The organism is Pseudomonas sp. PSPC3-2 (assembly GCF_049897085.1).
GTDB classification, from domain to species: Bacteria; Pseudomonadota; Gammaproteobacteria; order Pseudomonadales; family Pseudomonadaceae; genus Aquipseudomonas; species Aquipseudomonas paraveronii.
The window spans coordinates 1-56,355 of record NZ_JAFCVO010000015.1; the positions used below are offsets into that span (position 1 = coordinate 1).

48 protein-coding genes and 2 pseudogenes are annotated in these 56,355 nt (G+C 61.7%); 38 read left to right on the forward strand and 12 right to left on the reverse strand.

Translation table 11 applies throughout. The features are described 5' to 3' along the window. From ACP7CJ_RS22070 to ACP7CJ_RS22120, 11 genes and pseudogenes are all read left to right on the forward strand, one after another. Window positions 1-629 (forward strand): annotated as a pseudogene (locus tag ACP7CJ_RS22070) (T6SS phospholipase effector Tle1-like catalytic domain-containing protein); the annotation flags it as partial. Between the two features lie 64 nt (window positions 630-693). Then, window positions 694-1,188, forward strand: a complete 495-nt coding sequence (locus tag ACP7CJ_RS22075; protein WP_426102074.1) for a DUF3304 domain-containing protein — start codon at window positions 694-696, stop codon at window positions 1,186-1,188. A 28-nt stretch (window positions 1,189-1,216) separates the two neighbouring features. Beyond that, window positions 1,217-1,474, forward strand: a complete 258-nt coding sequence (locus ACP7CJ_RS22080) for a PAAR domain-containing protein (RefSeq protein WP_247400365.1) — start codon at window positions 1,217-1,219, stop codon at window positions 1,472-1,474. Further along, on the forward strand, window positions 1,471-2,604 hold the full coding sequence (locus tag ACP7CJ_RS22085; RefSeq protein ID WP_426101982.1) for a hypothetical protein: 1,134 nt from the start codon (window positions 1,471-1,473) through the stop codon (window positions 2,602-2,604). The genes ACP7CJ_RS22080 and ACP7CJ_RS22085 overlap by 4 nt, the downstream gene beginning before the upstream one ends. A 34-nt stretch (window positions 2,605-2,638) precedes the next feature. Further along, window positions 2,639-5,953, forward strand: a complete 3,315-nt coding sequence (locus ACP7CJ_RS22090; RefSeq protein WP_426101984.1) for an ImcF-related family protein — start codon at window positions 2,639-2,641, stop codon at window positions 5,951-5,953. Then, entirely contained in the window at window positions 5,950-7,536 is a 1,587-nt protein-coding gene (gene tssA, locus ACP7CJ_RS22095; RefSeq protein WP_426101986.1) for a type VI secretion system protein TssA, read from the forward strand. The genes ACP7CJ_RS22090 and tssA overlap by 4 nt, the downstream gene beginning before the upstream one ends. A 24-nt stretch (window positions 7,537-7,560) precedes the next feature. After that, complete coding sequence (gene tssF / locus ACP7CJ_RS22100) at window positions 7,561-9,330, forward strand: type VI secretion system baseplate subunit TssF (protein WP_426101988.1); 1,770 nt, start codon at window positions 7,561-7,563, stop codon at window positions 9,328-9,330. Further along, the gene (gene tssG, locus ACP7CJ_RS22105; RefSeq protein ID WP_426101990.1) at window positions 9,294-10,391 is read left to right on the forward strand and encodes a type VI secretion system baseplate subunit TssG; all 1,098 of its coding nucleotides are present in this window, start codon (window positions 9,294-9,296) and stop codon (window positions 10,389-10,391) included. Before tssF ends, tssG begins: the two co-directional genes overlap by 37 nt. Next, window positions 10,372-10,908 (forward strand): type VI secretion system lipoprotein TssJ, encoded by a 537-nt coding sequence (gene tssJ / locus ACP7CJ_RS22110; protein ID WP_426101992.1) that lies wholly within the window; start codon window positions 10,372-10,374, stop codon window positions 10,906-10,908. Before tssG ends, tssJ begins: the two co-directional genes overlap by 20 nt. Window positions 10,909-10,911: 3 nt before the next feature. Then, window positions 10,912-11,352, forward strand: a complete 441-nt coding sequence (gene tssE, locus ACP7CJ_RS22115; RefSeq protein ID WP_247403325.1) for a type VI secretion system baseplate subunit TssE — start codon at window positions 10,912-10,914, stop codon at window positions 11,350-11,352. 23 nt (window positions 11,353-11,375) lie between these two features. Further along, complete coding sequence (locus ACP7CJ_RS22120; protein ID WP_426101994.1) at window positions 11,376-12,488, forward strand: OmpA family protein; 1,113 nt, start codon at window positions 11,376-11,378, stop codon at window positions 12,486-12,488. Between the two features lie 3 nt (window positions 12,489-12,491). Here ACP7CJ_RS22120 and ACP7CJ_RS22125 read toward each other — a convergent pair whose 3' ends face one another. Next, the gene (locus ACP7CJ_RS22125; protein WP_426101996.1) at window positions 12,492-13,736 is read right to left on the reverse strand and encodes a methionine gamma-lyase; all 1,245 of its coding nucleotides are present in this window, start codon (window positions 13,734-13,736) and stop codon (window positions 12,492-12,494) included. Window positions 13,737-13,859: 123 nt separating this feature from the next. Between ACP7CJ_RS22125 and ACP7CJ_RS22130 the strand changes: the two genes are divergently transcribed. Further along, window positions 13,860-14,330 carry an Lrp/AsnC family transcriptional regulator gene (locus ACP7CJ_RS22130; protein ID WP_247403316.1) on the forward strand — a complete coding sequence of 157 codons (471 nt, stop codon included), beginning with the start codon at window positions 13,860-13,862 and terminating at the stop codon, window positions 14,328-14,330. A gap of 106 nt (window positions 14,331-14,436) precedes the next feature. Next, the gene (locus tag ACP7CJ_RS22135) at window positions 14,437-14,874 is read left to right on the forward strand and encodes a carboxymuconolactone decarboxylase family protein (RefSeq protein ID WP_276197766.1); all 438 of its coding nucleotides are present in this window, start codon (window positions 14,437-14,439) and stop codon (window positions 14,872-14,874) included. A gap of 4 nt (window positions 14,875-14,878) precedes the next feature. Here ACP7CJ_RS22135 and ACP7CJ_RS22140 read toward each other — a convergent pair whose 3' ends face one another. Continuing rightward, window positions 14,879-15,649, reverse strand: coding sequence for an AraC family transcriptional regulator (locus ACP7CJ_RS22140; RefSeq protein ID WP_276197767.1), 771 nt, complete (start codon window positions 15,647-15,649; stop codon window positions 14,879-14,881). 99 nt (window positions 15,650-15,748) lie between these two features. Between ACP7CJ_RS22140 and ACP7CJ_RS22145 the strand changes: the two are divergent. Continuing rightward, a pseudogene (locus ACP7CJ_RS22145) lies at window positions 15,749-16,881 on the forward strand (MFS transporter). Here the strand turns inward: ACP7CJ_RS22145 and ACP7CJ_RS22150 are convergent. Continuing rightward, entirely contained in the window at window positions 16,871-19,021 is a 2,151-nt protein-coding gene (locus tag ACP7CJ_RS22150) for a TonB-dependent siderophore receptor (protein WP_426101998.1), read from the reverse strand. The pseudogene ACP7CJ_RS22145 and the gene ACP7CJ_RS22150 overlap by 11 nt on opposite strands. Before the next feature lie 181 nt (window positions 19,022-19,202). Here ACP7CJ_RS22150 and ACP7CJ_RS22155 point away from each other — a divergent pair, with 181 nt between their 5' ends. After that, window positions 19,203-19,997, forward strand: a complete 795-nt coding sequence (locus ACP7CJ_RS22155) for an acetoin reductase (protein WP_426102000.1) — start codon at window positions 19,203-19,205, stop codon at window positions 19,995-19,997. 67 nt (window positions 19,998-20,064) lie between these two features. On the opposite strand, the gene ACP7CJ_RS22160 is transcribed toward ACP7CJ_RS22155, so the two are convergent. Continuing rightward, window positions 20,065-21,933, reverse strand: a complete 1,869-nt coding sequence (locus ACP7CJ_RS22160) for a sigma-54-dependent Fis family transcriptional regulator (RefSeq protein WP_426102002.1) — start codon at window positions 21,931-21,933, stop codon at window positions 20,065-20,067. A gap of 309 nt (window positions 21,934-22,242) precedes the next feature. Between ACP7CJ_RS22160 and ACP7CJ_RS22165 the strand changes: the two genes are divergently transcribed. From ACP7CJ_RS22165 to ACP7CJ_RS22175, 3 genes are read left to right on the forward strand one after another with little or no spacing between them, the layout of a single operon-like run. Further along, on the forward strand, window positions 22,243-23,220 hold the full coding sequence (locus ACP7CJ_RS22165) for a thiamine pyrophosphate-dependent dehydrogenase E1 component subunit alpha (RefSeq protein WP_321847497.1): 978 nt from the start codon (window positions 22,243-22,245) through the stop codon (window positions 23,218-23,220). Window positions 23,221-23,259: 39 nt separating this feature from the next. After that, on the forward strand, window positions 23,260-24,279 hold the full coding sequence (locus ACP7CJ_RS22170; protein WP_276197771.1) for an alpha-ketoacid dehydrogenase subunit beta: 1,020 nt from the start codon (window positions 23,260-23,262) through the stop codon (window positions 24,277-24,279). Continuing rightward, window positions 24,276-25,379, forward strand: coding sequence for an acetoin dehydrogenase dihydrolipoyllysine-residue acetyltransferase subunit (locus ACP7CJ_RS22175; RefSeq protein ID WP_276197772.1), 1,104 nt, complete (start codon window positions 24,276-24,278; stop codon window positions 25,377-25,379). The genes ACP7CJ_RS22170 and ACP7CJ_RS22175 overlap by 4 nt, the downstream gene beginning before the upstream one ends. A 490-nt stretch (window positions 25,380-25,869) precedes the next feature. Here the strand turns inward: ACP7CJ_RS22175 and ACP7CJ_RS22180 are convergent, their stop codons facing one another. Further along, the gene (locus tag ACP7CJ_RS22180) at window positions 25,870-26,766 is read right to left on the reverse strand and encodes a helix-turn-helix domain-containing protein (protein ID WP_426102004.1); all 897 of its coding nucleotides are present in this window, start codon (window positions 26,764-26,766) and stop codon (window positions 25,870-25,872) included. Between the two features lie 139 nt (window positions 26,767-26,905). Here ACP7CJ_RS22180 and ACP7CJ_RS22185 point away from each other — a divergent pair, with 139 nt between their 5' ends. The 4 genes from ACP7CJ_RS22185 to ACP7CJ_RS22200 are packed head-to-tail and all read left to right on the forward strand — an operon-like array spanning window position 26,906 to window position 31,133. Next, complete coding sequence (locus ACP7CJ_RS22185) at window positions 26,906-28,264, forward strand: glutamine synthetase family protein (protein WP_276197774.1); 1,359 nt, start codon at window positions 26,906-26,908, stop codon at window positions 28,262-28,264. 22 nt (window positions 28,265-28,286) lie between these two features. Beyond that, a complete protein-coding gene (locus tag ACP7CJ_RS22190; RefSeq protein WP_276197775.1) occupies window positions 28,287-29,375 on the forward strand; it encodes a polyamine ABC transporter substrate-binding protein in 1,089 nt (362 codons plus the stop codon). Continuing rightward, window positions 29,372-30,667 (forward strand): NAD(P)/FAD-dependent oxidoreductase, encoded by a 1,296-nt coding sequence (locus ACP7CJ_RS22195; protein WP_426102006.1) that lies wholly within the window; start codon window positions 29,372-29,374, stop codon window positions 30,665-30,667. Before ACP7CJ_RS22190 ends, ACP7CJ_RS22195 begins: the two co-directional genes overlap by 4 nt. A gap of 55 nt (window positions 30,668-30,722) precedes the next feature. After that, complete coding sequence (locus ACP7CJ_RS22200) at window positions 30,723-31,133, forward strand: SRPBCC family protein (RefSeq protein WP_426102008.1); 411 nt, start codon at window positions 30,723-30,725, stop codon at window positions 31,131-31,133. A gap of 134 nt (window positions 31,134-31,267) precedes the next feature. Here ACP7CJ_RS22200 and ACP7CJ_RS22205 read toward each other — a convergent pair whose 3' ends face one another. Together ACP7CJ_RS22205 and ACP7CJ_RS22210 are read right to left on the reverse strand one after the other, a co-directional pair. Beyond that, window positions 31,268-32,662 carry a sensor histidine kinase gene (locus ACP7CJ_RS22205; RefSeq protein ID WP_426102010.1) on the reverse strand — a complete coding sequence of 465 codons (1,395 nt, stop codon included), beginning with the start codon at window positions 32,660-32,662 and terminating at the stop codon, window positions 31,268-31,270. After that, window positions 32,640-33,323, reverse strand: a complete 684-nt coding sequence (locus tag ACP7CJ_RS22210; protein ID WP_010564812.1) for a response regulator transcription factor — start codon at window positions 33,321-33,323, stop codon at window positions 32,640-32,642. The genes ACP7CJ_RS22205 and ACP7CJ_RS22210 overlap by 23 nt, the downstream gene beginning before the upstream one ends. Before the next feature lie 334 nt (window positions 33,324-33,657). On the opposite strand from ACP7CJ_RS22210, the gene ACP7CJ_RS22215 reads away from it, so the two are divergent. Then, on the forward strand, window positions 33,658-34,563 hold the full coding sequence (locus ACP7CJ_RS22215) for a hypothetical protein (protein WP_276197780.1): 906 nt from the start codon (window positions 33,658-33,660) through the stop codon (window positions 34,561-34,563). 213 nt (window positions 34,564-34,776) lie between these two features. Here the strand turns inward: ACP7CJ_RS22215 and ACP7CJ_RS22220 are convergent, their stop codons facing one another. Next, complete coding sequence (locus tag ACP7CJ_RS22220) at window positions 34,777-35,697, reverse strand: MurR/RpiR family transcriptional regulator (RefSeq protein ID WP_247406183.1); 921 nt, start codon at window positions 35,695-35,697, stop codon at window positions 34,777-34,779. 283 nt (window positions 35,698-35,980) lie between these two features. Here ACP7CJ_RS22220 and ACP7CJ_RS22225 point away from each other — a divergent pair, with 283 nt between their 5' ends. The 13 genes from ACP7CJ_RS22225 (at window position 35,981) to ACP7CJ_RS22285 (ending at window position 51,166) form a co-directional block, all read left to right on the forward strand. Then, a complete protein-coding gene (locus ACP7CJ_RS22225) occupies window positions 35,981-37,918 on the forward strand; it encodes a bifunctional 5-dehydro-2-deoxygluconokinase/5-dehydro-2-deoxyphosphogluconate aldolase (RefSeq protein ID WP_426102012.1) in 1,938 nt (645 codons plus the stop codon). A 150-nt stretch (window positions 37,919-38,068) separates the two neighbouring features. Further along, window positions 38,069-38,959 carry a myo-inosose-2 dehydratase gene (gene iolE, locus ACP7CJ_RS22230; RefSeq protein ID WP_426102014.1) on the forward strand — a complete coding sequence of 297 codons (891 nt, stop codon included), beginning with the start codon at window positions 38,069-38,071 and terminating at the stop codon, window positions 38,957-38,959. Next, a complete protein-coding gene (gene iolB, locus ACP7CJ_RS22235) occupies window positions 38,959-39,747 on the forward strand; it encodes a 5-deoxy-glucuronate isomerase (RefSeq protein WP_426102016.1) in 789 nt (262 codons plus the stop codon). Before iolE ends, iolB begins: the two co-directional genes overlap by 1 nt. A 10-nt stretch (window positions 39,748-39,757) precedes the next feature. Then, window positions 39,758-41,689, forward strand: coding sequence for a 3D-(3,5/4)-trihydroxycyclohexane-1,2-dione acylhydrolase (decyclizing) (iolD, locus tag ACP7CJ_RS22240; RefSeq protein ID WP_426102018.1), 1,932 nt, complete (start codon window positions 39,758-39,760; stop codon window positions 41,687-41,689). Window positions 41,690-41,708: 19 nt separating this feature from the next. Then, the gene (locus ACP7CJ_RS22245) at window positions 41,709-42,719 is read left to right on the forward strand and encodes a Gfo/Idh/MocA family protein (protein WP_426102020.1); all 1,011 of its coding nucleotides are present in this window, start codon (window positions 41,709-41,711) and stop codon (window positions 42,717-42,719) included. Window positions 42,720-43,297: 578 nt separating this feature from the next. Next, complete coding sequence (locus tag ACP7CJ_RS22250) at window positions 43,298-44,344, forward strand: Gfo/Idh/MocA family protein (RefSeq protein ID WP_426102022.1); 1,047 nt, start codon at window positions 43,298-43,300, stop codon at window positions 44,342-44,344. A 109-nt stretch (window positions 44,345-44,453) separates the two neighbouring features. Next, entirely contained in the window at window positions 44,454-44,633 is a 180-nt protein-coding gene (locus ACP7CJ_RS22255) for a hypothetical protein (protein WP_076952495.1), read from the forward strand. Window positions 44,634-44,681: 48 nt separating this feature from the next. After that, on the forward strand, window positions 44,682-45,617 hold the full coding sequence (locus ACP7CJ_RS22260) for a sugar ABC transporter substrate-binding protein (protein ID WP_276197787.1): 936 nt from the start codon (window positions 44,682-44,684) through the stop codon (window positions 45,615-45,617). A 65-nt stretch (window positions 45,618-45,682) separates the two neighbouring features. Beyond that, window positions 45,683-47,236, forward strand: coding sequence for a sugar ABC transporter ATP-binding protein (locus ACP7CJ_RS22265; protein ID WP_426102024.1), 1,554 nt, complete (start codon window positions 45,683-45,685; stop codon window positions 47,234-47,236). 58 nt (window positions 47,237-47,294) lie between these two features. Next, window positions 47,295-48,317 carry an ABC transporter permease gene (locus ACP7CJ_RS22270; RefSeq protein WP_276197789.1) on the forward strand — a complete coding sequence of 341 codons (1,023 nt, stop codon included), beginning with the start codon at window positions 47,295-47,297 and terminating at the stop codon, window positions 48,315-48,317. 344 nt (window positions 48,318-48,661) lie between these two features. Further along, window positions 48,662-49,066: a TraR/DksA family transcriptional regulator gene (locus ACP7CJ_RS22275; RefSeq protein WP_078742055.1), complete on the forward strand. Its 405-nt coding sequence runs from the start codon at window positions 48,662-48,664 to the stop codon at window positions 49,064-49,066. A gap of 548 nt (window positions 49,067-49,614) precedes the next feature. After that, window positions 49,615-50,847: a methyl-accepting chemotaxis protein gene (locus tag ACP7CJ_RS22280; RefSeq protein ID WP_426102076.1), complete on the forward strand. Its 1,233-nt coding sequence runs from the start codon at window positions 49,615-49,617 to the stop codon at window positions 50,845-50,847. Between the two features lie 115 nt (window positions 50,848-50,962). Continuing rightward, the gene (locus ACP7CJ_RS22285; protein ID WP_276197791.1) at window positions 50,963-51,166 is read left to right on the forward strand and encodes a hypothetical protein; all 204 of its coding nucleotides are present in this window, start codon (window positions 50,963-50,965) and stop codon (window positions 51,164-51,166) included. Window positions 51,167-51,172: 6 nt separating this feature from the next. Here ACP7CJ_RS22285 and ACP7CJ_RS22290 read toward each other — a convergent pair whose 3' ends face one another. The 3 genes from ACP7CJ_RS22290 to ACP7CJ_RS22300 form a co-directional block, all read right to left on the reverse strand. Next, window positions 51,173-51,409 carry a DUF2789 domain-containing protein gene (locus ACP7CJ_RS22290; protein WP_247402425.1) on the reverse strand — a complete coding sequence of 79 codons (237 nt, stop codon included), beginning with the start codon at window positions 51,407-51,409 and terminating at the stop codon, window positions 51,173-51,175. A 72-nt stretch (window positions 51,410-51,481) separates the two neighbouring features. Then, window positions 51,482-51,712, reverse strand: a complete 231-nt coding sequence (locus tag ACP7CJ_RS22295) for a hypothetical protein (protein WP_247402423.1) — start codon at window positions 51,710-51,712, stop codon at window positions 51,482-51,484. Between the two features lie 110 nt (window positions 51,713-51,822). Beyond that, window positions 51,823-52,098: a hypothetical protein gene (locus ACP7CJ_RS22300; protein ID WP_276197792.1), complete on the reverse strand. Its 276-nt coding sequence runs from the start codon at window positions 52,096-52,098 to the stop codon at window positions 51,823-51,825. A 416-nt stretch (window positions 52,099-52,514) separates the two neighbouring features. On the opposite strand from ACP7CJ_RS22300, the gene ACP7CJ_RS22305 reads away from it, so the two are divergent. Together ACP7CJ_RS22305 and ACP7CJ_RS22310 are read left to right on the forward strand one after the other, a co-directional pair. Further along, window positions 52,515-52,964 (forward strand): hypothetical protein, encoded by a 450-nt coding sequence (locus ACP7CJ_RS22305; RefSeq protein WP_247402442.1) that lies wholly within the window; start codon window positions 52,515-52,517, stop codon window positions 52,962-52,964. Between the two features lie 132 nt (window positions 52,965-53,096). Next, window positions 53,097-54,113 (forward strand): ABC transporter substrate-binding protein, encoded by a 1,017-nt coding sequence (locus tag ACP7CJ_RS22310; protein WP_426102026.1) that lies wholly within the window; start codon window positions 53,097-53,099, stop codon window positions 54,111-54,113. 89 nt (window positions 54,114-54,202) lie between these two features. Here ACP7CJ_RS22310 and ACP7CJ_RS22315 read toward each other — a convergent pair whose 3' ends face one another. Further along, the gene (locus tag ACP7CJ_RS22315; protein ID WP_426102028.1) at window positions 54,203-56,329 is read right to left on the reverse strand and encodes a TonB-dependent receptor; all 2,127 of its coding nucleotides are present in this window, start codon (window positions 56,327-56,329) and stop codon (window positions 54,203-54,205) included. Window positions 56,330-56,355: the final 26 nt, after the last annotated feature.

Genomic DNA, 56,355 nt, shown 5'->3' on the forward strand with positions numbered 1-56,355 from the left:
AGGATTTCGACGCGGACATGGGGCAAACCCAACTGCGCGAAGCCGCCGAGGAGTTTGGTGCCGCCTACCGCGACCCCGATCACCTGGCCTCCAACCTGAGTCGGGTATTACCGGCTAACGCTCCACCCGTGGCGGTGTTGCGCATCATCACCGCTGACGCACGCGTCGAGTGCCGGCAGATGAAAGCATCGGGTCGGGCCAGGGTAAGTCAGCTGTTTCCGCCGCCAGCCGGTCAGCACAATCATCCAAACGAAAATACCCGGGGTCCGGTAGACGAAACCAGCAACGCCTCGCAGCCTGCGGGGTTGTTGCGAGCGCTGCTGGATGATCAGGTCCACGATTCCCGCGCCTGGTTTCTTTATTCAATGGGGCGCGAGTGGATGGGCAGCTATTTCCGTGAGCGCATGGTGTTTTTCGGCGAAGCCAGCAGAAGAGAGCTTGCGCTTAATCCTGAAGTGAAAGCGACGATGCTCGCCGGGCGCACGCCTTTGCCAAGCTCGGGACTTTCCGTTGCCGCTCAACCACCTGTCATGGATGCACAACGTATGGCCGAGGCTCAGCAAGCCATCGAGGCGCACTGGGACGCCTTTTACGCCAAGGTCAGCGAGGTGAGTAATGCGCCGGCCTGACCCCGTCTTTCGATGCTCTGCAACAGGAGTAAAACCCGTGTCGAACTCTATTTCCTATCGAGTACTGATAGGTGCCCTCTGCGGGCTGGTTGGGGCTGTGCTAGTGCAGAGCGCTCATGCCAGCACCCTTGAAGCAATTAATCACACTCACTGGGCGATCAACCGCTTTAGTGTCGATGGTCGATCGGGTATCGACATCATCGGTCCGTATCAGGGGGGTGGGGGAGGTTGCTGTTACGTCGCTCCGTCGCGCTGGCAGCCGGGAATGACGGTGCGTGTTGATTGGGAAACTGGTGTCGCCTATCCCGATGGTTTCCCCGGTTTTGCTGACGAAGCCAAATACGAAGCTTGGGCGGTAAAATTAAGAGCCCAAAAACGCCAACACAGCAAACTAGTCCCCATCCCCGACTACACCGGCCAAAAAGTCTGCGGCCTAACCGTACATTTCCTGCCCTGCGATGAACTCCAGGTCACCACCTCCTGCTACGCCTATGGCAGCCCCGAATACCCGATCAAAACCCCGCTGCACTTACCGGAGCCTCAGTCATGTCCGAAGTAATGTGCGGTCTTAATCGGGAGGTGCGGTGATGAAGCCGGTGATTCGTCAAGGAGACACGTTGGAAGAATTTGGCGGCGAAGTGCTGGAGGGGCATTACGAGTGTCATGGTAAGCCGATGGCCTGTCAGGGCGACGCCGTGCGCTGCAACCTGCACGGTCGCACCGAGATCGCCGAAGGCACCGACCTGCTGCACATCGACGGCCGGCCGGCGGCGCTGCATGGCCACCGCTGTAAATGCGGATGCACGCTGGTCAGCTCAATGCCGGACACGCAGGTGGCCTATTGAATGCCGCGCCTGAGTTTGCCGCTTATCCCTTGGTTCCAGCCCCGGTGTACTCACGCTGGATGGTCAGCGGAGTGATCTTGCTGGTTGTTTTGGCCGGTGTGGGCGTGGTGTTGCGATCGGTCATTGAACCGCATGTGGCGGTTACCGCTGTGGCCTTTGCATCACTGGTCTGGTTGTTGGCATTGCTGTTGCGCGTTTTGTACTTTCGCCTCAATTGGCATAACGCACAGCGTTATCACGAGGCAGCCGAACAGGTCAGCCAGGCGTGGTGGATGCGCCATCGGCAGCATGTCGGCCTGGTCGAGTCCGTGCTGGTATCCGCGCCATGCACCACACCGGAACAGGGGCTACTGCTATTCAGCTCAGACCACCAGCCACCCGCGCCGCAGACAACGCTTGAAGGGCGAGCGATTCATCTTGTTCAGGTGTTTGGAAATGATGTCGCCGAACGTGAGCGCAATTTAGCGATTTTGCTCGCACTACAGTGGCACCGACAGCGTGATGAACACTCAGTCGCGCAGCCGCTACGTTGCTACTGGCAGGGTTCGCTGTCGGCATGGCAAGCATTTGCCGAACAAATGGCGCTGTGTTCTCCCCCGGTTCAACTGCCTGAACAGCCAGAACCTTGGGAGGGTATTCGTACCCTGGATTCGGTTATTGACCAATTGCAGGGCGCTCCCGCAACGGCCTGCGTCCTCTGCGCCGGTTGCCAATCCTCGACTATCCAGCAGGAAAATCCTTTGCCGGCAGGAGAGGCGGCGGTGCTCTGGTTATTCGGCCCGGAAGGCACTGTGCGTTTTTCTCGCGGCGAATGGTTTTCGGCTGATACCGAGCAACTCTCTACGGTCGCTAAGCGTGCTCTGCAACAGCGCGAACTAACCACCCCCACTGACGTGTGCGTGTCGTTTGCTCAGCCAACTGTGCCTGAGCTGCCTGCCGCTGGCTGGAACACCAAGCAGCACGTGCAAGACGCCAACTTCGGCGCCCTGGAGCATCTACAGGCCATGGTCGTACAAACCCTGGCTGCCTGGTACGCCGAGCTACATCAGGTGCCTTGCGCCTGGTTGGCGAACGACCCTCATCACACCCTGGCCCTTGGAGTTGTGGAACCCGATGACTCAAATAGTTGAATCTCCGAAAATATCCTCTGGGAAGACGGCGTTATTGCTCGCTGTGATTCTGGCGGTACTTGTCGCTGCGGGGGCCGCGATCTGGTGGTTGTTGATGGAGCCTAGGCTTCTCAGCCGTGCCGTGATGCGGGATGTCGTGCTCAAGGGCATATTGCTGTGGGCATTGTTGTTCGGCATGGCGCTGGTGGTCTGGCAGATTGTCCAAAAGGGCATCCGCAAGTTAGTGCTCGGTTCCCGGTTGTTGCCAGTGCCCCCTCCCGCCGAACCCGATGAACAGCCGGACCTGGCAGAGATAATTCAAGGGCTGCGCAAGCACTACGGCTTCTTCTGGCGCCACAAAATCCGCCTGCTTCTCGTCATCGGCGAACCCACCGAAATCGAAGCCATCGCCCCCACTCTGGCCGATCAGCAATGGCTCGAAGGCCAAGGCACGGTCCTGCTGTGGGGAGGCAGTGCCCAGGCCGCGCTGGATCAATCATTCCCTAAGCACTGGAGTGGGCTGAGCCGCTGGCGTGCGTTGGACGGGGTGGTTTGGGCGCTGAACAAAACCCAGGCCGCCGACGATGCCGCGATGGGCAAAGGTGTACGCCAGGTGCAGCGCCTTGCCCGTGACCTGCACTGGCAGTTGCCGTTGTACCTCTGGCAGGTCTGCGACAGTGCATGGGCGCAGGACACTCGCAAGGCGCAGCCGGTGGGCTGCCGGTTGCCCGAGCGTTTCACTGCGGCGGCAGTGGAAACCGCTCTGACGCGCTTGCTGGAGCCTTTGCGGCGCGAGGGCTTGGCGCAGATGAACGGTGTGATGAAGCAGGACTTCCTGCTACGCCTGTCCCGGGATTTGCAGGGCGAGGGCATCGCCCGCTGGCGTCATACGCTGGCGTCCCTGGGCAGCGATTTTGCTCATGGTGTGCCGTTGCGTGGGTTGTGGTTCAGCCTGCCGGTACAGCGCTCGCCGCATGACAAACAACAGGAATGGTCGGCTGCCCCGGTGTGGCACGGCGTACTCGGCGATAACGCCAGTGGCCGCCGGCTGGGCTGGAGCGTGCCGCGCGTTGGCTATGCGCTGGTGCTGGGTTTGGCGACGTTATGGGGCGCCGGATTGTTGCTGTCGTTTGTCAGCACCCGTGCGCAAATCGCCCAGGTGCAAAGTTCGTTGGCGGCATTGCAGCAGACGGGCAGTAGCGACGAGCAACTCAGCGCACTCAACGATCTGATGCGCGAACTGGCGCGTCTGGATTACCGCGCCGAACACGGCGCTCCGTGGTACCAGCGCTTCGGCCTGAATCAAACCCCAGCGCTGCTTGAAACGGTGTGGCCACGCTACGTCGAAGCCAACAACCGCCTGATCCGTGACCCGGCGGCGGCCAATTTACGACGACAGCTAAACGCGTTGATCAGTCTGCCTGCGGGCAGCGAGCAGCGGGCAGCGCGAGCCCAGTCTGCCTACGAGCAACTGAAGGCTTACCTGATGATGGCGCGCCCGCAAAAAGCCGACGCCACCTTCCTGACCAAAGCTCTGCGCAACGCCGAGCCGGTGCGCGACGGTGTATCGCCGGGACTTTGGCAAAGTCTGGCGCCTAACCTGTGGCAGTTCTATGGCGAGCACTTGGCGGCGCACCCGGCCTGGGCTATCAGCGCTGACCCGAGGCTGGTTGCTCAGGCCCGACAGGTTCTGCTTGGGCTGTTGGGCCAGCGCAATGCAGAAACCAGTCTTTACCAGCAGGTCCTCGACACAGCGGCCAATCAATACCCAGCGCTAAGCGTGCAAAACATGGTGGGTGAAACCGATGTTCTGGCGCTGTTCTATACCGAAGCCAGTGTACCGGGCGTGTTCACCCGCCAGGCCTGGGAGGGCCAGGTGCGCCAAGCCATCGATGCGATCGCCGACGCGCGCCGCGAAGAAATCGACTGGGTGCTCAGCGACAACCAGACCGATATCGCCGCTGAGCTGACCCCGGATGAACTCAGAGAGCGGCTTACCGAGCGTTACTTCCAGGATTACGCCAGTGCCTGGCTGGGCTTTCTCAACAGCCTGCGCTGGAACCCAGCCAATAGCTTGGGCGATGTGATCGACCAACTGACCTTGATGACTGATGTGCGCCAATCGCCGCTGATTGCCCTGATGAACACGCTGGCCTATCAAGGGCAGGCTGGCACTCGCGACCAGGCCCTGGCCGACTCGTTGATACAGTCCGCGCAAAAGCTGATCGCCAAGGACAATGGGCCGATGATTGATCAACTGGCACAAACGCCGCTCAGTCCGCTGGATGCCACTTTCGGGCCGTTATTGAGCCTGCTCGGCAAAGACCCCGAGGGCAAGGCCGATAATGACCGGTTGAGCCTGCAGGCGTTCCTGACCCGCGTCACCAGGCTGCGCCTGAAATTACAGCAAGTCAGCAATGCGCCTGATCCGCAGGAAATGACCCAGGCCTTGGCGCAAACCGTGTTTCAAGGCAAGAGCGTCGACCTGACAGACACGCAGTCCTACGGCAGCCTGATTGCGGCCAGCCTGGGAGCAGAGTGGAATGGGGTCGGCCATACGCTTTTTGTGCAGCCTTTAGATGAAGCGTGGCAACGGGTGTTGCAACCCTCGGCTGCCGGGCTCAATAGTCAGTGGCAACGCTCAATCGTTGGTGATTGGCAGAGTGCTTTTGCTGGGCGCTATCCGTTCGCGCAAACCGCCAGCGATTCCTCGTTGCCGATGCTGGGGCAGATGATTCGCGCCGACTCCGGGCGTATCGAGCAGTTTTTACGCAGCCAACTGAGCGGTGTGCTGCGCAAGGAAGGCAGCCGCTGGGTCGCCGACCCGCGCCATAGCCAGGGGTTGCGGATTAATCCGCAGTTTCTGGCGGCGATTAACCAACTGAGCCATCTGGCCGACGTGATCTATACCGACGGCGGCATGGGTTTGAGCTTCGAGCTTCAAGGCAAACCGGTGCGAGATGTCGTGCAAACCACCTTCATCCTCAATGGCGCGCACCATCAGTATTTCAACCAGAAAGAGCTTTGGCAGCGTTTCAATTGGCCTGGGCGCGGTGACCATCCCGGCGCTAGCCTGAGCTGGACCAGCATCCATACGGGCGAGCGCCTGTTCGGTGATTACCAGGGGACTTGGGGCCTGATCCGCTTGCTGGAAAAAGCTCGAATCACCCCCTTGGACGACGGCGACAGCCGCTACCGCGTGGTCCTCAAGGCCCCTGATGGTTTGAACCTGACGTGGAACCTGCGCACCGAACTGGGCGCGGGGCCTCTGGCCTTGCTCAAGCTGCGTCACTTCACGTTGCCGCCACAGATCTTCCTCACCCAAGGCACCGCGCAAGTGCCGTATGCGCAGAGCGGGGTTTTTGAATGAGCCTGTACACCTTGATCACCCATTGTCTGGGCGAGCGCGACCCCTTGGCCTTGGCCCGCAGCCAAGCCGAGCGCTGGCAGACGTGGCTTCAACCGATCAGCGCAGACTCGCCTGTAGGCGAAGACCCAGGCTATGACGATGACTTCCAACGCATGCGCGAGGAGGTCAACAAGCTCTCCGGTGCGGATGCCGAGCGGGTGGTTCAACTGGCAGAACAGCTGCTGATCCACACCTGCAAAGACCTGCGCGTCGCTACGTATTACCTGTGGGCGCGCGTGCAGAAGGACGGGGAGGCCGGGTTGGCGGATGGCCTCAGTTTGCTCGCCGCGTTGGTGGAACGTTTCGCTGCCGATGTGCTGCCGTCGCGGCCCAATAGCCGCAAGATGGCGCTGGAATGGCTGGCCAGCGGCAAGGTGCTGGACAGTCTGTCGCTGTACCCCGAAGTGGTGCGCAGCGAAGCCGAGCGCACGGCGGCGGCGCTGGCCTGGCTGGAGCGTGGGCTTGAGGCCTGGCCGCAAGATCAGCGCCCGGCACTCGGTGCGCTGTACGGCGCGTTGTCCGCTCGATTGACGCAGTCCGGAGGGGTTGATGCGCTCGTGCCGCAGCACAGCGCCAGTCACGAATCGACTGTGCAGACGGCGGCGCCGAGCGCCACGGCCATCAAGTCTGGGCGCGACTTGCTGGACAGCGGTAGGGCGTTGGCCGGCTATCTACGCGAGCAGCCCCAGGGCTGGCTGGCGGCGCATCGGCTGATGAAAAGTTTGCGCTGGGACACGGTACACCAGGTGCCGCCTGAGGAAGCCAGCGGCAATACGCGGCTGGCATCTCCCCGAGGTGATTATCGGGCGCAGCTCAAGCGCCTTTACCTGCAACAACGCTGGACTGAATTACTCGATCAGGTCGAACGAATGTATGCCGAGAGCGTGAACCACTTCTGGCTGGATTTGCAGTGGTACTTGTACCAGGCGCTGAGCAAACAACCCGCGCCACAAGACGGCTGGGCGGACATCATCAAGCGTGACTTGGGTATGTTCCTCGAACGCTTGCCCGGGCTGGAACTGTTGCACTGGAACGACGGCACGCCCTTCGCCGATGAGACTACCCGCGACTGGATCACCCAGCACGTCAGTGGCAACCGCACGCAGCAATGGCTACCGGCACCGAAGGCGGTGCTGACCACGAGCGATGCCGAGATCTTGTCGCTGGAGGACGAGGCGGTGGCCCTGGCCGACAGAGAGGGCGTGGACGTGGCGCTCGGTTGGCTGGCGGCACGGCCGGGCCTGCAGACCGGGCGCCAACGCTGGTTGCTGCGCCTGCTGATGGCGCGTGTCGCCGAGCAATACGGTAAGGGCGATTTGGCCATGCACGTATTGGCCGAACTGGACGCTACCGCGCAGCACCACGCGCTGGCGTGCTGGGAGCCGGAGCTGAATTTCGAGGTCAAGGCCCGGCTGCTCAAGCTCTTGCGTCAAAAAGCGCAGCGCACCGATGCAGACAAACCCACGCTCGCCCGGCGCACCGAAGCGCTGTTGGCGGCGTTGGTCGCCATCGACCCGGTACGCGCCGCCGTGCTCTGCGGCTAACCCTCATTCATCAGGAATCTATCTGTGAGCATGGACAATTTAACCCTGCGCTACTACGACGCCGAAATGCGTTACCTGCGCGAAGCCGGCAAGGAATTCGCCGAAGCGTTCCCGGATCGGGCGGCCCAGCTCAACCTGGACAAACCGGGCGCGCAAGACCCCTATGTGGAGCGCCTGTTCGAAGGCTTTGCGTTCTTGATGGGACGCCTGCGCGAGAAGCTCGACGATGATTTACCGGAGTTGACCGAGGGGCTGGTCAGCCTGTTGTGGCCTCACTATTTGCGCACCATTCCGTCGCTGTCGGTTGTCGAGCTTGTCCCTGAGCTCGCGCAGATGAAACGTAGCGAGTTGGTCGGCAAGGGGTTCGAGGTGTTATCCCAACCCATTGGTCCGCAACGCACCCGTTGTCGTTACACCACCACTCAGGATCTGACGTTGCAGCCGCTGGCCCTGGAGTCGGTGCGACTGGCCTACGAGCCGGACGGTCGCTCGCTGTTGCGCCTGCGCTTTGCCTGCGGCGCGTTGACGGACTGGAGCCAGATCGAGCTGAGCCGCCTGCCGCTTTACCTGAGTGCCGATGCACCGCTGGCCAGCGCCTTGCACCATGCGCTGACGCTGAACACCCAGGCGTTGTACGTGCGCCTGCCGGAGCAGCACGAGCGCCAGGTATTGGACGGCCATTTTGCGCCCAAGGGGTTTGCTGACGAAGATCGGCTGTGGCCCAAGGGTGACAGTGCGTTCAGCGGTTATCAGTTGCTGCTGGAGTACTTCACCTTTCGCGAGAAATTCATGTTCGTCACCCTCTGTGGTCTGGAACATTTGAGCCTCAGCGCCGATATGCCTTGGTTCGAACTGGACGTGGTGCTGCGTGACGCATGGCCAAAGGAACTCAGTGTGAGCAGCGAACACATTCGCCTGCATGCCGTGCCGGTGATCAATCTGTTTGCGCTGGAGGCTGACCCGCTGACGCTGGCGCCGTTACAAACCGACTACCTGCTACGGCCAATGCGGTTGCAGGACGGTCATACCGAAATTTATTCGGTCGATCAGGTCACCTCGTCAAAAAACGCCGTGCGCCATGACTACGTGCCGTTCAGCAGCTTTCGCCACAAGGGCGGCATGCTGCGCGACGAGGCTCCCGAGCGATATTTTCATACCCGTTTAAAGCGCTCTGCCACGGGGCTGCATGACACCTGGCTGATCCTGGGCGGTGACGGCTTCGATAAGGACCGCCTGCGCAACAGCGAAAGCCTGTCGTTGCGCCTGACCGGCACCCACGGCCAGTTGCCGCGCAAGGCGCTGCAAAGCACGTTGCTCGATACGCTGGTGCAAACCACCCAGACCGGTTTGCGCGTGCGCAACCTGTGCGCGCCGAGCTTGCCATGCTACCCACCGAACCGCGACCGCTTTCACTGGCGGGTCCTGAGCCACCTGGGCTCGAACTTCCTGCCGATGCTCGACAACGCCGAAGTGTTGCGCGGCACATTGGCTCTGTACGACTGGACGGGCAGCGAGCTCAACCGTCGTCGTCTGGCAGCGATCGTCGAGGTCCGTCATCACGTGGTCCAGCGTTTCGAGAAAGGCTTTTTGCTACGCGGGGTGGATATCGAAATCACCCTCGATGCCAATGGTTTTTCAGGGGAAGGCGACATCAGCCTGTTCGGCGAGATGCTCAATCGCTTCTTCGCCTTGTATGCCGACATTCATTTGTACACCCAGCTCACGCTGATCCTGCAACCTACTGGAAAGTGCCTGCGATGGAACGAGAATCACAGTCAGCGTATTCCCGGCTGAAAACCAGCGGTTTGCTGGACGCCTTGCAAGGGCAGGTGGCCGAGGCCAATCTGCAGCGTTTTTGCCAGTTGCTGGAACAGGCCTTGCCCGGTCACCCACCCTTGGGCAGTACCGCGCACCCGGCGGATGACGCCGTGCGCTTTCGGCCCGATCCGGGCATGGGCTTTCCGGCCGGCGAGTTGAAGTCGATTGAAATCGATGAAGCACACCCGGAGCGTGCGGCGACGGTGCGCACCCGCTTGCTCGGGTTGTACGGCGTCGATTCGCCGATGCCGACCGTGTATCTGGACGACATCGCGCAGCGTCGGGAAGGGCATGCGGCGCTGGAAGCCTTCCTGGATATTTTCAATCACCGGATCTTCACCCAGTTCTACCGGATCTGGCGCAAATACTCCTACCCGGCGACGTTCGAAGCGGGCGGCACCGATGCCACCTCGCAGTGCCTGTTGGGCTTGATCGGCCTGGGCATTCCCGGCACCGCGCAACAGGTCGGCACGCCGGTCTCGCGCTTTCTGGCCTTGCTCAGTGTGATGCGCCTGCCCACGCGTAATGCCGAAGGCATCGCCGCATTGGTCACATTGCTCGCCCCCAACACCCGGGTGCAGGTGACCCCGCATTGGCCGCAAACCATTGCGCTGCCGGCGCCGGCCAGCCTTTCCCGGCAACGTCCGGTGAGCTTGTCCCAGGGCACGCCGCTGGGCCGTGTCGGCCACGACGCCAACAGCCAACTCGGCCTGACGCTCTATACCGAGCACGCGCAGGAAGCCCGTGGCTGGCTCCCCGACGGCCAGTTACAGCGCGACCTGCGGGTGCTGTTGCGCGTGTACCTGGGGTGGCGTTGCACGGCGAAACTGCGCTTGTCTCTGCCGCTGCACAGCCTGCCTGCGCCGGTGTTGGGGCAGGCGGCCATTCGGCTCGGCATGACCGGCGTGCTGGGCTTGGGAGGCGCCGCCTGGCGGGCGACCGAGCACGCCACCCTGACGATCAACCTGGGTCGCTACCAAGGCCTTTCGATTAACCCACGCAACAGGGAGACACAGCATGTCGCGTACCGTTTTTAATCTCATGATGCTAGCGGCATTCACGCTACCGCTGGGCGGTTGTGGGTTGGCCCAGACCGTGGCGGATGGCACGGCATCCACCGCCAAGGCGATCTTCTACAAGCAGGTCAACACCCTGCACCTGGATTTCAGCGCGCGCACGGCGCTGAACACCGATGCCACGGACATGCGTGCCTTGTCGGTGCCGACCCTGGTGCGGGTTTACCAATTGCGCGACAACAAGGCCGCGGCGCTGGCGACCTATGAAGGCTTGCTGGACGATGATGAGCGCTTGCTCGCGGGTGCGTTGCTGGACAAGCGCTCGGTGGTGGTGAAACCGGAGGAGGGCGCGCAACTGAATGTGCCGATGCACAAGGACGCGCAATTTGTCACGCTGGTGGCGCTGTTTCGCGACCCCGATACCCGGCAGGACACTTGGCGCCTGACGCTTACGCGTGACGACCTCGAGCCGGATCGCGCGCGGGTGATCGAACTGGGCGATAACCGCTTGACCCTGCGCCCGCTGGCGAAGGACTGAGCCATGACCGAGTACAGCCCATCGCTCTACGAACGCCTGCTGCACAATTTCGACGGTGAGTTGGACTTGCAGCGGGTCAGCGAGGCGGATCAGCACACGCTCTCCGTGCTGGACAACCTGCAGCGCATCCTCAACAGCCGAGCGGGCTCGCTCAGCCATCTGCCGGATTATGGGTTGCCGGACATGGGCCTGATCCTGCAAGGGCTGCCTGCCACGGCCCATGACTTGATTGGCACCATGACCGACACGCTGCTCAAGTACGAACCGCGTCTGGCGGCGATCACCATCGAACTGCTGCCCCAGGCGCTGCCGGGTCATCTGGAGTATGCCTTGGACCTGCAATTGAAGGATGGGCAGCGCGTGAACTTCGGCACCCGCCTGACACCCGAGGGCAAGGTGCTGGTGCGGCACTTGAAGCGACAGCATTACCTGTCGAAGCGTTGAACCGATAACGGAAGGGAAGCCCGATGACGGCGTTGTTTGAGATGCGTATTCAAGTCGGCGGTGATCCGCGCGGTTTCAGTGAGTTCAACGCTTTGCGCGATGAGTTGGCCAAGCTCAGCCATCCCGCTTGCCCGGATGTGGACTGGGCCAAGGTCGAGCAAGGCTGCCTTGCGCTGTTCCAGCAAAACGGCGCGGAGTTGCACAGCGCGTGCTTTTACACCTTGGCCCGCGGCCAGCGTCATGGGGTGGAGGGCATCACGCAAGGTGTGGCGTTGATCGAGGCGCTGGGCGGCGAGTGGGCGCGCCTGTGGCCGCCGATGGCGTCGGCGCGCCTGGACTTGCTGGGATGGTTGTTCGACCAACTGCAACTGCTGCTGCGCAGCGTGGTGGTGAACGCCTACAGTGTGGCCGCGTTGGTTCAATTGGACATCGAACTGGCGCGCTTGCAGGTGGTTTTGCGTACTCATCTAGACAGCCCTCTGCAATCGCTGCAAGCCCTGCGTTATCAGGTCGGCGGCCTGATCCAGCGCCTGGAGCAGAGCCCTGCGTCGGGCGAAACGCGGCTCGCACCGGTCAGGTTGATGGCGCCGGCGTTGGTGACCCCCGTGGTGATTCTGCCGCCCCCCAAAATGGCGCCGCGCAGGTCTCGCATTGGCCTGTGGTGGCTGGTCGGGGCGCTGATCGTCGTTGTGCTCTCGGGGTTCGGATGGCGCATGTGGCTGTCAGGTCCGGGCAGTGAACCGCTTATGTCCGAGCCGGTTCGACTGGACAGCCTGTCGCTGTTCGATGCCGGCAGTGCCACGCTCAAGCCGGGCTTGGCCAAGGTGCTGATCAATGCCCTGGTCGAGATCAAAGCCCAGCCCGGCTGGCTGATCGTGATCGCCGGGCATACGGATGCGACCGGTTCCGTCGAACAGAACCTGGCGCTGTCCCATGCCCGCGCCGCTGCCGTGCGCGACTGGATGCAGCGCATGGGCGACATTGCCGACAGTTGCTTTGCCGTCCAAGGCTTCGCGGCCAGTCAGCCGATTGCCAGCAATGAAACCGAAGCTGGACGCGCCGCGAACCGTCGTGTGGATATTCACTTGGTGCCACAAACGGGGGCCTGCGGCGAGGCCTCCGTGGCAGTGGACTGAGGGCTATTTCATCGCATGCTCAACCACCTGCGCCGGACGCGGTGCAGCCCGCGTGCACTTGGCCAACGCCTGCTGCACGTCCGCCAGCAGGTCGGCGATGTCCTCCAGCCCGACCGACAAACGTACCAACCCTTCGCTGATCCCGTGCGCTGCCCGCTCCTGCGGGGTGTAGGTGGAGTGGGTCATGCTCGCCGGGTGTTGGGCCAGGGATTCGGCATCGCCCAGGCTGACTGCGCGGCTGAACAGCTTGAGCGCGTTCATGAAGCGCCGGCCGGCCGCGATCCCGCCTTTGAGCTCGAAGGCAATCATCCCGCCGGACATGCGCATTTGCCGCGCCGCCAGTTCGTACTGGGGGAATGAGCGCAGCCCCGGGTACGTCACGCGTTCCACCGCCGGGTGCGCCTGCAAGGCTTCGGCCACCGCCTGGGCGTTGCTGCAATGGCGGTCCATGCGCAGCGCCAGGGTCTTGAGGCCGCGCATCAGCAGCGACGCGTCCTGCGGCGACATGACCGCGCCGGTGAGGTCTTTGAGCCCTTGCAGGCGAATGCGCTGCGCCAGTGCCTGGTTGCTCAACGCAATGCCGGCGGTGATGTCGCCATGCCCGCTGAGGTACTTGGTGGCTGAATGCACGACCACATCGGCGCCCAGGTCCAGCGGCCGTTGTAGGTAGGGCGTGCAGTAGGTGTTGTCGACCACCACGATGACGTTGGGCTGCTGGTGCGCAAGCGCCGCCACGGCGGCGATATCGACCAGTTGCAGGGTGGGGTTGGCCGGGGTTTCGCAGTAGATCATGCGCGTGGCCGGGGACAGCGCGGCGTGCAACGCGTCCAGGTCGGTGAGGTCGACATGGCGCACCTTGATGCCGAATTCGGCGATGCCATGGTGCAGCAGCGCGAAGGTGCAGCCGTAGAGCGTCTGGCTGACGATCACCTCATCGCCGGGGCGCAGCAGGGTCCAGAAGGTGGCGGCAATCGCGCCCATGCCGGAGCTGAAGGCGACGGCCGCCTCGCCGTTTTCCAGGCTGGCCATGCGCGCTTCCAGCAGGGCCAGGGTTGGGTTGGAAATACGCGTGTAGAAGTGCCCGCTTTGTTCACCGGCAAAACACGCGGCGCCGTATTCGGCGGTGGGGAAGGCGAACGTGGCGCAGAGGTAGATCGGCGGTACGAGGGCGCCGTGGTGGTCCTTGGGGTCATAACCGTGGTGGATGGCGCGGGTGGAAAAGCCGAATGCATTGTGTTTATTGTTCATGTCGGACACTCCTTATTTCCTACAATGCTATGCTCATAACCACAGCTGAACTTTGCAATATTTGCTGACAAAACCCGCGTTATGGGATGAAACCTCCCTAAAAATAATGATTAGAGGCACGTTATGCCCGTCAGCCTGGATCGCACCGACAAGGCCCTTTTAAACGCGCTGCAAGGCAACGCCCGCTTGACCGTGGCCGAACTCGCCGAGCGCGTATCCCTGACCACCTCACCCTGCTGGCGGCGGGTCAGGAACCTGGAAGAAAGCGGGGTGATCAGCGGTTACCAGGCGATCCTATCGCCCAAGGCACTCGGGTATGGGGTGACGGCGTTTGTCAGCATCATGATGGAGAGCCACACCCAGGAGGTCGCGCGGGCGTTCGAGCAGCGCTTGTTGGACATTCCGCAAATCGTGGCCTGCCATAACGTCTCGGGGCGCTATGACTTCCTGCTGGAGGTGGTGGCGAAGGACCTGGAGTCGTTTGGCGAATTCGCGCGCGAGGTGTTGCAGACGTTGCCGTGCGTCAAAGAGATTTACTCGAGCTTTTCCTACAAGTCGGTGCGGCCGTTGCGCGTGATTCCGTTGCCGGGCTGAGCCCATGCGCACATTGGCTACCTGATCTTTGCCGAAATTGGCTATTTCTCCTGAGCGCTCCGCTGACTAACCTGGCCACCCATTCCCAGTGTTCCGGAGCTCTACCATGCAACCCCGTATCGATTTCTACACCGCCTCCCCGGATGGCATGAACGCCATGCGCGCCCTGGAAACGGCTGTGGGCAAATTGTCCATCGAACTGCCGCTGCTGGAACTGGTGCGCCTGCGCGTGTCGCAAATCAACGGCTGCGCCTTCTGCCTCGACATGCACACCGCCGATGCGCGCAAGGGCGGTGAAACCGAGCGCCGCCTCTACACCCTGTCGGCCTGGCGTGAAACGCCGTTCTTCACCCCGCGTGAACGCGCCGCGCTGGCCTGGGCCGAAAGCCTGACCCTGGTCAGCCAGACCCACGCCGCAGATGAAGACTACAACCTACTCGCCGCCGAGTTCAGCGCCCAGGAACAGTTCGATCTGAGTGTGGCTATCGCCACCATCAACAGCTGGAACCGCCTGGCGGTGGGCTTTCGCAAGATGCCCACGTAAGCCTTCAGTCGGCCTTGAAATAACCGCGTGGCGTGGTGCCGGTCATGCCCTTGAAGAAGGCGATCAAGGCGCTGTCACTGGCAAAGCCCAGCTCGAACGCGCAATAGCCCAGGTTGCGCCCGCTGGCGAGCAATTCGATCAGCCGCATCAGCCGCCACTGTTGGCGCCATTGTTGATACCCCAGGCCGGTTTCCCGCCGGAAGATGCGGCCGATGGTCTTGGCGCTGGCGCCCAGTTGTGTTTCCAGGTTTTGCAGCGTTGGCGGCAAGCAGTCCAGATGGGCCAGCAACGGTGCCAGGCGTTTGTCCCGGGGTAAGGGCAGCAGCATCGGTTGCTCGGCGGCTGCCTGGATTTCGTCCAGACACAGCGCCAACAGATGGGCGTAACGACCGGTTTGCCAATCGCTGTCGAAGGGCGCCATCGCCATCGGTTCCAGCACCGCGCGCAGCAAGGCACTCACCTCGATCACCCGCACGTGTTGCGGCAATTGATCCGCCAGGGCCGGGCTCATGTAGACCGAACGGTAGTCGACGGTGTTATGCATCTGTGCGCGATGGGGCACGCCGCAGGGAATCCACGCGGCGCGGGTGGGCGGTAGCAGGCACAGCTGGTTGTCCAGGGTAATGCGGCTGCAGCCCTGCTGGGTAAACAGCAGTTGCCCGCGTCGGTGCCGGTGCAGGCCGGAATCGTGGTCGCCGAGCTGGGCAGCGATGCCGATGACCGGTGCCGGCAGGCGGTCGGGATCGAAAGACGTGTCGGCGGCGAGCCAGGCCATAGATTGTCCGATTTGATGGATAAGCTGTCGAAGTTTGGATAATACCCCAGCGGCCAGTCCTTACACTCCTTGCGTTGTTTTTCGGGGAAGGAGCTGTCGGTGAAAAGTACAAACCTGTTGGTGCTGGCCGTGGCTTTGCTGATGTTCCCGCAACTGGCCCAAACCCTTTACAGCCCGGCCCTGGGTGATATAGGCCAGGCCTTTGCGGTCGGGCCGGAACGGGCCGGGCAGAGCCTGTCGGTGTACTTCCTGGCGTTCGCGTTCGGCGTGGTGGTGTGGGGCCGCTTGTGTGATCGCTGGGGGCGGCGTCCCGTCATGTTGGCGGGGCTGTCGATGTATGCCGGCGCCTCGGTGCTGGCCTTGGGTGTGAGTACCTTCAATGGCCTGCTGCTGGCCCAGGCCTTGGCGGCGTTTGGCGCGGCGGTAGGTTCGGTGGTCACGCAGACGTTGTTGCGTGATCGCTTCCAGGGCGCCGAATTGGCCCAGGTGTTTTCCGTGATGGGCATCGCGCTGGCCGTCAGCCCGGCGCTGGGCCTGTTCAGCGGTGCAACCTTGGTGCAGCACTTCGGCTATCGCGGCATGCTTGCCGGGTTATTGCTGCTGGCGTTGGTGTTATGGGGCTGGTGCCTGTGCGCCTTGCCCGAGACACGTCCGGCAGCGTTGCCCACGGCTTCGCTGCGCCAGACCCTGGGCCTGATGCTCACGTACACCGGGCTATGGCGTGCGGTGGGGTTGGTGGGCGCCTTCAATATTGCATTGTTCAGCTATTACGCCGTGGGGCCGTTTGTGTTCGAGCGCCTGGGTCTGTCCGCCGCCGCGTTCGGTTACAGCGGGGTGCTGCTGGCGCTGGGCTCTGGGTTGTGGGGGCGTGGCTGAACAAGCGGTTGCTCAAGCGCGGGATGCACGGTGAGCAGTTGGTGTTCACCGCCGCCGGCATCGCGCTACTGGGTGGCCTACTGGTGTTGATGCTGCAAGGCAGTTGGCTGTTCGTCTGGCCGATGCTGCTGGTGGTGCTCGCATTCGGCATGGCAATTCCCAATGTGCTGGGGGCGGCGCTGACTGCCTACCACGACCGCCTGGGCACGGCTGCCGCGCTGTTCGGTTTGCTGTACTACCTGGTCATTGGCGCCGGGCTAAGCCTGGTCGCCTGGCTGCAAGACCTCGGTTGGAGCCTGTTGACCTGCGGTCTCGCGGCGCTGTGGCTGGCAGTGCCGCGTGGGCTCAGAAGTTGACCGAAGCACTCAGGCGCGCCGTCAGCGGCGCGCCCTGGAACAGGTAATCATCGCCCATGTACTCGCCTGCGTCGCGCCAATAGCGCTTGTCGAACAGGTTGTCGACGCTCAGGCGAAACACCGTCTCATAGCCATCGATTTTGGTGGTGTAGCGGCTGCCGACGTTGACCACGGCGTAGTCCCCGACCTCGACGTTGCCGCTGCGGTTGGCGTACTTCTTGGCGCTGTATTGCACGCCACCCAGGACCGCCAGGCCGTTGACCCACGGCAGCGCGTAGTCGGCGTAGACACTGGCGCGCAGCTTGGGCACGTTGATTGCCTGGTGGCCTTCGTAGTCCGGCGTGCCGCTGCCGCTGACCCGCGCGCGAATCGCCGCGACGCTGGTGGCGATCTGCAGGCGGTCGGTGGCCCAGCCGTTGGCCGACAGTTCCAGCCCAGTGTTTTTCTGTTCGCCTTGTTGCACGTAGGTGAAGTTTCCAGCGCCATCCGGCTTGGCATACTGGTAGGCCTGGCGCGTCTGGAAGACAGCGGCGGCGAAGCTGATGCGGCGCCAGTCGTACTTCACGCCGGCTTCGAGTTGCCGTGACACGGTCGGGGCCAGGGTTTCGTTCGGGTTGCTCGCGAACCACGGCGCGGTGCCGCCCAGGGACAGGCCCTTGCTGTAGCTGGTGTACAGCGAGATGTTTTCAATCGGCTTATAGATCAGCGATGCCTGGGGCAGGAACACGTACTGCTGGGTATGGCGCGCCGGGTCGCCATTGCTGTCAAAGGCTTTTTCATCGAGGCGCACTTCGCGACCGCCGAGGATGGTTTGCCACTGCTCGTTGAAGCGGATGCGGTCGGTGACGAACACGCCGTACTGGCGACTGTCGAGGTTGCGATGGCTGTCGTTCAACGGCACGTTGGTCGGCGCAAACGTCGGCGCGTCCTCGTTGATATTGCCGCTGCCGATGTACGCGTTGACCGCCTCGCGCTTGTCGATCACCCGGCGAAATGCGCTGGTGCCGAAGGTCAGTTCATGGCCCAGGCCGACGGTGTCGAACAGCCCGGTCATGGCCGCCTGCACGTCATCGTCGCGGCGTGTGTCGTCGGGGCTGCGGTAGTCGTAGATATCGTAGTCACCCTCGGGGCTGAAGGTGTTGGCGTTGCAAGTGCCCACGTAGAAACAGCCCCAGGCGAACGAACTGTAGTCATCGATCACCACCTTGCTGCGCGCCGCGCTGAAACTGCCTTTCCACTGGTCACTGAAGCGGTATTCGAACGTGCCGTTGAGGTTCAGCGAATCGATACCGACCTGCTTGGAACCGCTTTGATGGCCCAGCAGCTTTTTCGGCGATGCATCGTGGGGCACTTCACTGCCGCCCAGCAGTTGGTAGCCCGGCACTGAGCGCTGTTGTTTGTTCTGGTATTCCGCATCCAGTTGCAGCACCGCGTCGGGGCTGATGTTCCAGTCGAACGCCAGTGACAGGAAGTCGCGCTGGCCATTGGCGTGCTCCACGTAGGAGTTGAGGTCTTCATGGGCCACGTTGGCGCGTAGGCCGAACTGCTGCTCGCTGCCGAACCAGCCGCCGACGTCGGTGGCGATATAGCCGCTGCCGCGGTCGTCGCTGGACACCGTCACCGAACGCACGTCTTGCGGGCGCTTGGTCACGTAGTTGATCACGCCGCTGGGCTCGGAAATCCCACTTTGCAGGCCGGCCAGGCCCTTGAGCACTTCCACCTGTTGTTTGTTTTCCAGGGCGACGTTCTGCTCGCCGGTGATGGTGCGGCCGTTGATCTTGTAGCTGCTCGCGGCGTTCAGCGAGAAGCCGCGCACCACGAAGTTTTCGTAGTAGCCGATCGGCGCATAGCTGTCGCCTACCGAGGCGTCGTTGCGCAGCACTTCGCTGAGCAGGCGGGCTTGCTGGTCCTTGATCAGGGCGGCGTTGATCACGCTGATCGAGGCGGGGGTGTCCAGCAACGGCGCTTCATTGAAGCCGCCGACCGAGGCGGTGTCACTGCGATAACCGGACTCATCCTGGCCCTGGACCTGCACCGCCGGCAGTTCAATTTCCGCAGCCAGACTGCTGCCGATGCCACCGCTGAGCAGCAGGCCGAGGGCGAAACGTGAAGTGACGACGGGACGGAAACGCAAAACCATGGGGCAAGGCCTTAAAGCGCAGGACGGGGGGCGCATAAACTAGGCATAAGTGCGTGCATTTACAAGGATTCGCGCGTTGAGACGGCCCGTCTCAGCGTGTACGCCGATCCACTCGCGTCTCGACAGGCCAGGTAGGCATCTGCGATAGACGAGGCTTCTCTCATTGTTGCAGGAGGTCGTCATGAGTACCGCTGGAAACGTTATCGCTGGAAAAGTAGCGCTGGTGACCGGCGCCGGGCAGGGCATCGGCCGGGCCATCGCCCTGCGCCTGGCAGGGGACGGCGCTGATATCGCGCTGGTGGACATCAATGGCGCCAAGCTCGAAGCCGTGGCCGCTGAAATCGTCGCGGCAGGGCGCAAGGCGTCGGTGTTCATCGCCGACGTCTCCAAACGCGAACAGGTAGTGGCTGCCGTCGAGCACGCGTACCAGACCCTCGGTGGCTTCGACATCATCGTCAACAACGCTGGGGTGGCGCAGATCGATTCACTGCTGGAGGTCACCCCGGAGCAGGTCGAACGCACCCTCGGCATCAACGTGCAGGGCGTGTTGTGGGGCATCCAGGCCGCCGGCAAGAAGTTCAAGGCGCTCAAGCAGAAGGGCAAGATCATCAACGCCTGCTCGATTGCCGGGCATGAAGGCTTTGCGCTGCTGGGCGTGTACTCGGCGACCAAGTTCGCGGTGCGCGCCCTGACCCAGGCGGCGGCCAAGGAACTGGCGAGCGCCGGGATCACCGTCAATGCCTATTGCCCAGGCGTGGTCGGCACCGATATGTGGGTCGAGATCGACAAGCGCATGGCCGAGATTACCGGCGCCGAAGTCGGCGCGACCTACAAGAAGTACGTCGACGGGATTGCCCTGGGCCGCGCTGAAACGCCGGAGGATGTAGCGGGGCTGGTGTCTTACCTGGCGGGGCCGGATGCGGACTATATGACCGGGCAATCGCCGTTGATCGATGGTGGGATTGTGTACCGATAGCCCTGAAAGCACGCGGTTCAAAGGTGGGAGTGGGCTTGCCCGCTCCCACATGTTTGACCGTGCTGTGTCAGATATGTTTGCCCGGCATGTCGATGCCCAACTGGTTGACCCGGCGATACAAGGTCGCCCGCGAAATCCCCAGCGCCTGGGCCGTCGGCAACGGCTTCCAGCGATGCCGGATCAGCGCATCCAGCACCACCTGGCGTTCCGGGCTGACACGCTCTTGCACGTCGGCCTCGATCTGCTCGCCGCGCACCTCCACGGGCAAGTCCGCCAACTGGATGATGCCGCCGTCGCACACCGCACAGGCATACGCCAGCACATGGCGCAGTTGGCGCACGTTGCCCGGCCAGGCATACCCCAGCAGTAGCTCCAGCGCGGCAGGCCCGATACCCACGGCAATCCCGCTGTGGTGCGCCTCCTGTTCCACCAGCCGATTGATCAATGCCAGCTTGTCGCTGCGCTCGCGCAAGGGCGGCAGGCAGAACCGCGCGCAGCCCAGGCGAAAGTACAGGTCCTCGCGAAAGCGTCCCTCGCTGACCAGCGCCGCCAGGTCGCGGTGGCTGGCGCAGATCACCTGGATATCCACCGCACGGGTTTTCGCCGCGCCCAGCGGGGCCACTTCACCTTCGGCCAAGACCCGCAGCAAACGCGTCTGCAGGGCCAGCGGCATATCGCCGATTTCATCGAGAAACAACGTGCCGCCATCGGCCTGCGACAACAGCCCGGTCATGCCCTTGCTCGACGCGCCGGTGAAGGCTCCGGCGACATAGCCGAACAGCTCGCTTTCGATCAGGTTTTCCGGGATCGCCGCACAGTTCACCGCCACGAACGGCCCGCCGCGACGGGCGCTGCGCTCATGCAGTTGGCGCGCAAACACTTCCTTGCCGGCACCGGTTTCACCCTGCACCAGCACTGGCAGGTTGCGGTCCTTGACCCGCACGGCCAGGCGCAGGTGTTCTTCCACCCGTGGGTCGACCTGGTTGTTTGCCGTCTTAGCGGGACGCGCCGGTTTGCGGTGCGGCGCGCTGACCCGCACATGCAACGCGCCGGGTTCGCCGAGCCAGTGCAGTTGTTGCGCCGATTGATTGCTCACCGCACGCAACGCATCCAGGTCGAACACCTCGCTGATATGTACCGGCACCTGGCCAAAGCGCCGGCGCAGGGCCTGGCGCGCCTTGCTGTTCAAGGCATGCAGGTGACCGTCCTGGTCCCAGGCCAGCAACAGGTCGGGCTGGCTGTCGACATAGCCGGGTGTGCTGTGCGCCTGGAGCACCCAGTGCTGACGGGCGCTGTGCATGAAGAAGGCATTTTCGATGGCTTGTGCGCTCTGCGCCACCATCTGTCGCACCAGGTGCTGGCTGCGTCGGTCATCCGGGGATTTGAGCGCCGAGGCGTCCATCACCCCCAGCAGGTTGCCCTGAGGGTCGAAGATGGGGGCGGCGGAGCAGGTCAGCCCGATAAACGCGGCGCGAAAGTGATCGCGCTTATGTACCGTCACCGCAGCCTTGCTGGTGAGTACCGTGGCCACGCCGCAGGTGCCTTCTTCGGCTTCCGACCAGCAGGTGCCCAAGTACAGGCCGGCCTTGCGGCAATCGTTACGAATCGCGGTGTCCACGCGGTGGTCGATGGTCTGGCCCTGCGCGTCGGTGAGCATCACGCAGTAGTCGGCGTGGCGCACGCGGTGGTGCAGTTGACCGACTTCTTCGCTGGCGATGCGCATGAACAGCTCGGCGCGTTCACGGCATTCCTTGAGCAGTGGCTCACTGAGAATGCGTGGCCCTTGCAGCGAGCCAGGGTCGAGGTGGTGTTGCTCCATGGAGCGTCGCCACGAATCGAAAATCAGCGACGGCACCGGCGCCTGAGGCAGGCGATCGGCATTGCGTACCACACGACTGACGCAGTCGACATGGTCCTTGGAGTTCGCGGCGAGCATAAGGCCTCCGGTTCTCGATCTTTGTTGTTATGCCCGCCATTAAGCGCGCATGCGCGCACAGGGACAAGGGCGGCCTGACCAACTGCCCCGCGTGAGACGCAGCGTCTCATTCGGCTGCAGACGCCACGGGCAGGTTGCAATGGCGCGTCTCATTCTGCGGTTGGCGGTCGTCGCCGCACAACCGCACGGCGCTGCTCTGGATCAAGCCTTTGCCAGGTTTATCGAGGTGTTGGCACAGGCTGTGCTGATGGCTTTGTAACTGGCCGCAGCCAGTCTTTTGTGTGTCGAGACAACCTGGAGAACAACAAGATGTCCACTCACCTGTCCACTGATCAATTGCTTCATGCCTACACCGTGATGCGCACTATTCGCGATTTCGAAGAGCGCCTGCACGTGGAATTCGCCACCGGCGAGATCCCAGGTTTCGTCCACCTGTATGCCGGCCAGGAAGCCAGCGCCGCCGGGGTCATGGCCCACCTCAACGATGAAGACTGCATCGCCTCCAACCACCGTGGCCACGGCCATTGCATCGCCAAGGGCGTGGACGTGTTCGGCATGATGGCCGAGATCTACGGCAAGAAAACCGGGGTGTGCGGCGGTAAGGGCGGCTCCATGCACATTGCCGACCAGGAGAAAGGCATGCTCGGCGCCAACGGTATCGTCGGTGCCGGTGCGCCCTTGGCGGCCGGGGCGGCGCTGGCGTCCAAGCTCAAGGGCAGCCAGGGCGTGGCCGTGGCGTTTTTCGGCGACGGCGGCTCCAACGAGGGCGCGGTGTTCGAGGCAATGAACCTGGCCGCGATCATGAAACTGCCGTGTTTGTTCGTCGCGGAAAACAACGGCTACGCCGAAGCCACCGGCTCGGGCTGGTCGGTCGCGTGCAAGGACATCGCCGAGCGCGCCGTGGGTTTTGGCATGCCGGGGGTGATCGTCGATGGCAATGACTTCTTCGCCGTACACGCGGCCCTTGGGGTGGCCGTGGAACGTGCGCGCAGCGGCCAGGGGCCGACGCTGGTGGAGGTCAAGTTGAGCCGCTTCTACGGCCACTTCGAAGGCGATGCGCAAACCTATCGCGGCCCCGATGAAGTGAAAAACCTGCGCGAATCCCACGATTGCCTGGTGCTGTTTCGCCAACGCTGCAACGCCGAAGGCTGGCTCGATGCCGCGCAGTTCGAGCGCGTCGACGCGGAGGTCGCGCAACTGATCGAAGACGCCGTGCGCCTGGCCAAGTCCGATCCCAAGCCCCAGGCCTCCGATCTGCTCAGCGATGTCTATGTTGCTTACCGCTAATCGCCACCCACTACAAAAACAATCCGTGGAGAATTGATCATGGCTCGAAAAATCAGTTATCAGCAGGCAATCAACGAAGCCCTGGCCCAGGAAATGCGCCGGGACCAGAGTGTGTTCATCATCGGCCAGGACGTGTCCGGCGGCACCGGCTCCCCGGGTGAACAGGACGCCTGGGGCGGTGTACTTGGGGTGACCAAGGGCCTGTATCCGGAGTTTCCCGACCGCGTCTTGGATGCGCCGTTGTCCGAAGTCGGTTACGTCGGCATGGCGGTCGGCGCGGCCACCCGGGGCATGCGCCCGGTGTGCGAGTTGATGTTCGTCGACTTTATCGGTTGCTGCCTCGACCAGTTGCTCAACCAGGCCGCCAAGTTCCGCTACATGTTCGGCGGCAAGACCACCACGCCGCTGGTGGTGCGCGCCATGTACGGCGCCGGCTTACGCGCTGCCGCCCAGCATTCGCAGATGCTCACCTCGATGTGGACGCACATCCCCGGCCTCAAGGTGGTGTGCCCGGCCACGCCGTATGACGCCAAGGGCATGCTGATCCAGGCGATCCGCGACAACGACCCGGTGATCTTTCTCGAACACAAAATGCTCTACAGCTTGCAGGGCGAAGTGCCGGAGGAGATGTACACCGTGCCCTTCGGCGAAGCCAACTATGTGCGCGAAGGCAATGACGTGACCCTGGTCACCTACGGGCGCATGGTGCATATCGCCCTGGAAGCCGCCGCCAACCTGGCGCGCCAGGGCATCGACTGCGAAGTGCTGGACCTGCGCACCACCAGCCCCCTGGACGAAGACAGCATCCTCGAAAGCGTGGAGAAAACCGGGCGCCTGGTGGTGATCGACGAGTCCAACCCGCGTTGCTCCATCGCTACCGATATCAGCGCGCTGGTGGCGCAGCGTGGATTTTCGTTCTTGCGCGCGCCGATCGAAATGGTCACCGCGCCGCACACGCCGGTGCCGTTCTCCGATGCGCTGGAAGACCTGTACATCCCCAACGCCGCGAAGATCGAAGCCGCAGTGCTGAAGATCGCCGACAAGAGGACTGCCGCATGATCCATACCTTGACCATGCCCAAGTGGGGCCTGTCGATGACCGAAGGCCGGGTGGATGTCTGGCTCAAGCAGCCGGGCGACCGGGTGGAGAAGGGCGAAGAAGTGCTCGACGTGGAGACCGACAAGATCTCCAGCAGCGTCGAGGCGCCGTTCAGTGGCGTGCTGCGCCGTGTGCTGGCGCTGAGCGACGAGACCTTGCCGGTGGGCGCGCTGCTCGGGATTGTGGTGGAGGGCGAGGCAACGGAAGCCGAGATTGATGCGGTGATCGAGCGTTTCCAGGCCAGCTTCGTGTCGAGTGCGGCCGAGGCGCAAGCGTCCGGGCCCAGCGCGCAGAAAGTCGAGGTCGGCGGGCGGCTGTTGCGCTATCTCGATCTCGGTGAGGGCGGCACGCCGCTGGTGCTGGTCCACGGGTTTGGTGGCGACTTGAATAACTGGTTGTTCAACCATCCGGGGCTGGCGGTGCAGCGCCGGGTGATCGCCCTGGACCTGCCGGGTCATGGCGAGTCGGGCAAGCAGTTGCACCGCGGCGATGCCGAGGAACTGAGCCAGGCGGTGTTGGCGTTGCTCGATCATCTCACGCTCGACCGCGTCCACCTGGCCGGGCATTCCATGGGCGGGCTGGTGGCGCTGACGGCCGCGCGCGGGGCGCCCGAGCGCGTTGCCTCACTGACCCTGATCGCCAGCGCCGGCCTGGGGCCTGATATCAATGGCGATTACCTCCAAGGCTTCACCGAGGCCAACAACCGCAACGCGCTCAAGCCGCAACTGGTGCAACTGTTCAGCGACCCGGCGCTGGTCACCCGGCAGATGCTTGAAGACATGCTCAAGTTCAAGCGCCTGGAAGGCGTGGATCAGGCGTTGCGCCAACTCAATGCCCAACTCTTCGATGGCGGGCGGCAGCAGCTGGATTTGCGCAACGTCGTGGGGCAGCAGCCAAGTCTGGTGATCTGGGGCCGCGACGATGCAATCATCCCGGCCAGGCATGCCGAGGGGCTCGAGGCCCAGGTGGAAATCCTGCCGGGGCAGGGGCATATGGTGCAGTTGGAAGCAGCAGAGCGGGTCAATCAGTTAATGGCAACCTTCCTCAACGCCCAGCCTTGATGCAGTCCAATGTGGGAGGGGGCTTGCTCCCGATAGCGGTGGCTCAGTCAATATCTCTGGTGACTGACCCATTGCAATCGGGGGCAAGCCCCCTCCCACCATTTAGATTGCATTTCAAAAGTTAGAGGCGGCGGAGCGGGTCAATCAACTGATGGCAACCTTCCTCAACGCCCCGCCTTGATGCAATCCAATGTGGGAGGGGGCTTGCTCCCGATAGCGGTGGCTCAGTCAATATTCCTGGTGACTGACCCACTGCAATCGGGGGCAAGCCCCCTCCCACAATTTAAATTGCATTTCAAAAGTTGGAGGCGGCGGAGCGGGTCAATCAGTTGATGGCAACCTTCCTCAACGCCCAGCCTTGATGCCATCCAATGTGGGAGGGGCGGTGCGACGATTCGACTTGCCCCCGATAGCGGTGTGTCAGTCAATATCTCTGGTGACTGACCCACTGCAATCGGGGGCAAGCCCCCCTCACCATTTAGAGTGCATTTCAAAGGGAGCGCTTGAGGGTTGCGCTCGGCAGCTCTTTGAACAGTGCCCGGTAGCTATTGGAAAATCGCCCTAAATGCCAGAACGACCAGTTCATCGCCACTTCCGCCACCGTGGCCCCGGCTGAACTCAACAACTCCCGCCGCGCGCCGTTCAAGCGGCGCAAGCGCAACCACTGCGCCGGGCTCATCCCGGTGTAGGTCTTGAAGCCCTGTTGCAACTGGCGCAACGGCACACCGGCGATCTGCGCCAGTTCCAGTAGGTTGACGGCGTCATCCGCTGCATTTACCGCCCATTCGCCAATGCGCGTCATCAGCCGGCGCTCTTCGCTGCGCCGCTGCAATGACTGGCGGTCCAGGCATACGCAGGCGTTGTCGAGAATGAACAGGCAGTCGTCGAGCAACTGTTGGGTGAGGGCATCGCGGCAGATCGGGTCGGTGGTGGCGGACAACCGGGTCAGGGTGCCACTGAGCCAACGGCTGAACAGCGCATTTTGCTGACCGGTCAGCGGCGCCATGAACAAGCCTTCGAGTTTCGCCACATCCAGCCCATGGCGCTGCACGAACTGCGGCCCGAACACCACCGCGACTTCGCGGTAGTTCTCGGGGGTGATCCAGGTGTTGCGGCTCTCGCCGTTGAGCATGTACAGCGCGTTGTCGCTGCCGTCGAAACAGAACGCCAGCGCCCCCGGTGGCGCGTTGAAATGCTGCTCCACCCGGGTGTTCATGCACTCTTCGTAGACCTCCACACCTTGCAGGTCGAGGTAGCGAATCTGCCCGGCGAAATGCCCGGGGGACATCTGCTGGTAGTGCTGCACCCAGCCGGGTGTCGCACGGCATTGAGCGGCCACATCACCGGTGGTGAAGGCCTGTACGCGCAAAGCAGTAGCCTGTGTCATGGGGAACCTGGTCGCACTCTATTGGTGCGTTGTGCTCGGTGCAAAGTGGATAGATGCCGTGGTGCGGCGCGCCCAAGATAGACCTCAATGCGCCGGGAGTACAAGCCGACGCAGTCTCTCTCCCCATGACGAGGTCCTTATGAACGCCCCCTTCGATCAGCTGTCCGCCTGGCTGAAAGAACACAAGATTACCGAAGTCGAATGCGTGATCAGTGATTTGACTGGCATCGCACGCGGCAAAATTGCACCCACCAACAAGTTCCTGCATGAGCGAGGCATGCGCCTGCCGGAAAGTGTGTTGCTGCAAACGGTAACCGGGGACTTTGTCGACGACGATGTCTACTACGACCTGCTCGATCCAGCCGACATCGACATGATCTGCCGCCCGGCACCCAATGCTACGTATGTGGTGCCGTGGGCCATTGAACCCACCGCCATCGTGATCCACGACACCTTCGACAAACAGGGCAGCCCCATCGAGTTGTCGCCGCGCAACGTGCTGAAAAAGGTGCTGCAGCTCTACACCGAGCAGGGCTGGCAGCCGATTGTCGCGCCGGAAATGGAGTTCTACCTGACTCAGCGCTGCGAAGACCCCGACCTGCCGCTGAAAACTCCGGTGGGCCGCTCCGGCCGCGCCGAGACCGGTCGCCAGTCGTTTTCCATCGACGCCGCCAACGAGTTCGACCCACTGTTCGAAGACGTCTACGACTGGTGCGAACTTCAGGGCCTGGACCTCGATACGCTGATCCACGAAGACGGCCCGGCGCAGATGGAAATCAACTTCCGCCATGGCGACGCCCTCGACCTCGCCGACCAGATCACCGTGTTCAAGCGCACCCTGCGCGAGGCCGCGCTCAAGCACAATGTGGCCGCGACCTTCATGGCCAAGCCGGTGGCCGACGAGCCGGGCAGCGCCATGCATTTGCATCAGAGCGTGGTCGACATCGCCACCGGCAAGCCGGTATTCGTCGATGCCGACGGCAAGATGAGCCAACTGTTCCTGCATCACATCGGCGGCCTGCAGAAGTACATCCCCAAGCTGCTGCCGATGTTCGCGCCGAACGTGAACTCGTTCCGCCGTTTCCTGCCGGACACCTCGGCACCCGTCAACGTCGAGTGGGGCGAAGAAAACCGTACCGTCGGCCTGCGCGTGCCGACCTCCAGCCCCGACGCCATGCGCGTGGAAAACCGCCTGCCCGGCGCCGATGCCAATCCGTACCTGGCCATTGCCGCCAGCCTGTTGTGTGGCTACCTGGGGATGATCGAAAAGATCGAGCCGAGCGCTCCGGTGGAAGGTCGCGCCTACGAGCGCCGCAACCTGCGCCTGCCGTTCACCCTCGAAGATGCGCTGGCGCGCATGGAGGATTGCGACACAGTCAAGCAGTACCTGGGCGACAAGTTCGTGCGCGGCTACGTCGCGGTCAAACGCGCCGAGCATGAAAATTTCAAGCGGGTGATCAGTTCCTGGGAGCGTGAGTTCCTGCTGTTGAGCGTCTAAACAATCATAAAGGGGTGTCGATATGCGTCTGACGAAAAAACTTCTCCCGCTGGCCCTGGTGGCGGCATTCAGCAGCGCCGCGCAGGCGGAGCCAACGGTCAGTGTCTACAACTGGACCGACTACATCGGCGAAACCACGTTGGCCGACTTCCAGGCCAAGACCGGGATCAAGGTGGTCTACGACGTGTTCGACTCCAACGAAACCCTGGAGGGCAAGCTGCTGGCGGGGCGCACCGGGTATGACGTGGTGGTGCCGTCCAACCACTTCCTGGCGCGCCAGGTCAAGGCTGGTGCGTTCCTCAAGCTGGACCGTTCGCAACTGCCCAACTTCAAGAACCTCGACCCCAAGTTGCTCGCGCTGCTGGAGAAAAACGACCCGGGTAATGCGCACTCGGTGCCGTACCTGTGGGGCACCAACGGCATCGGCTACAACGTCGACAAGGTCAAGCAGGTGCTCGGCATCGACCATATCGATTCGTGGGCGGTGCTGTTCGAACCGGAGAACCTCAAGAAGCTCAACCAGTGCGGCGTGGCCTTCCTCGACTCGGCGGATGAGCTGTTCCCGGCGATCCTCAACTACATGGGCAAAGACCCGCGCAGCGAGAACCCCGAGGACTACAAACAGGCGCAGGCCAAGCTGTTGAAGTTGCGGCCGTACATCACGTACTTCCATTCCTCCAAGTACATCTCGGACTTGGCCAACGGCGACATCTGCGTGGCCTTCGGTTATTCCGGCGACGTGTTCCAGGCCGCCAACCGCGCCAAGGAAGCCAAGAATGGGGTGAACATTGCGTATTCGATTCCCAAGGAAGGCTCCAACCTGTGGTTTGACCTGCTGGCGATCCCCGCCGATGCGAGCAACCCGAAAGAAGCCCACGCCTTTATCAACTACCTGCTCGACCCTGAAGTCATCGCCAAAGTCAGCGCCTCGGTCGGCTATGCCAACGCCAACCCGGCAGCCAAGGCCTTCATGGACCCGGAGCTGGTGAACAACCCTGAGGTGTACCCGTCCCAGGCCGTGCTCGACAAACTCTATATCTCCACCACGCCGACCCCGGCGACCATGCGCCTGATGACCCGCGCCTGGAGCAAAGTGAAGACCAATAAATGATTCAATCCAGTGACCAGGCCCAGTCCTATTACCGAGCTTCGGCCAATGCCATGCCCGAGCGTCCGTCGCTGGGCGCCGACCTGACGGCCGATGTGTGTGTGGTCGGCGGTGGGTTCACCGGGGTCAATACCGCCATCGAGCTGGCCCAGCGCGGGTTGTCGGTGATCCTGCTGGAGGCCCGGCGCATCGGCTGGGGCGCCAGTGGGCGCAACGGTGGGCAGTTGATTCGTGGGATCGGCCACGATGTGTCGGGGTTTGCCAAGTACGTGGGCGAGGAGGGCGTGCGTTACCTGGAGCGCGCCGGTATCGATTCGGTGGCGCTGGTCGGTGAGCGTATTCGTGAGCACGCCATCGATTGCGACTTGCGCTGGGGGTTTGCCGAGCTGGCCAACACCCCGGCGCAGTTCGCCGCATTCAAGGGCGAGCAGGGCAGCCTGGCGCGCCTGGGGTATGCCCATGAGACCCGCCTGGTGGGCCCGCAGGATATCCGCGAAGTGGTGGATTCGACGCAGTATGCCGGCGCGTTGGTGGACATGGGCTCCGGGCATTTGCACCCGCTGAACCTGGTGCTCGGCGAGGCACAGGTGGCCGAGTCCCTTGGGGTGCGGATCTTTGAACACACCGACGTGCTGGAACTGATCCACGGTGACACGGTGCAGGTGCGTTGCGCGGGTGGCACGGTACGCGCCGCCAATCTGGTACTGGCCTGCAATGCCCATCTGGAAGAATTGGAACCGCGCCTGAGCGGCAAGGTGCTCGCGGCGGGCAGTTACATCATCGCCACTGAACCGTTGCCGCAGGACGTCGCCCACCCACTGATCCCGCAAAACCTGGCCCTCTGTGACCAGAAAGTCGGGCTGGATTACTACCGGTTGTCCGCCGACCGCCGCCTGTTGTTCGGCGGCGCCTGCCATTACTCGGGGCGCGATCCTAAAGACATCGCTGCCTATATGCAGCCCAAGATGCTCAAGGTATTCCCGCAACTGGCCGACACCGCCATCGAGTTCCAGTGGGGCGGCAAGATCGGCATCACCGCCAATCGCTTCCCGCAGGTCGGGCGGCTGCAGCAGTACCCGAATGTGTTCTACGCCCAGGGCTATTCCGGGCATGGGCTTAACGTGACCCACTGGTGCGCGCGGCTGTTGGCCGAAGGCATACACGCGAGCCACAGCCAGGGCCTGGATATTTTCAGCCAGGTGCCGCACATGACCTTTCCCGGTGGCAAGGCGTTGCGCTCGCCGCTGCTGGCGTTGGGGATGGCGTGGTATCGGTTGCGGGAGTTGATGCATTGAAGCTCGTGGCGTGGCAGGCTGGACGACGTTTTCCCATGACTTCTGGAGAGTTACCGTGCCAACAGCATCTGCAGCAATTGAAATCCCGGTATCGGCCGATCAGGTCTGGAAATTGGTCGGTGGCTTCAACAGCCTGCCGGACTGGCTGCCGCTGATCGTCAAGAGCGAAGCCGGCGAAGGCGGGCGTGTGCGTCACCTGGAAACCGCCGACGGTGGTGTGGTGGTGGAGCGTTTGCAGACCTTCGATAACGTCGGGCGTACTTACAGCTACACCATTGAAGAATCGCCGTTTCCGGTGAGCGCCTACCTGGCAACGTTGCAGGTTGAGGCGCTGACGGAGTCGTCGGCGAAGGTGACGTGGTCCGGTGTGTTTACCCCGGCGGCGGGTACTACGGAGGGGGCGGTGGAAGAGCTGTTTTCCGGGGTTTACAAAGGCGGGGTTGAGGCGCTGCGCGCGAATTTCTGAGCAGATCTATCAGGCAATGCAGGGCTAATGTGGGAGGGGGCTTGCTCCCGATAGCGGAGTGTCAGTCACGTGATGAATGACTGAAACACTGCTATCGGGAGCAAGCTCCCTCCCACATTTGGCCTGTGCAGGTCTCAGGCTTCGGGCATGAGCTGCTGGCGACACTCCAGCACCAACCGCGCACCGCCGCGCAGGCTGGTGCCGACGTCCAGTTTGAAACCGTGCAAGTTGATGATCGCCGCCACAATCGACAAACCCAGGCCGAACCCGCCTTGCTGGTCGCTTTCGTCCAGGCGATAAAAACGCTGGAACACCGCCTTGCGTTCCGCGGCGGGGATGCCGGGGCCGGAGTCGTGGACTTCGATACGCGTGCTACCCGCATCGTTGACCCCGCGCAAAATCACTTCGCCGCCCGGTGGGGTGAACTTGATCGAGTTGCTCAGCAGGTTGGCCAGGGCCTCGAACAGCAAGGCACGATCTCCGGTGATCCAAGGCAGGGATGGCGGGGTGTCGAGCACCAGTTGCAGTTCGCCTTCCTCGGCCAGGGGCAGGTAGAAGTCGTGCAGTTCGCGCAGCAGCGGTAGCGGGTCCAGCACCAGGAAACCCGAGCGGCGCTGGTGGTCTTCCAGTTCCGAGATCCGCAACAGCCCGCGAAAGCGCGCCATCAGGGTGTCGGTCTCGGCGATGGCGTCGTCCAGTTTTACCGCGTAGCCCGAGTCCTGCTCGGCCTCTTGTCGGATGCGGTAGAGCTGTGCGCGCAGGCGGGTGAGCGGGGTGCGCAGGTCGTGGGCGATGTTGTCGCACACGCCTTTGACCTCGTTCATCAGCTTCTCGATGCGGTCGAGCATGGCGTTGACGATGGCGGCGAGCATGTCCAGTTCGTCACGCCGGTTCGACAGCGGCAGGCGATGGGTGAGGTCGCCGGCGACGATGGCCTCGGCACTGGCCTGGATCCCGCGAATCCTTCGCAACGGGCGGCGGCGCAGTAAATGCCAGCCGGCGGCGCCGGGGATGATGGTCAGGGACACCGCCCACAGCAGCGCGTGCCAGATGATCCGAGTCACCCCGAACAGCGAACCGTTGGCGCGCACCAGCACCAGCCAGCGGCCGTCCGCGGTGTGGGTGGCGACGGCGTCGCAGCTGTCTTTGGGCAGTTTCGGGTCGTCGGAGTCGATGCAGTTGGCCAGGGCGTGGATTTTTCCGTCCAGGCGCAAGTCGGGCGGTATCGCATGGATTGGCCCGCTCAATGGGCGAAATTGCTCATCGAACAGGCCGTAGGCTTCTACACCCTTCATGTCGAAGGTCATGCTGGTGGTCAGCGCTTCCACCAGTTCGTCGCCGTCGAACCGCTGGAACAGGTGCTGGCGCTGCATCAGCGAATGGCGCGACAGGTCGCTTAGATAATCTGACACCTCGTAATACAGCACCCCCATGAGGATGCAACTCCAGGCCACGAACAGCGAACTGTACAGCGCCAGCAAGCGGCTGCTGGAGGAGCGCCAGCCCTTAGAGGGGTTCAGCAATGACATAACCGGAACCTCGTACCGTGCGGATCAGCGGTGTGAGGCCCGGTGGATCGATCTTCTTGCGCAGGCGCCCGATGTGGACGTCGATCAGGTTGGTGCCGGGGTCGAAGTGATAACCCCAGACTTCCTCGAAGATCATCATCCGCGACAGGATCTGCCCGGTGTTGCGCATCAGGAATTCCAGCAGTTTGTATTCGGTGGGCAGCAGGCTCAGCGGTTGGTCGGCGCGGCTGGCTTCACGGCTGATCAGGTTCAGCTCAAGGTCGGCCACGCGCAGGGCGGTTTCGAATTCCTTGACCGTGCTTTTGCGCCGCAGCAGCACTTCGACGCGGGCGGCCATTTCATCGGAGGCGAACGGCTTGGTCAGGTAGTCATCCCCTCCGGCGCGCAGGCCGCGTACCCGCTCGTCGACATCGGAGAGCGCGCTGATCATCAGGATCGGCGTCGACACGCCGATGGTGCGCAGGGTGGTGACGATGGCCAGGCCGTCGAGTTCCGGCAGCATACGGTCGAGGGTGATCAGATCGTAATCACCACTCACGGCGCGGACCAGGCCTTCGCGACCGTTGTCCACCCAATCTACATCCAGTCCATGGCTACTCAGCTCGGCGACGATCTCGCGGGCCGTTACGGCGTCATCCTCGATGGTCAAAATGCGGGTCATAGGATTACCTGGTGAGCGATTCACACTAGAAGTGCGGGCATTTTGCCAAGAAATGACTGAACGCTTCCTAAATAAAACTTCATGTTGGCAAAACTGACACAAGTTTCACGGCAGGCACCGGCCAGTGTGGCAGGGGGCGTGCTCCTTCCCACAGGGGAATGCATTACGCCCGCCTGCAACAGCCATTTCTTGCAAGTTGCATGGTTCTGGCAAGTTCAATTTACTTAACCTTTTGAAATATAAAGACTTTAATTTTTTACGCGACTGGCATGCTGCCTGCACTGTCCCTTTTGAGAGTTGTAACACTATTTTTCCTGCCGGGAGCACAACAACAATGATCACATCCTCATCCACACTGCAAGAGTCGAGCACGCTCTCCGGGGTTTCCTGGGGGGCTATCTTTGCCGGGGCCGCTGCGGCGGCTGCGTTGTCGCTGATTCTGGTATTGCTGGGCTTCGGCCTGGGTTTTTCGGCGGTCTCGCCGTGGGCCGACAGCGGTATCAGCGCCAAGGGGCTTGGCATTTCCACCATTATCTGGCTGGCCTTTACCCAGATTGTCGCGTCTGGGCTGGGCGGTTATATCGCCGGCCGGTTGCGGGTTAAGTGGGCCAATATGCACGGCGATGAGGTGTACTTTCGCGACACCGCCCATGGTTTCCTGGCCTGGGCGGTCGCCACGCTGATCACCGCAGTGCTGGTGGTCGGTTCGGTCAGCAGTGTCGTGAGCGGTGGTGTGAAAGCCGGTACTAGCGTGGCAGCGGGCGCGGCCAGCGGTATCACTCAAGCCGCGGGCAGTGCAGCCAAAGGCCTTAACGGCGGCGACTTCGACTACTACGTCGACAGCCTGTTTCGTGATGATCGCCCGGTCGCGGTCAGTGATGACGCTGCCCATGGCGTGGTTGCACGCATCTTCACCCGCACCCTGAGTAATGACGGCCAACTCGCCGCTGAAGACCGTGCCTACCTGGCCCAGTTGATCAGCCAGCGCACCAACCTTAGCCAGGCCGATGCCGAAGCGCGTATCGACAAAGTCTACGGTGATGCGCGTAAAGCCGTCGAAGACGCCAAGCTCAAAGCCAAGCAAGCCGCTGATACGGCCGCCAAAGTCGCTGCCTATACCTCACTGTGGACCTTTGTCGCACTGTTGATCGGCGCCTTCTTTGCCAGCTTCGCTGCGACCTTTGGTGGCCGTCGCCGCGATGCCGTGGTGTACGTCGAAACCGAAACCTACGTTCGTTAATTCAAGGAGAACAACATGCGCTCATTACTTCTGTGGTTCCTCGGCGTGCCGATTCCGGTGATCATCCTGATCGCGATCTTCATGCACTGATCCCGGTGATTTGTGGGAGGGGGCTTGCCCCCGGTAGCGGAGTGTCAGTCGACAGCACTTTCGACTGTTCCAACGCCATCGGGGGCAAGCCCCTTCCCTCATTTGGCCTGCTGTGTCAGATAGTCAGTCGTCAAACCCGACCTGCTCATGAATCTCATCCACCTTCAATTCCAAGCGATATGCCACCGCAATGAACAACGCCTGGCACAGGCACAACGTGGCGCTCAGGGAGCGGAAGGCAAACGATGAGCCTTCATTCACCAGCAACACTGCGTTCGCCCGTTTGGCCAGGGGCGACAGGTTGCTGTCGGTAATGATCAGGGTCTTGGCCTGGTGGTGCTGGGCGATACGCAGGCAGTGCTGGGTCTCTTTGCCATAGGGCGTGAAGCTGATGGCGATCACTAGGTCATTGGCGCGCACGCTGCGCATCTGCTCGCGGTAGCTGCCGCCCAGGCCTGAGATCAGGTGGATGCGCTTGTTGGTGTGCTGCAGGTTGTAGACCAGGTAGTCGGCCACCGCAAACGAACGGCGCACGCCGACCACGTAGATGTTGTCGGCGTTGACCACCAGGTCCACGGCTTTTTCGAACGCCGTGTCATCCAGTTCCAGGCCCAGGCGCTCAATGCCCGAGAGGGTGGCGTTGACGCACTCGCGCGCCAGGTCACCGCCGCTGGCCTTCTGCGACTTGTTGGCGATCATGCTGCGGATGCGCTGCTGATAGTTCTGCACGGGCGTGGTCTTGTGCGTGTACGCCTCGCGAAACAGCGCCTGCATCTCACTGAACCCGCTGAACCCGAAACGCTGGGAAAACCGCACGATGGCCGACGGATGCACTTCGCATTCGCGGGCGATGTCGCTGATGCGGTCGACCATGATCCGGTCGCTCTGCTGGCTCATGTAGCTGGCGATGCGTTTGAGCTGGCGTGGCAGGCTTTCGTATTCGTCGGTGATCAGCTGCAGCAGGCGTTCGGCATTGATCGCAGGGCTGGCGAGAGTGTCTTGGGAAGCGGTCTCGGGCGTGGCCGGCTGATCGGTGCGGGACATAAGCAATCCTTCTGGCGGGTTCATCTGGTGCGCTGATGGTGGGCGCAAGTCTACAGGGTAGGCGCAAAAAAATACCCCGGCATGCGGCCGCGAGTGGCCTGCTGAATCGATGCAGTGTCGCGGGTGTGCCTCTATGCCGAAGTATTGGAATAAAAATTCCACTTAAAATAATTATGGAATAAATATTGATTGAGTTCGCTGAACGTTCTAGTCTGCTCCACCAAGAGCGTTTGCCGTCGCCACGGTGGCACAACGCAGGCTGATAAAAATAACAGGAGCCAGCATGGGCCAGACTCGTTTTGCCAGTGGGCGTCAATTGGATCTGATTTGCCTCGGTCGCCTGGGCGTCGACCTCTATGCACAGCAAGTCGGTGCGCGGCTGGAGGACGTCTCCAGCTTTGCCAAGTACCTCGGCGGTTCTTCCGCCAACATCGCCTTCGGCACCGCACGCTTGGGCCTCAAGTCGGCGATGTTGAGCCGGGTCGGGGACGACCATATGGGCCGCTTCCTGACGGAGTCCCTGGCCCGTGAAGGCTGCGATGTCAGCGGCATCAAGATCGACCCGGAACGCCTCACCGCCCTGGTGTTGCTCGGCCTCAAGGACCGCGAAACCTTCCCCTTGGTGTTCTACCGCGAAAACTGCGCCGACATGGCCCTGCGCGCCGAGGACATCAGCGAAGCCTTTATCGCCTCCAGCAAGGCCCTGCTGATTACCGGCACGCATTTCTCCACCGACGGCGTGTACAAGGCCAGCCTCCAGGCACTGGATTACGCGGCCAAACACAACGTCCAGCGCGTGCTGGACATCGACTACCGCCCGGTGCTGTGGGGCCTGGCAGGCAAGGCCGATGGGGAAACCCGGTTTGTCGCCGACCGCAGTGTCAGCCAGCACGTGCAGAGCATCCTGCCGCGCTTCGACCTGATCGTCGGCACTGAAGAAGAATTCTTGATCGCCGGCGGCAGTGAGGATTTGCTCAGCGCGCTGCGCAGGGTACGCGAGCTGACCCCGGCGACCCTGGTGGTCAAGCTCGGCCCGCAGGGTTGCACGGTGATCCACGGCGCGATCCCGGCACGCTTGGAAGACGGCGCGATCTACCCCGGCGTGCGCGTCGAAGTGCTAAACGTGCTGGGCGCCGGCGATGCGTTCATGTCGGGTTTTCTCAGCGGCTGGCTGAACGATGCCAACGACGCGCGATGCAGCCAGTTGGCCAATGCCTGCGGTGGTTTGGTGGTGTCGCGTCACGCCTGCGCGCCGGCCATGCCGACGCCCGCCGAGCTGGATTACCTGTTCAACAGCCCGCTGCCGATCACCCGTCCCGATCAAGACACGACTCTGCAACGCCTGCACCGCGTCACGGTGCCGCGCAAGGCCTGGAAGCAGTTGTTCGTATTTGCCTTCGACCACCGTTGGCAACTGGTCGACCTGGCCCAACGCGGAGGCCAGGACGCGAGCCGCATCAGCGCGATCAAGCAACTGTTTATCCAGGCCGTCGAGCGCGTGGAGAAAAAGCTGCGCGAGCAGGGCGTCGAGGCCGACGTGGGCTTGCTCGCCGACCAGCGCTTCGGCCAGGACGCGCTCAACGCCGCCAGCGGTCGCGGCTGGTGGATCGCACGCCCGGTGGAGGTGCAGAACTCGCGGCCGTTGGCGTTCGAACACGGCCGCTCGATCGGCAGCAACCTGATCGCCTGGCCCCAGGAGCAAATCATCAAGTGCCTGGTGCAATACCACCCCGATGACGAACCGCTGCTGCGCCTGGAACAGGAAGCGCAACTCAAGGCGGTGTACGAGGCTTCGCTGGTCAGCGGGCATGAACTGTTGCTGGAAGTCATCCCGCCCAAGGATCACCCATCCACCTACCCCGATGTGCTCTACCGCAGCCTCAAGCGCCTGTACAACCTGGGGATCTACCCGGCGTGGTGGAAGATCGAGGCGCAGTCGGCCGAGGACTGGAAAAAACTCGACGAGTTGATCGAGGAACGCGACCCGTACTGCCGTGGCGTGGTGTTGCTGGGCCTGAATGCGTCGGCCGAACGCCTGGCCGAGGGCTTTCGCCAGGCCAGCCAGAGCCGCACCTGCCGTGGTTTTGCCGTGGGTCGCACGATCTTCCAGGCGCCGAGCCGCGCGTGGATGGCGGGGGAGATCGATGACGAAACGCTGATTCAGCAGGTGCAGCAGACCTTCGAACAGCTCATCAACGCCTGGCGCAGCGCTCGACATTAAACACGATCAAATGTGGGAGCGGGCTTGCTCGCGAATGCGGTGTGTCAGTTGAAAAATTTGTATCTGATACACCGCATTCGCGAGCAAGCCCGCTCCCACATAAAGCAAACCTCACCAGGCTTAAGTCAGATAAAAACAAAAGGTGCAGCCATGCCCGCAATCCGAATTGGCATCAACCCGATCTCCTGGAGCAACGACGACCTGCCGGCCCTGGGCGGCGAAACGCCGCTGAGCACCGCCCTGAGCGAAGGCAAGCAGATTGGCTACGAAGGTTTTGAGCTCAACGGCAAATTCCCCAAGGACGCCAAGGGCGTCGCCGATGTGTTGCGCCCCTATGACCTAGCGCTGGTCTCCGGTTGGTATTCGAGCCGCCTGGCCCAGCGTTCGGTGGCGCAGGAAATCGAGGCGATTGCCGCTCACGTCGAGTTGCTCAAACACAATGGCGCTACGGTGCTGGTGTACGGCGAAGTCGCCGATTCGATTCAGGGCGCCAGGGTTCGCCTGATCGAGCGCCCGCGTTTCCACAGCGAGCAGGCCTGGCAGGACTATGCCGACAAACTCACCGAACTGGCGCGCTTTACCCTGTCCCAGGGCGTGCGCCTGGCCTACCACCACCATATGGGCGCCTATGTCGAATCGCCGGAGGACATCGATCAACTGATGCGCCGCACCGGCCCGGAAGTCGGCCTGCTGTTCGATTCGGGCCACTGCTACATGGGCGGTGGCGAACCCCTCGACGTGCTGCGCAAGCATATCGACCGGGTGTGCCACGTGCATTTCAAGGACGTGCGCAAAGCGGTGGTGCAACTGGCGCGCAACCAGATGTGGAGCTTCCCCGACTGCATCGTCAACGGCACCTTCACCGTGCCGGGCGACGGCGATATCGACTTTGCCGCGTTGCTCGACGTGCTGCTGGCCGCGCATTACCAAGGCTGGCTGGTGGTCGAAGCCGAACAGGACCCGGCCGTCGCGCCCAGCTATATCTATGCGAAAAAGGGCTATGACACCTTGCGTGCGCTGCTCAACGAGAGGACGGGCTAATGAGCTTGCTGGTCAAGAGCAATAAACGCGGGCAAACCATGGTCGCCCTCGAAGAAGGCCGCCTGGACTACGTCGGCTTTGCCGCCTACCGCCTGAGCCTGGGCGAAACCCTGCCGGTCACGGCCGGTGACCAGGAGCTGTGCCTGGTGCTGCTCAGCGGTCGGGTGACGATCGAAGGCGACGATTTTAGCTGGCAGAACCTCGGCGATCGTCAGTCGGTGTTTGAAGACAAATCGCCCTTTGCCGCTTACCTGCCGCCGGGCACTGACGCCCAAGTGACGGCGTTGAGCGACGTGCAGATCGCGGTCTGCGCCGCGCCCGGTGCGGCGGGTTTCGCGCCTCGCCTGATCCGCCCCGAACAGTGCAAACGCAGCGTGCGCGGCAAAGGCGCCAACACCCGCTACGTGTGCGACATCCTGCCCGACAGCGAGCCCGCCCATTCGCTGCTGGTGGTGGAGGTGCGCACGCCGTCCGGGCACTCGTCGAGCTACCCGCCGCACAAGCACGACACCGACGACCTGCCGCACCAGAGCTTTCTCGAAGAAACCTATTACCACCAGATCAACCCGCCTCAGGGCTTCGTGTTCCAGCGGGTGTACACCGACGACCGCAGCATCGACCAGGCGATGGCGGTGGAAAACAGCGACCTGGTGGTGGTGCCCAAGGGTTACCACCCGGTCAGCGTGCCGTATGGCTATGAGTCCTATTACCTCAACGTGATGGCCGGCCCCAAGCGCGCCTGGCATTTTCATAACGACCCTCAGCACAGCTGGCTGCTGGACCTTTAAGGGGCGCGACATGACCACCACCCGATTGACCATGGCCCAGGCCCTGGTGAAGTTTCTGGATAACCAATACATCGAAGTCGATGGCGTGCAGAGCAAGTTTGTCGCCGGGGTGTTCACGATTTTCGGCCACGGCAACGTGCTCGGCCTGGGCCAGGCGCTGGCGCAGGACAGCGGCGACCTGGTGGTCCACCAGGGCCGCAACGAGCAAGGCATGGCCCACGCTGCCATCGGTTTTGCCAAGCAGCACCTGCGGCGCAAGATCTACGCGTGTACTGCGTCGGTCGGCCCGGGGGCGGCGAATATGCTGACCGCTGCTGCGACCGCCACGGCCAACCGTATCCCGTTGCTGCTGTTGCCCGGCGATGTCTACGCCAGCCGCCAGCCCGACCCGGTGCTGCAACAGATCGAGCAATTCCATGACCTGAGCATCAGCACCAACGACGCCTTCCGTTCGGTGAGCAAATACTGGGACCGCATCAACCGCCCAGAGCAATTGATGAGCGCAGCGATCCACGCCATGCGCGTGCTCACCGATCCGGCCGAAACCGGCGCCGTCACCCTGGCGCTGCCGCAGGATGTGCAAGCCGAGGCCTGGGATTACCCGGATTATTTTTTGCAAAAACGCGTCCACCGCCTCGACCGTCGCCCGGCCACCGAGGCGATGATTGGCGACGCCGTGGCGGCCTTCAAGGGCAAGCGCAAGCCGTTGATCATCTGCGGCGGCGGGGTCAAGTACTCCGGGGCGAATGCCGCCTTGCAGGCGTTTGCCGAACGCTTCGAGATTCCCTTCGCCGAAACCCAGGCGGGCAAGAGCGCGGTGGTCTCCAGCCATCCGCTGAACGTCGGCGGGATCGGCGAGACCGGCTGCCTGGCCGCGAACCTGTTGGCCCCCGAGGCCGACCTGATCATCGGGATCGGCACGCGTTACACCGACTTCACCACGTCGTCGAAGTCGCTGTTCAAGCACGCCGACGTGCAGTTCCTCAACCTCAATATCAGCCCCTGCGACGCGTTGAAACTCGATGGCGTGCAAGTGCTGGCGGATGCGCAAGTCGCCCTTGAAGCATTGGCCGCAGCACTGGGGGATTATCGCGCCGGGTGGGGCGAGCAGGTACGCGACGCCAGGGCGCAATTGGACGCGGAAGTCGACCGGGTGCATCAGGTGGAATACGCGGGCGACGACTTCGTACCGGAGGTCAACGACCGCCTGGACCGCGCCGTGCTGCGCGAATTCATCCAGCTGACCGGTTCGTGCCTGACCCAAAGCCGCGTCCTCGGCGTGCTCAACCAGGCCCTGGCCGACGACGCGATCATTGTCGCCGCCGCCGGCAGCCTGCCCGGCGACTTGCAGCGCAGTTGGCGCAGCAAGGGCGTCAACACCTACCACGTCGAGTACGGTTATTCGTGCATGGGCTACGAGATCAACGCTGCGCTCGGCGTGAAGCTGGCCGAGCCGACGCGCGAGGTCTATGCGCTGGTCGGCGATGGTTCTTACATGATGCTGCATTCGGAGCTGGCCACCTCGATCCAGGAGCGGCGCAAGATCAACGTGGTGCTGCTGGACAACATGGCCTTCGGTTGCATCAACAACCTGCAGATCGGCAACGGCATGGACAGCTTCGGCACCGAGTTCCGCTACCGCAACCCCGAGAGCGGCAAGCTCGACGGCGGCCTGGTGCCGGTGGACTTCGCCATGAGCGCAGCGGCCTACGGCTGCAAGACCTACAAGGTCAGCAGCGTGGCGCAGCTCGAAGCGGCGCTGGCCGATGCGCGCACGCAAACGGTGTCGACGCTGATCGATATCAAGGTGTTGCCCAAGACCATGATCCACGGCTACCTGTCGTGGTGGCGGGTGGGCGTGGCGCAGGTCTCCACCAGCGAACGCACCAATGCTGCGGCGAAAAAACTCAATGAACAGCTGGCCAAGGCCCGGCAGTACTAATAACAAGAGGAGTGAATGTATGTCGTTGAAGCTGGGTGTTATCGGTACGGGCGCTATCGGCCGGGACCATATTCGTCGTTGCAGCCAGACCTTGCTCAACAGCCAGGTGGTGGCGGTGACCGACATCGACCTTGAGCAGGCCGCCAAGGTGGTGGCGGATCTGAAACTGGACGCCGAGGTGTATGCGCACGGCCATGCGCTGATCGATTCGCCTCAGGTTGAGGCCATTCTCGTCACCTCCTGGGGCCCGAGCCATGAGGCATTCGTGCTCGCCGCCATCGCCGCCGGCAAACCGGTGTTCTGCGAAAAACCGCTGGCGGTCACCGCCGACGGCTGCCGCAGGATCGTCGAAGCTGAAGTGGCGCACGGCAAGCGCCTGGTGCAAGTGGGCTTCATGCGCCCCTATGACGAAGGTTATCGCGCCCTGAAAGCGGTGATCGACAGCGGCCAGATCGGCGAGCCGCTGATGCTGCACTGCGCGCACCGCAACCCGCGGGTGGGCGAGAACTACAAGACCGACATGGCGATCACCGACACCTTGATCCACGAGCTGGATGTGTTGCGTTGGCTGCTCGATGACGACTACGTCTGCGTGCAAGTGGTGTTCCCTCGCAAGACCAGCAAAGCGTTGGCCCATCTGCGCGACCCGCAGATCGTGCTGCTGGAAACCGCCAAGGGCACGCGCATCGATGTGGAAGTGTTTGTGAACTGTCAGTACGGCTACGACATTCAGTGCGAAGTGGTAGGGGAGACCGGTATCGCCAAGCTGCCGGAGCCGTCGCAGGTGCAATTGCGCAGCGAGGCCAAGCTGTCCAATGCGATCCTGATGGACTGGAAAGAGCGCTTTATCGGCGCCTATGACGTCGAGTTGCAGGCGTTCATCGACAGCGTGCGCGCCGGGCAAGTGGGCGGGCCGTCGGCGTGGGACGGGTTTGCGGCGGCGGTCGCGGCGGATGCGTGTATCGAAGCGCAAGGCAGTGGCCAAATTGTCCAAGTCAGCCTGCCTGAGCGTCCGCGCTTCTACGGCTAACACTCGGTCAATGTGGGAGGGCTTGCTCCCGATAGCAGTGGGTCAGCCAATAAAGCTGTAGCTGATCTACCGCCATCGGGGGCAAGCCCCCTCCCACAGTTGGATTGGGTTTGCACTTCAATAAAGGCGTGAATGTATGCGAATTGGACCAGTCGGCTATGGCCATGGAGGGCGCTTTTTTCATGCGCCACTGGCTGCAACCCTGCCTACCACGGCTAACACGCGGTCAATGTGGGAGGGGGCTTGCCCCCGATAGCAGTGGGTCAGCCAATAAGTCTGTATCTGATCCACCGCCATCGGGAGCAAGCCCCCTCCCACAGTTGGATTGGGTTTGCACTTCAATAAAGGCGTGAATGTATGCGAATTGGACCAGTCGGCTATGGCCATGGAGGGCGCTTTTTTATGCGCCACTGGCTGCAACCCTGCCTTCTACGGTTAACACCCGGTCAATGTGGGAGGGGGCTTGCCCCCGATAGCAGTGGGTCAGCCAATAAAACTGTATCTGATCCACCGCCATCGGGGGCAAGCCCCCTCCCACAGTTGGATTGTGGTTTGCACTTCAATGAAGGAGTGAATGTATGCGAATTGGACTGGTCGGCTATGGCCATGGAGGGCGCTTTTTTCATGCGCCACTGATTGCAACCCTGCCAGGTGCTACTTTTGTTGGTGTGGTGACTCGCTCACCCGAGCGCCGCGAGCAATTGAGCGCTGATCTTCCAGGGGTTAAAGCCTTTGACAGCATCGGCCAGATTGTCGAGGCCGGCGTCGACGCCCTGGTGATTTCCACCACGCTTAAAGGGCGCCCGGCACTGGTACTCGAAGCGATCGAGCACGGCGTCGCCGTCGTCAGCGACAAACCCTTTGCCGCCAACGCCGAACAGGCCCAGGTGCTGATCACTGCAGCCGAACGCCACGGCGTGTTGCTCAGCGTCTACCAGAACCGGCGCTGGGATTCGGATTTCCTGACTTTGCGCAAACTGATCGACGCCGGCGCCCTCGGCGCTGTCACCCGGTTTGAATCTTGCGTCGAGCGTTTCAGCCCGCAAGCCGTGGGCAATGCCAGCGGCGGCGGCTGGCTGCGCGACCTGGGCAGCCATCTGGTGGACCAGGCGCTGCAACTGTTCGGCCCGGTGGATCGGGTCTTCGCGCAATTGCACTACAGCGCTGAACACCCCAGCGTCGACCACGGCTTCTTTGTTGCCCTGACCCACCGCAACGGGGTGCTTTCCCACCTGTGGGGCAATGCCTTACAGAACAGCCCGGCGCCGCGCTTCAGGGTCAGCGGCACCCTGGGTTGCTACACCATCGAAGGGCTGGACGGCCAGGAAGACGCACTGATGGCCGGCAAATCGCCCAAAACCGAGGGCGAGCACTGGGGTTTTGAGGAGCACCGCCGCTGGGGCTGGTTCGAACAAGGCTCGGAGCGCGAGCGTGTACCGTCGGAGAAAGGCTGCTGGACGCAGTTCTATCGCCAGTTGCAGTCCGCCGTGCAAGGGCAGGGGCCGTTGCCGGTGGACGCCTATGAGGCGCTGGAAACCACCCGTGTCCTGGACGCCGCACGCCTGAGCGCCGAGCGGCAGCAGGTGGTTTCAATGGAAATAGAATTAAATTCTAAAACATGTTGATATAGAAATTATTTTCCAATAAAGTCTTTTCCAGGTTGCATAAAGTACGTCCGGATTCGATTCTGGCGACTCAACAAAAACAAGATCAAAAACAACCAGGTACCGTCAGATGAAAATCTTCAACGCTGTACTGCGAGTTTTACGCCCTGCCCACACGCCACGCGGTCTGCCCCGCGCCCGGCCGTTTTACTTTTCCTTCCTTAATGTGCTGTGCGTCGAAAACCAAGGCGCCCTGGTGTGCTGCATTCCGGGGGCACCGGTCGTCCGCCTGCCGTCATCCTCGCTCTGATAAACGCTACGTCCAGAAAACCAACAAGAAAGTGGAGACAGACCGTTCATGAAGACCCCGATCCGTTTTACCGCGCTGGCGTTGTCCCTGCTGCTGGCCAGCGGTTTTGCCACAGCTGCCGATCTGAAGATCGGCGTGAGCATGTCGCAGTTCGATGACACCTACCTGACCAACGTGCGTGAGTACATGGACAAGCAAGCCAAGTCCTATCCCAAGGGCGATGGTGTGCAGTTGCAGTTCGAAGACGCACGCGCCGACGTGGTCAAGCAACTGAGCCAGGTCGAGAACTTCATCAGCCAGAAGGTCGATGCGATCATTGTCAACCCGGTGGACACGGCGTCCACGGCGCGAATCAGCAAGTCAGCGCTCGAGGCGGGTATTCCGCTGGTCTACGTCAACCGCCGACCGGACCAGAAAGATCTGCCCAAAGGCGTGGCCGCCGTGACCTCCAATGATGAAGAGGCCGGCCGCATGCAAATGCAATACATCGCCGAAAAACTCGGCGGCAAGGGCAAAGTCGTGATCCTGCTCGGTGACTTGGCGAACAACTCCACCACCAACCGTACCAAGGGCATTAAAGAAATCCTGGCCAAGTACCCGCAGATCCAGATCGAGCAGGAACAGACCGGTATCTGGCTGCGTGACCGCGGGATGACCCTGGTCAACGACTGGTTGACCCAGGGCCGCGAATTTAATGCCGTGCTGGCCAATAACGATGAAATGGCCATTGGCGCCGCCATGGCGTTGAAGTCGGCCGGCACCAAGCCGGGCAGCATCTTGATTGCGGGGGTCGACGGCACGCCGGACGGCTTGAATGCGATCACTAAAGGCGAAATGACCGTGTCGGTGTTCCAGGACGCCAACGGTCAGGCGGTCGGCTCGGTGGAGGCGGCGCGCAAGATGGCGAAGAAGGAGACGATCGAGCAGAACATTGTCATCCCGTTCAAGCTGATCACCCCGGACAACGTCAAAGACTTCAAGTAGCCCCACCATCACAACAATAAGCCGGTAGGGCGGTCGTGCCCGCCCTGCCGATGGAGTACCGTCCTATGCTTGCTCAAGCCACTGTCTCGCAGCCTCCCGGTATCCAGCCTTCACTGCTGGAAGAACCCTACCTGCTGGAAATCCTCAACATCAGCAAAGGTTTTCCCGGTGTGGTGGCCCTGGCCGATGTGCAACTGCGCGTGCGCCCAGGCTCGGTGCTGGCGCTGATGGGTGAGAACGGCGCGGGTAAGTCGACGCTGATGAAAATCATCGCTGGCATCTACCAGCCCGACGCCGGCGAAATCCGCCTGCGTGGCAAGCCGATTGTGTTTGAGACGCCGCTGGCCGCGCAAAAGGCTGGGATCGCGATGATCCACCAGGAACTCAACCTGATGCCGCACATGAGCATCGCCGAGAATATCTGGATCGGCCGCGAGCAGCTCAACAGCCTGCGCATGGTCAACCACCGCGAAATGCACCGCTGCACCGCCGACTTGCTCGCCCGCCTGCGTATCAATCTCGACCCCGAGGAGCATGTGGGCAACCTGAGTATCGCCGAACGGCAGATGGTCGAGATTGCCAAGGCGGTGTCCTACGATTCCGACATCCTGATCATGGATGAACCGACGTCCGCCATCACCGAGAAGGAAGTCGCCCACCTGTTTTCGATCATTGCCGACCTCAAGGCCCAGGGCAAAGGCATCGTCTACATCACGCACAAGATGAATGAAGTGTTCGCCATCGCCGATGAAGTGGCGGTGTTTCGTGACGGCCAGTACATCGGCCTGCAGCGCGCCGACAGCATGAACAGCGACAGCCTGATCTCGATGATGGTCGGCCGTGAACTGAGCCAGTTGTTCCCGGTACGCGAAACGCCCATCGGCGAGTTGCTGTTGTCGGTGCGCGACCTGGGCCTGGACGGCGTGTTCAACAACGTCTCGTTCGACCTGCATGCCGGCGAGATCCTCGGCATCGCCGGGTTGATGGGCTCGGGCCGCACCAACGTGGCGGAAACCATTTTCGGTATCACCCCAAGCACCCGTGGGCAGATAACCCTCGATGGCAAGGCGCTGCGTATTACCGACCCGCACATGGCCATCGACAAAGGCTTTGCGCTGTTGACCGAGGATCGCAAGCTCAGCGGGCTGTTCCCGTGTCTGTCGGTTCTGGAAAACATGGAAATGGCTGTGCTGCCGCATTATTCGGGCAACGGGTTTATCCAGCAGAAAGCCCTGCGTGCGCTGTGCGAAGACATGTGCAAGAAGCTGCGGGTGAAGACCCCGTCGCTGGAGCAATGCATCGACACTTTGTCCGGCGGCAACCAGCAAAAAGCCCTGCTGGCGCGCTGGCTGATGACCAACCCGCGCTTGCTGATTCTCGATGAGCCGACCCGTGGCATCGACGTCGGCGCCAAGGCCGAGATCTACCGTTTGATTTCGTTCCTCGCCAGCGAGGGCATGGCGGTGATCATGATTTCCTCGGAGCTGCCCGAAGTGCTGGGCATGAGCGACCGGGTGATGGTGATGCACGAAGGCGAACTGATGGGCACCCTGGACCGCTTAGAGGCGACCCAGGAAAAAGTCATGCAGTTGGCCTCCGGTATGACCGTGGTCCACTGACGAACAGCCGCGCGGGCCTGCGGTTGGCCCGCGCCATAGAATAAAAAGGTGATCGGCTATGAACGCAATAACAGACAACAAGCCTGCCACGGCAACGGTCAAGCGCCGTCGACGCTTGCCGACGGAGCTGAGCATCTTCCTGGTGCTGATCGGCATCGGCCTGGTGTTTGAAGTGTTCGGCTGGATTGTGCGTGACCAGAGCTTCCTGATGAACTCCCAGCGCCTGGTGCTGATGATCCTGCAAGTGTCGATCATCGGCCTGTTGGCCATTGGTGTGACCCAGGTGATCATCACCACGGGCATCGACCTGTCTTCCGGGTCTGTCCTTGCGTTATCGGCGATGATCGCTGCCAGTCTTGCGCAAACATCTGATTTTTCCCGTGCGGTGTTTCCGTCGCTGACCGACCTGCCGGTGTGGATCCCGGTCGCGGTTGGCCTCGGTGTGGGGCTGCTGGCGGGGGCGATCAACGGCAGTATTATCGCGGTGACCGGTATCCCGCCGTTTATCGCAACACTTGGGATGATGGTGTCGGCCCGTGGCCTGGCGCGTTATTACACCGAAGGCCAGCCGGTGAGCATGCTCTCGGATTCCTACACGGCCATCGGTCATGGGGCGATGCCGGTGATCATCTTTCTGGTGGTGGCGGTGATCTTCCATATCGCCCTGCGCTACACCAAGTACGGTAAGTACACCTACGCCATCGGCGGCAATATGCAGGCGGCGCGCACCTCGGGGATCAACGTCAAGCGTCACCTGATCATCGTCTACAGCATCGCCGGGCTCCTGGCAGGCCTGGCCGGTGTGGTGGCCTCGGCGCGTGCCGCCACCGGCCAGGCCGGCATGGGCATGTCCTACGAATTGGATGCGATCGCTGCCGCTGTGATCGGCGGCACCAGCCTGGCGGGCGGAGTAGGGCGCATCACCGGCACGGTGATTGGCGCGCTGATCCTTGGGGTGATGGCCAGCGGGTTTACCTTTGTCGGGGTCGACGCGTATATCCAGGACATTATCAAGGGCCTGATTATCGTGGTGGCAGTGGTGATCGACCAATATCGCAACAAGCGCAAGCTAAAACGCTGACGCCGTGCAACATGTGGGAGGGGGCTTGCCCCCTCCCACATTTGGACCTGCATTCGTCAGATCTAACCGTTTGTCTTCTATATAGCTCCACAACACTGAATTTCTTGCTATAAACGCACTCCGATAACCATTCACCGAGCCCGTCCTGGTGCTTTTGGGGGTTATCTTGGAAAAATGCCTGTCTTTTCAGTTGCTGCGCCCTCAAGTCGGCCTTAGACTGCCGCCCCTCGTAAATTGAGTGCCGGGTGGCGCTTGGAATGGATGGCGCCTTTCCGAGACCTGCAGAGGTCGGCCGGAACGCTCCCTTATTCGCCTTAATGCACGTATTTTTTATAGAGAAATCAATGACAAAGGAAAAGTTGCTGGCCATGCCGGCGGATGACTACATGAATGCCGAACAGCACGCTTTTTTCGAGCAGTTGCTGCAAGACATGAAAGTGGAACACCACGAGCGCATTGAACAGAACCGCATCGCCATTGAAAGCCTGGACACCCCGGCCGACCCGGCAGATGCCGCTTCCGTGGAAGAAGAGCGCACCTGGTTGGTGAATGCCATTGATCGCGACCAGCGCATGCTGCCGCAGCTTGAGCGCGCCCTGGAGCGCATCAAGGAAGATTCCTTTGGCTGGTGCGATGACAGCGGCGAGGCTATCGGCCTCAAGCGCCTGCTGATCAGCCCGACCACCAAGTACTGCATCGAAGCGCAAGAGCGCCACGAGCAGATCGACAAGCACCAGCGCCAAGCCTGATGCGCTGAAGCCGAGGGGGGCGAGTACTGCGCTCCCCAGGGAAAATACCCGTTACGCCCGGTCTATTGATCTGCTGCAAGCTCCCCCACTAAAGGCCCATAGATAATGGCCTGATAGTGGCGTTTAATGCAGAGACAATAATGACAAGCAGTGGGGTGACGAAGATGGCTGGGGACGGACCTCTGATGGGCGCAGCAGTGCCACCGCACGCGGTGGTGAGCGGGTTGCCCGGCTGGCTGACGCCGCTCTTGCAGAGCACCGCCCTGGTGCTGGTCCTGCTGGGCATTGCGTTTGCCAGCCTGCCTATTTATCTCTGCCTGACACTGGCCTTGCTGGTGATCTGGCTGCCCCGCCTGAAAAAACGCACGCCCAGCGCGGCGCCGTCTGAAGCGGCCGATGCCATTGGCGACCTGACCCGCGACCTGTCCCATACCACCAGCCATAACGCATTGTCGGCGGCCGGCGTGGCCTATTCGGTCAAGCAACTGGCTGCTCGCTTGAAGTCGCAGTTGAGCGCCGCCCAACAGATCGTCAGCAGCGCCGAAGTGATGATCGGCACCGAACAAGTCACCTCCCAACTCAGCCGCCAGGCACTGGGTGCCGCCAGCCAGGCGCATCAGCGCAGCACCGAGGGCCGCGAAGTGCTGGCCCAGTCGATCACCCGCATGCACCAGCTCAGTCAGCGTGCGAATGACAGCCGCGAGATGATTGAGGCCCTGAGCCAGCGCAGCGAGGAAATCCAGCGCGTCACCCTGGTGATCCAATCCATCGCCAGCCAGACCAACTTGCTTGCCTTGAACGCCGCCATCGAAGCCGCGCGTGCCGGCGAGCATGGGCGCGGGTTTGCCGTGGTGGCCGATGAAGTCCGCGGGCTGGCCGGTCGTACTGCAACTGCCACCGAGGAAGTGGGGGTAATGGTCGCCGATATCCAGCAACGCACGGGCCAGGTGGTGGAACAGATTCGCCAACTGTCGACAGACCTGCAAACCGGTGTGGAGCAGGTGGAGCACGCGGGTGAGCAGTTGCAGAACATCGCCAGCCTGGCGGCGGATGTCGAAGGGCAGGTCAACGAAATCGCCCAGGGCACCGATACCAACCGGGCCCAACTCGACAGCTTGTTCCATGCCGTGGAGCAAATGCGCAGCGACCTGACGGTGAGCGACGAGCAAACCCGTCAATTGGCCGATGCCGCCGTGCAAATGGAAGGGCAGGCCGAAACCATCAGCGAACGCCTGGCTGAAGTCGGGCTGGATGACTATCACCAACGCATCTACGACCTCGCCCGGGAAGGCGCGAGCCGCATTGCCGAACAGTTCGAGGCGGATGTACTGCAAAACCGTATCAGCCTGGAGGATCTGTTTGACCGCAGCTACACGTCGATCCCCAACACCCGCCCCAGCAAGTTCCACACGCGCTTTGATGGCTACACCGACCAGGTATTGCCAGCGATTCAAGAGACGCTGCTGCCGCGCCATGAGGGCCTGGTATTTGCCATCGCCTGTACGCAGCAGGGGTATGTTCCGACACACAACAAGGCGTTTTCCCAGCCGTTGACTGGCGACGCACAGGTGGACGCCTTACAGAATCGCACCAAACGCAAGTTCGACGACCGTACCGGGATTCGCTGTGGCAGCCATCAGCAAGCGGTGCTGCTGCAGACTTACACCCGCGATACAGGCGAGCTGATGCACGACTTGTCGGTGCCGATCATGGTCAAGGGCCGGCATTGGGGTGGATTGCGCCTGGGCTATAAACCCGAAAACACCAAGGCCAAGCGCTGAGTATTGTTGCGGTTTATGCAATGAAGCTATTCAGGGGATAGCTTTTTCTGACCGGAGGAAAAACGTAGCATGGCCGACATTGTTAGTCAGCTAACTATCGCTGCGGAGAAGCCCCATGCAAAAAAAAGTCGATGTCGCTGTGATGATTGGCAGTGGCGTACCCGAAACCCTGCGTGCGCTGGGTCAAAAGGCTTGTTGGGTCGTGCTGCTCAACGGTGAACAGCGTGGCACGGCCTTCGCCAGCCGTGATGAAGCCGAGGAGTGCAGGGCCGCCTGGCAAGCGCTGTTGCGCATGGAACAGTCAGACAGCCTGCATTGAGGGGCGTTATTGCGCTTGGTGCAGACGCTGGTTCAGTTCATCCACGGCCATTGCCCATTCGGCGTCTTCACGCAGCTCTTCCTTGAGCAACTGAGCTTGTTGGGGCGCCCAGAAGGGCGCGTCGATCAGCTTCACGTCGTTGGCCAAAGGATGCGCGGCGATAAACGCATCGATGGCCTTCGGGGTGGAATCCAGGCCCAGTTGATCAAACAGGGTTTCAAGGGTCGGTACTGGCGCGTCCATATCGTTCTCCGTGCGGTTTTTGGGGGGGATATGCATCGGAGGTTTTTCGCGCAGTAGAGTTCTATCGGATTCTTAGGTGGTCAGTGCCCCTGAGTCCACCGCAGTCTTGAGTGCCTTGGCGGCTTCTTTTGCCGCGATGTCGGCGGTGTCTGCAGTCTTGAACCAACGATCTTTTTCCACTTGGTGCATTGTGATCGTGGTCAAGGGAGGCTTGGCACGCATTACGATAACTGCTTGGAATTCACCGTCTACTTCTCTGGCTTCGCCATGGATAAAAAATTCGCCAATATCAAATTCCGTCACGTATAACCTTCCCTTCAAGGTAACTGCACTGATGAAACCTGACCCGCAGGGGGCAAACTTCAATGGACGGGCCAGTATGGCAGTTGTTGAGGGACGGCGGCGCGGTAAAGTCATCCAGGTGACGAAACGATCCCGCCGTGAGGGGCGTGCTTTGCGGCTTCGAGGGTTTTTGCCAGTTCGCAGGCGCGGATATGGTTGCTGCGAAAGCCTTTGATCCTGCCGCTGGTTACTTCCAGAATATGAAAGAAGTTCCGGCCGGCGGGTACAACTTGATAAAGCACGGAGTTCGAGTATCCAGTATGGCTTTGCAAGCAGTAGTATTGGCGCTCGTCTTGATAGGATGAATGAGTGCCGGAAGACGTAGCGCCGTGTTGACGTCGTTGCATGGTCAGCTCCTGTCGATCGATCTGGTTGGCCCGCCAGCAGCGGAACGGGTGGTTTTGACCCGTGTTGCTGTTTTAGTATTGTCGTCGGCGGTCGGCACTCGGTTCCATACCCAGGTATTTTGTTTTGTGCAGATTGTCGGAAACTGCGTTTTTTAATTGGGTTATTCTCTGAAGCTGGTCGGCCCGTCTTCTCGGGCCGCTAAACCTGTGATTTGCTGTGAAGATCGATGGCCTGCATAGGGTCTATCGTGTATGCCTGTATTGGTCTTGCGGCACCGCAGGGGGCGTTTTTTCAGGTTTTTTAATAAATGTGTTGTGTGAGCGTGCCGTTATGGCCGTTTTTTTGTGCTGCCCGTCCCGGCGGACAGTGCTTTTTTTGATGTGGGGGCGTTTCCTTGGCAGTCAGTAATCTGGATATGCACGCGTTATTCGTGCTGGGTGATTTGCGCGCAAAGTTGGTCAAACAGTTTCAATCCCGTTTTGTTTACATCACTGAACAAACACCGGAAGGCATCTACATCGCCGAGATCGATACTGAATCGGCGTTGGTCGTGGATGACAAACAGCGCCTCGAACTCAAGGTAGGCGATCATTTTCGCGCAGCGGTATTGCCCAGTCGCGAAGGTGGCAAGTTTGAATTGAAGTTTCGCGATATCAAGTTGACGGTGTATGGCCTGGGCGACTACGCCTTTGTTTCCTCGGCGGAAGGCCAGGGCATTGTGTTCAAGGAAGGTCACAACGTGATGCTGGTGTTTGCCGCCAACGAACAATTGCAGGAAGGCTTGACCAAAACCCTCAAGGCCGTGACCGGCAAGGCCGCCAAGTGGCGCAAGGGTGAACTGGTGACCTTCAAGGCCAGCGAATAACCCCTCCGTACAGCGAACAGCCTTTATCTCCGGGAACCTCTACTACAGTTGAGTTGACTTAACTATTCAGAGGCTTCGCGCATTGGCGGCAAAGCCGTCCGTTTTTGCTGCGAACACGTGAGGTGCAAAGGCATGAAAGGATTGAGAACCCTGTTGGCGGCGTCCCTGGCGACCTTGAGTCTGTCGGTGGCTTCGTTGCCCGTTTCGGCTGCGCAGGCGCCTGTGCATTTCGCCGATTTGAACTGGGAAAGCGGCAGTCTGATCACCGAAGTGCTGCGGTATATCGTCGAGAACGGCTATGACCTGCCTACCGACACCTTGCCCGGCACCACCATCACCCTGGAAACCGCCCTGGCGAAGAATGATATCCAGGTGATCAGCGAAGAATGGGCGGGTCGTAGTCCGGTGTGGGTCAAGGCCGAGGCCGAAGGCAAAGTCGCCGGGTTGGGCGATACGGTCAAGGGCGCCACCGAAGGCTGGTGGGTGCCGGAGTACGTGGTCAAGGGCGACCCCGCAAAAGGCCTTAAGCCGCTGGCGCCAGACCTGAAAAGTGTCGCGGACCTGGCGCGCTACAAAGACGTGTTCAAGGACCCCGAATCCCCCGGCAAAGGGCGCTTTCTCAACAGCCCCATTGGCTGGACCTCGGAAGTGGTCAACAAACAGAAACTCAAGGCCTACGGTCTGGACGACAGCTATGTGAACTTCCGCAGTGGCTCGGGGGCGGCATTGGATGCCGAAATTGCCTCCTCGATTCGTCGTGGCAAGCCGGTGCTGTTCTACTACTGGTCACCGACGCCCTTGATGGGGCGCTACAAGTTGATCCAACTGGAAGAGCCGCCGTTTGATGCACAGGCCTGGAAGACGCTGACGGATGCGGACAATCCCGATCCGAAGCCGACGCGGTCTCTGGCGTCCAAGTTGAGTATCGGGGTGTCCACGCCGTTCCAGAAAGAACATCCGCAGATTGCCGGGTTCTTCGAGAAGGTCGAGTTCCCGATTGAGCCGCTGAACAAAGCCTTGGCGACCATGAGCGAGAATCACACGGCGCCACGGGACGTCGCGCTGGCGTTCCTCAAGGCGCATCCCGAAGTGTGGAAGGCATGGTTGACGGAAGATGTAGCGCAGAAGGTTGAAGCCAGCCTGAAATAGCGGCCCATCCCGCGGCAGAACGCAGATCAAGCATGTGGACGCAGGCGTGCCACAGTACGCCCGCTCTCACATTGGTTTGTATTGTAGGGTCAGAAGCGGGTTTGCACCGCCACTTCAAACGTCCGTGGCGCCCCCAGGTAATACGCCGGGGACACATGGGCGAACTCGGCATACACCTCGTTGGTCAGGTTGCGCACGCGGCCGGTCACCGAGGTGTGGGCGTCCACCCGGTAGCGCAGGAATGTTCCGAACAAGGTGTAGGCCGGCACTGTCTGGGTGTTGGCGTTATCCGCATAAACCTGCGCGACATATCGCGCGTCCACACCGCCTTGCCAATCCTCGGAAAAATCATAGGTCAGCCACAGGTTACCGACACGCTTGGGCACGTTGGTCGGTGTATTGCCCTTGCGCGAAACCACCGCGCCGCTGGCGATTTTCTCATTGAACTCGTCGTACTCGGCATCCACCCAGGCGAAGTTACCTTCGGCGAGTAGTCGCGGCGTGATGCGCAACGAACTGGCCAACTCAATGCCGTTGGACGACTGCGCGCCTACCGGGATGCTGTTGATCGGGTCCAGCGGGTCGGTGACGGCAAAGTCCTTGCGCTCGATTTTATAAGCGGCGACGGTGGCCGAACCGCGACCGTCCAGGTAGTCGAATTTGCTGCCCACTTCCCACTGCTTGCCGGTGGATACGTCGAATACCTGGGTGGTGGTGCTCGGTTGTTCGGCGGCCGTACTGTATTGCACGTACACATTGGCCGTCGGGATGAACTGGTAGGTCAGGCCTGCGCGCCCGGTCACTGGCGCCCAACTGCGCGTGAAGTACCGTGGGCTGCTGGCGGTTATCGCGCCGTGGTTGGTGACATCCAGGTCGATGGCGTCGTAGCGCAGGCCCGTCAGCAATGTCAGCTTATCGGTCAGGCCCAGGCGATTTTCCACGAACAGCGCTTTGGTGGTGACTTCGTTGGTCTTGTCCCTGATAAAGCCTGGTCGGGTGCCAGGAATGTCGTAAAAGTGCCCTGGGTCATAGTGGTCAGGATCGACCGTGCTATTGCCAGCGGCTCTCAGCGGGCTGTTGGTCGTGCTGTTGACCTTGTATTCGAAGCCCCCGGACCAGGTGGTGGAGAGGCCGAACACGCTGTCGTCATGACGCAGTTCGAACTGGTTGCCATTCTGCGCGCCCTGATGACGTACCTGATACGCGGTCGAGCGGTTCACCGCGCTGTTGTCGGCGTTGTACTGGTAGGTCTCCAGGTTGCGGTAATCGCGCTGACTGTCGAGGTGATACAGGGTATTTTTCAGCGTGGTGCTGTCGTTGATCCGGTAGTCGATGATCGAGCGCGCCCAAAGCGTGCGCTGTTCGTAACGGCCGTCGGCGACGTTGTAATTGTTGAACCGGTTGTGTTTATCGATCTTCAGCTCGCCAGCCTTGGGATTCAGCACCGGCGTGCCCCAGTACGGACTGTCTTCATGCTCGTCCTGGTATTCCAGGGCCAGGGTATGGGACAGGTTGGGGGTGAGGTCACTGAGCAGGGAAAACGCTACGCTCCAGGCGTCGCGCTGATCGCGGTCGATGTAGCTGTGGTTGGTATTGCGGCTGACGTCCAGGCGTGCGTAATGCTGCACGTCGGCGCTGGGGTCGGTCAGCGCGTGGTTCAGGCCGAACGCCATGCCGGCGGTGTCGTAGCTGCCATAGGTCAATTGGCCTGCGGCGGCCTGTTCCTCGCGGGTCGCCAGCTTGGTCACGTAGTTCAGCGAACCGCCTACGGAGCCCGCACCATTGATCAAGGACGAGGGCCCGCCGACCAGCTCCACCCGATCATAGATCCACGCATCCACCGGCCGGGCCAGCCCGGTGGCGACGTTGATGCCGTTGAACATCTGGGTGATCTGGCTGCTGGTAAACCCGCGATACGACACAAAGCCCCCAAACCCCGGCGGTGCGCTGGCGTTGACGCCGGGCAAGGTATTGGCCGCATCCCGGAAAGTCTTGGCGCCATGGCGCTCGATGTCATTGCGGTTGGCGATAGCCACCGAGGCAGGCGTTTCGCGCACGCTCAGCCCCAGCCGCGAAGCGACGCCACTGGACTGGTCCAGGCCCAGGCCCGGTTCGCTGGTGGGGTCGCCATCGATGGTGGTCGGGGCGAGTTCGAGCGCCCAGGCACAGACAGGCAGGCAGCCGAACAGGCCCGCCAACAGAGGTAAATGTTTCATGCTTGAATCCTGAAAACCTGCTTGAA

Coding starts and splice junctions, on each gene's coding strand:
- ACP7CJ_RS22080 (WP_247400365.1), top strand. CDS start 1,217: ATGAAGCCGGTGATTCGTCAAGGAGACACGTTGGAAGAATTTGGCGGC.
- tssA (WP_426101986.1), top strand. CDS start 5,950: ATGAGCCTGTACACCTTGATCACCCATTGTCTGGGCGAGCGCGACCCC.
- tssG (WP_426101990.1), top strand. CDS start 9,294: ATGGAACGAGAATCACAGTCAGCGTATTCCCGGCTGAAAACCAGCGGT.
- tssJ (WP_426101992.1), top strand. CDS start 10,372: ATGTCGCGTACCGTTTTTAATCTCATGATGCTAGCGGCATTCACGCTA.
- tssE (WP_247403325.1), top strand. CDS start 10,912: ATGACCGAGTACAGCCCATCGCTCTACGAACGCCTGCTGCACAATTTC.
- ACP7CJ_RS22120 (WP_426101994.1), top strand. CDS start 11,376: ATGACGGCGTTGTTTGAGATGCGTATTCAAGTCGGCGGTGATCCGCGC.
- ACP7CJ_RS22125 (WP_426101996.1), bottom strand. CDS start 13,736: ATGAACAATAAACACAATGCATTCGGCTTTTCCACCCGCGCCATCCAC.
- ACP7CJ_RS22130 (WP_247403316.1), top strand. CDS start 13,860: ATGCCCGTCAGCCTGGATCGCACCGACAAGGCCCTTTTAAACGCGCTG.
- ACP7CJ_RS22135 (WP_276197766.1), top strand. CDS start 14,437: ATGCAACCCCGTATCGATTTCTACACCGCCTCCCCGGATGGCATGAAC.
- ACP7CJ_RS22140 (WP_276197767.1), bottom strand. CDS start 15,649: ATGGCCTGGCTCGCCGCCGACACGTCTTTCGATCCCGACCGCCTGCCG.
- ACP7CJ_RS22150 (WP_426101998.1), bottom strand. CDS start 19,021: ATGGTTTTGCGTTTCCGTCCCGTCGTCACTTCACGTTTCGCCCTCGGC.
- ACP7CJ_RS22155 (WP_426102000.1), top strand. CDS start 19,203: ATGAGTACCGCTGGAAACGTTATCGCTGGAAAAGTAGCGCTGGTGACC.
- ACP7CJ_RS22160 (WP_426102002.1), bottom strand. CDS start 21,933: ATGCTCGCCGCGAACTCCAAGGACCATGTCGACTGCGTCAGTCGTGTG.
- ACP7CJ_RS22165 (WP_321847497.1), top strand. CDS start 22,243: ATGTCCACTCACCTGTCCACTGATCAATTGCTTCATGCCTACACCGTG.
- ACP7CJ_RS22170 (WP_276197771.1), top strand. CDS start 23,260: ATGGCTCGAAAAATCAGTTATCAGCAGGCAATCAACGAAGCCCTGGCC.
- ACP7CJ_RS22175 (WP_276197772.1), top strand. CDS start 24,276: ATGATCCATACCTTGACCATGCCCAAGTGGGGCCTGTCGATGACCGAA.
- ACP7CJ_RS22180 (WP_426102004.1), bottom strand. CDS start 26,766: ATGACACAGGCTACTGCTTTGCGCGTACAGGCCTTCACCACCGGTGAT.
- ACP7CJ_RS22185 (WP_276197774.1), top strand. CDS start 26,906: ATGAACGCCCCCTTCGATCAGCTGTCCGCCTGGCTGAAAGAACACAAG.
- ACP7CJ_RS22190 (WP_276197775.1), top strand. CDS start 28,287: ATGCGTCTGACGAAAAAACTTCTCCCGCTGGCCCTGGTGGCGGCATTC.
- ACP7CJ_RS22195 (WP_426102006.1), top strand. CDS start 29,372: ATGATTCAATCCAGTGACCAGGCCCAGTCCTATTACCGAGCTTCGGCC.
- ACP7CJ_RS22205 (WP_426102010.1), bottom strand. CDS start 32,662: ATGTCATTGCTGAACCCCTCTAAGGGCTGGCGCTCCTCCAGCAGCCGC.
- ACP7CJ_RS22210 (WP_010564812.1), bottom strand. CDS start 33,323: ATGACCCGCATTTTGACCATCGAGGATGACGCCGTAACGGCCCGCGAG.
- ACP7CJ_RS22215 (WP_276197780.1), top strand. CDS start 33,658: ATGATCACATCCTCATCCACACTGCAAGAGTCGAGCACGCTCTCCGGG.
- ACP7CJ_RS22220 (WP_247406183.1), bottom strand. CDS start 35,697: ATGTCCCGCACCGATCAGCCGGCCACGCCCGAGACCGCTTCCCAAGAC.
- ACP7CJ_RS22225 (WP_426102012.1), top strand. CDS start 35,981: ATGGGCCAGACTCGTTTTGCCAGTGGGCGTCAATTGGATCTGATTTGC.
- iolE (WP_426102014.1), top strand. CDS start 38,069: ATGCCCGCAATCCGAATTGGCATCAACCCGATCTCCTGGAGCAACGAC.
- iolB (WP_426102016.1), top strand. CDS start 38,959: ATGAGCTTGCTGGTCAAGAGCAATAAACGCGGGCAAACCATGGTCGCC.
- iolD (WP_426102018.1), top strand. CDS start 39,758: ATGACCACCACCCGATTGACCATGGCCCAGGCCCTGGTGAAGTTTCTG.
- ACP7CJ_RS22245 (WP_426102020.1), top strand. CDS start 41,709: ATGTCGTTGAAGCTGGGTGTTATCGGTACGGGCGCTATCGGCCGGGAC.
- ACP7CJ_RS22250 (WP_426102022.1), top strand. CDS start 43,298: ATGCGAATTGGACTGGTCGGCTATGGCCATGGAGGGCGCTTTTTTCAT.
- ACP7CJ_RS22255 (WP_076952495.1), top strand. CDS start 44,454: ATGAAAATCTTCAACGCTGTACTGCGAGTTTTACGCCCTGCCCACACG.
- ACP7CJ_RS22260 (WP_276197787.1), top strand. CDS start 44,682: ATGAAGACCCCGATCCGTTTTACCGCGCTGGCGTTGTCCCTGCTGCTG.
- ACP7CJ_RS22265 (WP_426102024.1), top strand. CDS start 45,683: ATGCTTGCTCAAGCCACTGTCTCGCAGCCTCCCGGTATCCAGCCTTCA.
- ACP7CJ_RS22270 (WP_276197789.1), top strand. CDS start 47,295: ATGAACGCAATAACAGACAACAAGCCTGCCACGGCAACGGTCAAGCGC.
- ACP7CJ_RS22275 (WP_078742055.1), top strand. CDS start 48,662: ATGACAAAGGAAAAGTTGCTGGCCATGCCGGCGGATGACTACATGAAT.
- ACP7CJ_RS22280 (WP_426102076.1), top strand. CDS start 49,615: ATGATCGGCACCGAACAAGTCACCTCCCAACTCAGCCGCCAGGCACTG.
- ACP7CJ_RS22285 (WP_276197791.1), top strand. CDS start 50,963: ATGCAAAAAAAAGTCGATGTCGCTGTGATGATTGGCAGTGGCGTACCC.
- ACP7CJ_RS22290 (WP_247402425.1), bottom strand. CDS start 51,409: ATGGACGCGCCAGTACCGACCCTTGAAACCCTGTTTGATCAACTGGGC.
- ACP7CJ_RS22300 (WP_276197792.1), bottom strand. CDS start 52,098: ATGCAACGACGTCAACACGGCGCTACGTCTTCCGGCACTCATTCATCC.
- ACP7CJ_RS22305 (WP_247402442.1), top strand. CDS start 52,515: ATGCACGCGTTATTCGTGCTGGGTGATTTGCGCGCAAAGTTGGTCAAA.
- ACP7CJ_RS22310 (WP_426102026.1), top strand. CDS start 53,097: ATGAAAGGATTGAGAACCCTGTTGGCGGCGTCCCTGGCGACCTTGAGT.
- ACP7CJ_RS22315 (WP_426102028.1), bottom strand. CDS start 56,329: ATGAAACATTTACCTCTGTTGGCGGGCCTGTTCGGCTGCCTGCCTGTC.